Source organism: Agrobacterium sp. 22-214-1, assembly GCF_053522465.1.
On sequence record NZ_JBNWCK010000003.1, the window covers coordinates 398424 to 454381 of the forward strand.

Sequence of the window (55958 nt, forward strand, 5' to 3'; positions counted from 1 at the left end):
AAGCTGACGGCCGCGAAGAAGAACCCTTCGCGCAGCACCGGCCACATGAAGCTCTGGCGCAGGCCGGGGATCATCGGCAGAAGCGAGCCGACGCCGTAATAAAGCAGCCAGAGCTGGATGAGCAGCGGCGTGCCCCGGAAGAAGGTGCAATAGGCCCGCGCCAGGATTTTCGTCATCCGCCCGCCGCTCACCTGCGCAAACGCAAGCCCGATGGCGAGGAGAAACCCGATGCTGACGGAGATGACGAGCAGCGCCACCGTCTGCCATGCACCCGAAAGAAGCAGCGGCCAATATTTCGCGACCCATGAAAAATCCATGCCGTTCCCTCCTCAAGCCAGGGCCGGCTGGCCGCGCCGCACGCGGCGTTCGATCAGCGAAAAAACGAGGTTGGAAACGAGTGTGATGGCAAGGTAAAGCAGGGCGGCGGCAAGGAAGAACAGGAAATATTGCTTGGTGCTGGCCCCAGCGAGACGCGTCGCCAGCGCCAGCTCCTGATAACCGACGACCGCCACCAGAGCACTGTCCTTGGTCACCGCAAGCCAGAGATTGCCGAGCCCCGGCAAGGCGTTCGGCAAAAGCGCCGGCAAGACCACCCGGCGGAAACGTAAGGCGGGCGACATGCCGAAGGCGCGCGCCGCCTCGATCTGCCCGCTCGGAATGGCAAGGATCGCCCCGCGCAGCACCTCGGTCATATAGGCCCCCTGCACGAAACCCAGCACCGCAACGGCGGCGACGAAACCGTTCACCTCCAGCGGCGGCATGCCGGCCAGCAGCAGCAGCCGGTTGAGGCCGTCAGTCCCGGCATAATAAAGCCCGACGATGAGGATCAGCTCGGGAACGGCACGGATTGCGGTGGTATAGAGATTGAGCAGCAGGCCAAGCGGCCTGTTGCCCGAAAGCTTGCCGAGCGCCCCGGCCATGCCGATGGCAAGGCCGATCAGATAGGCGCCGGCGGAAATGGCAAGCGTCGATGCCGCACCCTTCAACAGGGTGCCGCCCCATCCCGGAGGATAGGGAGACAGAAGTTGCAACGTGGTTTCAAGGCTTGCCATATGCGTGACCGATCAGACCGAATTACTGCCCGTAAATATTGAAGCTGAAGTACTTCCGGGTGATCTCGTCATATTTGCCGCTGGCGCGCACGGCGGCGATTGCCGCATTCAGCTTGGCCTTGAGTTCGGTGTCTTCCTTGCGCAGGCCGCCGGAAACGCCGAGACCGAGGATTTCCTTGTCGTCGGCGACATCGCCCATGTCGGCGCAGCAATCCTTGCCGGCATCGCTCTTCACGAAAGCGTCGAGAACGATGGAATCGCCGAAGACATAATCGATGCGGCCGGCCGCGAGATCCTGAAACGCCTCGTCCAGCGTCTGGTAGGTCTTCTCATCGGCGACACCGGCGAAATATTTCTTGTAATATTCGGACTGGATGGTGGCCACCTGAATGCCGATGGTCTTGCCCTTGACGTCCTCGGCCGTCGCACCCGCCTTTTCGCCCTTGGCGCCGATCAGCTTGCTCGGCGTGTTGTAATATTTATCGGTGAAATCGATGATCTTCTGACGTTCTTCCGTGTTCGACATGGACGACCAGATGACGTCGAATTTCTTCGTCTGCAGCGCCGGGATGAGGCCATCCCAGGAGAGCTCCACGATCGAGCATTTTTCCTTCATTTCCGCGCAGACGGCGTCCATGAGGTCGATTTCCCAGCCCTGCCACTTGCCGCTGGCATCCTTGGCGAAGAAGGGCGGGTAGGCCTCGTTCATGATGCCGAAGCGCACGTCGGCGCTGGCGGTGAAGGCGGAAAACGCAAATGCCGTTCCGGCAAGCAGCGTGGCGAAGAATTTCATTCAAGTCTCTCCTGTTAAAACGGACTGTCGGGCAAAAGGGTCAATTGGCAAGCGCGCCGGTAAATTCCCGGCAGCGGGCGCTCAAGGGGTTTCCGAACACCTGCGCCGGCGGCCCCGCCTCCTCCACCCGGCCCTGATGCAAAAACACGACCTGCGAGGATACATCGCGCGCAAAGCGCATTTCGTGGGTAACGAGCAGCATGGTGCGGCCTTCTTCGGCCAGATCGCGAATGACCTTCAGAACCTCGCCCACCAGTTCCGGATCGAGCGCCGAAGTGGGTTCGTCGAACAGCATCACCGCCGGTTCCATGCAGAGCGCACGCGCAATGGCGGCGCGCTGCTGCTGCCCGCCGGACAGGAATGCCGGATAGGCGTTTTTCTTGTCATAAAGCCCGACCTTGTTCAGCAGGGCTTCGGCCTTTTCGACCGCCTCCTGCCGCCTGACGCCGAGAACATGAACGGGCGCCTCGATGACGTTTTCGAGAACGGTGCGATGGGCCCAGAGATTGAAATTCTGGAACACCATGCCAAGGCCGGTGCGCAGTTTTTCCACCTGCCGCCAGCTTTTCGGCACGGCCTTGCCGTCGCGGCCGGTTTTCGTGGCGATTTCCTCGCCATTGACGATGACGCGGCCGCGATCCGGCGTTTCGAGGAAATTCATGCAGCGCAGAAAGGTGCTTTTGCCGGAACCGGAGGAACCGATGATCGAGATGACATCGCCCTTGTGGGCTTGCAGCGAAACGCCCTTCAAAACCTCATGCGTGCCGAAGCTCTTGTGGATGTCATCCGCCTCGAGCGCGCAGGCGCCTGTATCTGCCATCGATTGACCTAGCCGATCCGTTTTTTCAGTGCCGCCACGCCAATAGCCGGGGTTTCGCGGTGCGACGTGCACAATAACAAAGACTTGAGCCGCGCATGTTTAGCGAAAATAGCCGCAGACGCGCGCAACAATCGGCTCTTTTACATATTTGCAACGAAAAATCATTTCAAAATATCACCTGGAGCGAACGACAGGGGAAGCCTGCCCCCGCAGCGGTGCCGGGGCAATGCCCGCTCCACCGCCGGCTCTCTCCGGTTCCCCCTCCGCCTCGTCCTCGACGAGGCTGGCATTGGCCTGAAGATGCAGGCCCATCACGGCGACGATGAGGAAAAACCAGACGAAGCCGGTGCTGAGGAAAAACAGCGTTTCCAGAAAGCCGTAGAGCAGCACATAAAGCCATACGCCGACATAAAGCCGCGTCAGCGGACTGTTGCGGGTGGCCTCATTCATTTTGCCGAGATAGTGCAGCGGCAGGAGATAGATCCACACCATCACCAGCACCAGCCCCGGCACGCCGCCAGCCAGCAGAAGGTCGAAATAACCATTATGCGAATCCGGCGCGGTCGTCGCCCAGGTATTGTTCTCGGTGAAACTCGACATCAGGGCGTCGCTGCGCCAGAAGGCCTGATAGCCGTATCCCAGGAGCGGGCTTTGACGGATGTAATCGATGGCGACGGTCCAGATATCCCGTCTGCCGGTAAAGCTGGCGTCGAGCCCGAGCTTCGTCAGCATCTGCGAAAAGACGGGATCGACCGTGGTGCCGACGGTCACCAGCGCGAAAACCGCCAAAAACAGGGTCACGACCGTATAACGCCAGCGCGGCCAGCGCAGGATGAACCAGCCTGTCGCAATGATGATCGGCATCAGCCCGAGCGCGGTCTTGCCGCCCGACTTGACCAGAAAGACCAGCGACAGCAACAGCACCGACAGCCCGCCGATAAAGGACCAACGCTTGCAGAGATAAATACCGACGATAATCAATACCGCCATGACCGAGGCGGCCTCGTTCTTATGGCGGAAAACCCCGCGCCAGTCCCCCGCCAGCAGCGGCTCCAGCGCATCGCTGGCCTGATGGATCGAGCGCGAGGGTAGCACGGTGATTCCGAAATAGCACAGGAACAATATGATCAGGGCGCATGTGGCGAGCAGCGTCGTGAAATGCCGCTCGGTGCGCGGCAATTGCAGGAAGCCGCCGGCAAGCACACAGATAATGGCGCACATGACCAGCCGCCTGAGCGAAAATAGCGGCGCTTCGCCCGCAAGCGAGGTCAGGACAAACCAGCCGAAAATCGCCGCCATCAGCAGGCGCGGCATGAAGAGGATGGAAAACGACCGCTCCTTCGCCATGAAGGCCAGGAAACTGAAAAACAGGATGATCGCGGTCAACTGGTTGAGCAGGTTGGACCCGGCCGCCATGGCGGAGCCCTGATAGGTCGATGAGAGCGAGATATAGGGCGAAAAGCCGACCGTGAAAAACAGGAACGTCACGTAAAACAACGCGTCCCGCCAGTAGCCACGCCCCTGTTCGCCATGCGCTGCATCCATAAGGGGTTTTTCTCTCCCTCTTTCCTGAAGCCGCCCGCATTGAAACTCGTGCTTCGCATATTCGATAATACGAATATCCCGCGCAAATCCTATTTTTTAGTTATCCATGATGCACGGGAAAATAGCACCGCGATTGTGCGCTTTTCCTCGGGAAATCGGAGCCCGGAGACAAAGGACAAGACGGAAGCTTGCCAAAATTGACGCCAGACCCCAAAAAATCGCCTACAAAATTTATCCATATTTCATCCAAAGGTTGCTTGCTTGAGCGTATTTTGTTAACCTCAACCGAGGCGGTTGATACAGATTAATATCTTGATATTAATATGATTTATTCCAAATCCGATACTTTCTAGCCCACCGGATTGCAGGTTTTATATCTATATTAATACATTCAAATATACGCTGCCTATGGTTGATTTCGTCAATGCACAAAAGGTGGGGGCCGACGGTGGACGTTCCGATACACACCCATATGGACGATGGCGATAGCGGTCACTTGACACAACGCCCGGTTCAAATCGGTGTGTCCGGCATCCGCCCCATGCGCAGGGAAGACGTTCCGGCTGTCGAGGCCGTGCTCAACAGCGCTTTCAGAAAGACTGGGCAGGAGCGGAACTTCGATTTCGGCTCTTATATCGAAAAACTGTTTTTCGGCAGTCCAGCCTTCAGTCCGGAAAACGGCAGCGTTGTCTACGATGCCGGGGAGAACGGGGTCACCAGCGTCATCCTCGCCGTGCCCATGCGCTTCGTTGCGAATGGAAAAACCATTACCGCAAGGCTGCTCTGCGCCTTCGCATCGGACGGGAAACGCGGCGCACTCGGCGCAGCGCGTCTGTCCCGCGGCATGCGGGCCTCCAAACACGACATGTTGTTCTCGGATACGGCTTCACCCGTCAGCGCCGATCACTGGGTGGCGACCGGCGGCAACATGCTGCCTATTGAAAGCCTGCAATGGCACAAGGCGCTCAAACCCTTCTGCACCATCGCGCTGCGCATGCCGCGCCGTTCGAAACTGGCCAAAACCACGCTGGCGCTCGCCGCACTCGGATTTGTGGATGGAATCCTGCGGCGGTGGAAAAAGGGTCTGAGACCGCAGGAGGCCGCCGGCGCCACGGTGAGAACCGTGGATTACGAAACCTTCCGACACAGGGCGCTCGCGATGATCGAGCGTTTTTCCATTCGCCCGGAATGGTCTCACGAGGAATTCCACTGGCTGATAGAGATGAGCAGGGCCAATGAAAGCCTCGGCGAACTGAAGGGCGTGGTGATCGAGAATGCCGAAGGCCATGCCATGGGCGCTGCGCTGTTTTTCGGCCAGCGGGGGAGAACGGCCTATGTGCTCAATCTCGTCTGCGATGCCGGTTGCGAAAACGATGTGCTCAACACCCTGTTCCGCCATTTCGATGACGAGAATTATGCCCATGTCACCGGCATGGCGCAGCCCTTTCTCATCAACGCGCTTTACCGCCAGAACCACATGAGCTTCCGCCACGACGGTTATTTCTGCATGGCGACGCGCGATGACGCCCTGCGGGAAAGGGCGCTGGCCGGCGACATCTATATTGGCGGACTGTGCTCGGAGAGCTGGAGCAAGCTCATCACCGACTATTGAGCCCCCGCCCCGCCTCACGACGGAAGACGGATCGAAACCCTCAAGCCTTGCTGAACCGCCCGACATTGGCCGAGATGAGATGGCGCAGCGCTTTCGCGTAACGTTTGGAGCGCGTCTTGGCCGCCAGCGCGCTGGTCCAGTCCACCATCGACCCGTTAATATCGAAATCGCCGAGCTGGCCTTCGGGAATATCGCCCTTTTCGATGCGCTCGACGATGGAGGCGAGCGCCGCATAAAATTCCGGCGAGCGATAGGGCGGATGCAGTGAATACATGCCCTTGCCCGTGCCGAGAAAATCGAGGCGATAAACACCCGTGCGCATCATGTTCGTGCTCAGCACCTCCTCGGCGGGCATCGAGACAGGCTGCTGGTTATAGGCATAGGAGCGGATGCGCCGTTTGACATCGGGCTTGAGCAGTTCCAGCGAGCCGATGCGTTTCGCAAAACGTTCCATATCGATCATGAAAAGCCGGGTGGAAACGGTGGCGAAACGCCAGGTGGGAATGCGCGACGGCAGCTTGCGCGGCGCAGGTATGTTCTTCACGCCGGGCATGCCGACATGGCGGGAAATATCCAGATCGCCGCGCACCGTCGGCGGCCCGGAAAAGGGCGTGATGCACAGCGCATCCGGATTGGCCTTCTGGAGCGCGATGGCCTCGCCGAACCAGCTCTGGCTGCCGCCGCCGAACATCATGTCGCTGTCCATATGCAGCACATAACGGGCATTGGCGCGTTTCAGCCCGTAGAAATAGACATGGAAAGGCCCGCCATCGAAAGCCTTGGCAGGATAGGGGATCGGCGAGCGGGGAAAGAAGGTTTCCGTCACGGCGCTGCGCGCCGCATCGCTGTAATCGACGATATCCACATGCAGATGCGGATAATTGGTCTGCATTTCCTCCAGCATGTCGAAGAGACGCTGGCGCGCCGCATCGAAACCGTTGCCCTTGTAGCGGCCGGCCCCCACCTGGCCCGTATCGACGGTGAGGAGAATGCGGTCCACCTGTCCGCCCCAAACCCTGAGCTGATGCGGCAGGGTCAGGGCCGCATGCGGGGCATCGAAGGGGTGCAGGTTGATTTGCAGCGCCTTTTGCACGGGAGGAAGCGGCATTTCAGCATTCATAGTCATGCACCACGGTTCCGGAATTCATTGATGATGGCCATCATGGGTTTTTGGTTGAAACTCCAGTCCAGCGGCAGCGGCCGGTTGGCGGTGCCATCCCGGCGCGGATAGGCCCAGCGGATCCAGCTATATTGATCCGAGATGCCCCATGTGGTGATGGAGGAAAGCGCGCCGCCCGCCGAGGCAGCCTCCAGAAACTCGCGGACCTGGCCGTTGATCAGCATATCGCGTTCGGCCTCCGGCGCGGGCAGCGTCTGGTCCATCACATCCAGCTCCGTCACCAGAACGGCAAGACCGTAACTGCGCATTTCCGTCGTGAAGGCGGCAAGCTCGTCCTTGGCGATCGGCCAGCCGCCGCGCAAATGCCCCTGCAGGCCGACGGCGTTGATCGGCGCGCCCTTCTCCAGCAGTTCGAGAATGAGATTGCGGAAGGCCGCGCGCTTGGCCGGCGATTTCTCGGCGGCAAATTCCACATCATATTCGTTGAGCACGAGCTGCGCCTTCGGATCGACCGCATGAGCGATCTCGAAAGCTTTCTTGATGGCGTCCGGCCCGGCGCCGTAATACCAGGCATCGCGCCGCGCGCGCACATTGCCCGGCACGTCGGGGATCGGCTCATTGACCACGTCCCAGCTATGGATCACGTCCTTATAACGCTCCATCACCGTGACGATATGGGTCTCCATCAGCTTCTCGACCTTCACGCCGCCGCCGATGCTCGCAAGCCAGGGCGCGTTGGAGGCATACCAGATCAGCGGATGGCCGTGCATGGAAAGCTTGTGCTGACGGGCGAAATTGGCGATTGCATCGGCGGCGGCGAAATCGAACGCCTCCGCCGAAGGCCGCAGGACCTCCCATTTCATTTCGGTAACGGGAGTGATGCGCGAGCAATATTTCACCACCGCCTCGCCGATGCGGCTATCGGCAGTGAGATCCGGCAGGTAAACGGCCGCGCCGTAAGGGGCGGTTTTGCTCGCCGCTTTCTTCTGCGCGGCAAAGGCCGGGCCGGCCACGGCATGCAGCAGGCCAGCGCTTGCCGCACCGCCCATAAAATTCCGCCGCCCGATCCGCATGCACCCGCCTCCGCAACCTTTATTCCCAAAACATAACATTCCGATCATAGGAAAAGGATATTAAAGATTTGCAAGGTTAACCGACGTTATACCACGTCATAATTGGCCAGACCCGCTTAATGCGGTAGTAACTTCGCTGTGCGAATTCTTGGCCCACGCCGCATGGAGTTTGAAGTCTTGGTTTCCGTTTCGATTGTCATTCCCGTTCGCAATGGCGAGCGTTACATCGTGGAAGCGATCGAAAGCGTGTTGCTGCAGGGCGAGACCATCGGCGAAGTGCTGGTGGTCGATGACGGCTCCACCGACACCACCGCACAAAAGGTGGAAGGTTTTTCCGACCCTCGCGTCAAATTGCTTGCCCGGCCACAGGGAAGGCAGGGCGTTTCCGCCGTGCGCAATTTCGGCCTGTCGCAGGCGCGCGGCGAATGGACGATGTTTCTCGATGCCGACGATCGCCTGAAACCGGGCGCCATAGCGGCCCTTTGCGCCGGCATTTCCGGGCCGGATGTCGTCGCCGTTTATGGCGATTACGAGCGCATCGATGAAAACGGCGTCAAGATCGGGCGGCGTAACCTCATTCGCCGCCGGGAAAAACCCGATGGTTTCATTCTCCAGCCGCTGCTCGGCGGCAACTTCATCGTCAATGGCGGCATCATGCTGGTCAGGACCCGCATCTTTCAGGAATTCGGCGGTTTCGACGAGACTTTGCGTTATGCCGAAGACTGGTATGGCTGGTGCAGGCTCGCCGCCGCCGGCCGTTTCGTTTACCTGCCCGGTTGCCACGTGCTGGATTACCGCGTGCACAGGACGAGCGTGATGATGAACCGGCTTTTGACCTTCCGGGATTGCGAACCGGCAATCGAGGCCGTGTTTTCCGACCCCGCCATCGTCGCTGCCGTTTCGCCGCCGGAACTGCGGCGGCTTCGCCGCCGGTCCGAAAACCACATGAATGCCTATACCGTGGCGCAGGCCTTCCGCGCCCGCCGCTACCGCGAGGCCTTTTCGGCGCTGGCCGATACCTTCCTCAACCGCCCGCGCCAGAGCCTCAGGGCCGTCGTTTTTTCCGCCGCAGCGCTTGCCGGAATTTAGGAGTTTCCATGTCCGAGATCATGCCGGAAGCGGTGGTGTGCATTCCGAGTTTCCGCCGGCCGGAAGGCCTGAAAAAGACGCTTCGGTCACTCGCAGCCCAGAAGGTCGATTTTCCCTTCGCCATCGTCGTGGTCGATAACGACGGCGCGGGCCAGGCGGGTCTTTCGGTCGCGCGCGCCTTTTTCGCCGAAAGCGGCATGGCCGGCGAGGCATTGGTCGAACCGACGCAGGGCAATTGTTACGCCATCAACACCGCCTTCCGCACCGCCCGGCAAAGCTATGCTTCGGCTGAGTGGCTCCTGATGATCGATGACGACGAGGCCGCCTCCCCCGTCTGGCTTGCCGAAATGGTTTCGGCGGCGAAATCCTTCGGCGTCGATATCGTCGGCGGACCGGTCAACCGGGAATTCGACGCACCGGCTTCGAAGGCGGTTCTCTCACATCCGCTGTTCGGCTCCATCGAAGCGCCGACCGGCCCCGTCGAGCAAATCCACGGATCGGGCAATTGCCTGATCTCACGGCGGGTTTTCGAGACGCTGGCGAAACCGGAATTCGACGTGCGCTTCAACTTCCTCGGCGGCGGCGACATGGATTTCTTCACCCGCTGCCGCAAGGCCGGTTTCAAATTCGCCTGGAATGCGCAAGCGCTCATCATTGAATATGTGCCGGAAAACCGCATGGCGCCGCGCTGGATCATGGAGCGCTCGCTCCGAACCGGCATCATCAATTACAGCATCGACCGTGCCCGACGCCCGGGCCTGAAAGGCGGGCTGCTGCTTGCCGCCAAAAACGCCGTCAGCCTGTGCCTGTCTCTTGTCCGCGCCGTTTCCGCCTTCGTGAAAACCGGAACCCTGCTGCCAGCCACGCATCCGCCGCTGATGTCCATCGGCCGCGTGATGGCGAGCCTCGGCATTACGCTCACGCCCTACAAGGCGCCGGCGAAGAAGAGCTGAAGCGGGATAGTTTCGGCTCAGCTAAGGGTTTTTTGCCTGCCGAGCGAGATCGTATTCGTGAACCGTTTCTGGAAACCGAACGACGACAAGGCCGTCGCAAGGACGAGGAGCGGCACGAGCACCGGCCAGAAGAAACAAAGGACAATGCCGGTGACGCGATAAAAATCCCAGTCCTTGTCGCGGCGGGCGCCTTCGATATAGGTCATGGCGAGAGAGGTAACGGTGCCAATTCCATATATAAAAAGAGAAATGGACGTAATCACCATTGGTGGCCTCAATAAATCTATGATTCGAATAAATTTGTAATATTGATGCAGTGTAGCGCAGATGTTCGCAGTTGCAACGGATTTCAGCGACGCAGCGCATCCATTCAATAAGTTAGGAAAATCTTATATTGTCGGGCGGGAGGCGCAGGCGCGCTTTATTCTTCGCGTAGCAGCAGCTTGTCGCGATGATCTAACGACCTTGCCCCGAAGCCCCGAAGCGATACTTCAGCAGCGAATATATGGCGATAGGATTGGTCAGCAGGTAACGTTTTCCGAGCCGCTTCGGCTCGAGCATGGCCCGGTAAAGCCATTCCAGCCCCATATCCTGCATCCATTGCGGCGCCCGGCTGTTCTTGCCGGCGAGGAAATCAAAAAGGCCGCCGCAGGTCTTGATAACGGCGATGCCGGAAAGCCTGTCCAGATTGCGCGAGACGAAACGCTGCTCCAGCGGTATGCCGAAGCCAACCCAGAGAATATCCGTCCCGGATGCCGCGATATCGGCGAGGATCGCCTCTTCCTCGGCCCGGCTGAAATAACCGTTGCGCCGCCCCGCAAATATGAGGCGCGGATAAAGCCTCTGCATTTCCTCGACCGCCGCACGGTTCACCTCTTCGGAACCGCCGAGGAAATAGAACCGGCTGCCCGTCTCTTCGGCGCGCTTCGCAACCGCATGAACGAGATCCGTGGTCGCAACCCGTTCTCTCAATGCCTTCGGGCAGAATTTGCGGGAAAAAATCACCAGCGACATGCCGTCCGCATGAATCTGGTCCGCCTGCCGCAGCATGGCGTCGAATTCCCTATCGTGATGGCAGAGCGCGATGACCTGACCGTTTGCCGATGTCGAATAAAACGGTCTTGCACCGGGCGCACGCGCCGTCGTCGCGCGCAGGATGAAATCCCGCGCCGTTTCGTCGATGGTCGCGTCGGTAATGGGCAACGCCGCAAGCGGAATAACCGGCCAGACCTGACCAGTCCCCTCCGCATCCGGCATCTCTCTCCCTGTCATAATCTGTCCGGTGTCCAAGATAGGCATCGTTTCATTGTTATATTCACGCTTATGCTTAGGGTATAAGGCTTCAAACACTACGAAGAACTATCATTAATATTTTTATAAATCCCCGTATGCGGCAGGCATTTTACACGCCTGAAGGTTGTGCGCCACATTTTCCGCCTATTCCGGTTTTCCAGCCGATGGGTTAAGGGACGCGGAAATCAAACCACGGAAGGGCTCCGGCCATGGAAACAATCTCGATCGACAATCGCGGCGATTTCGGCCTCTGGGCGATAGAAAGGGCGAAAGAAATCGTCGCCAACGAAGCGTCAGACCTTGCCATTTCGGTTCGCGACGGTGACGAGGCCGGCATTCGCGATGCCGGCAATGCGCTGGGCGCGGCCATCGCCGCCGCGCTGCTCGAAGTTTATGACGGTCTGATTTCGGAAGAATAAGGCGACACGCAGCCGCTTTGTCTCACCGCACCGCGACATCCGCGTGATCGTCCCGGCGAAGATAACCCCAGAGGCCAAGCGCCACGGCAATTGCGAGACCAAGGAACAGGCCGCCCATGCCGCCGGCAATCAGGAAGGTCAGCTTGCCCGGCGGCCAGCTTCTGGAATTGGGCGCAACCGGCTGAGAAATCACCCGTACATTGGTGGAATCGATCGACTGCTGTTCGGCCAGCTGGCGTGAGCGGGTGAGATAAGTCTCATAGATCGCCGCCGCCGAGCGGGCGTCACGATCGAGATCACGCAGCCGCACCTGCGCCTCATTGTCGGTAAAGACATTGGCGCGTTCCGCCACCGCTTTCAACCGCAGGGCATCGAGTGAGGAGCGCGCCTCCGCGACGTTGATCTTTGCCGCTTGAAGGATACGCCGCGCCTCATCCGCCATTCCCTGTTCCAGCATCGCCCGCTCCGCACCCGCGGTCGCAAGACGCGGATGACGCGCGCCATAGGTCAGCGTCATCGCACCGATCTGCTGTTGCAGCGTGCTGTATTGCGCGCGGATCGTATTCATCGTTTGGCTGTCGAATATGGCGTCGCTCTGGGTGCGGTTCTGCGCAATCGCCGCCTCCATCTGCTTGAGGCGCGATTCTTCCTGAATGAGGCGCTGCTGGGTCGCAAGCACCTGAGCGTTCAGCTCACCGGAAGCCAGATTGCTGACGAGCTGGCCGTTATTTTCCTGCAGGCCGTTCTCGCGGCGGAAATCGGCCACGCGCTTTTCGGCGGCGGTCACATTCTCGCGCATTTCCTCGAGCCGCTTCCTGAGATCGTCAACGACGCGTTGACTGCTGTCGGAGTTTGTCTGGAATAGCTCGCTTTCGAAGGCCTTCACGATGGCCTTGGAGACAGTCACCGATTTTTCGGCATCATTGGTCCAGACCGAAAGCGTCACGACAAAGGAGCGCGGGTCGCGTTCCGCCGCCACCCGATCGCCAAGCGAACGAAGCGCGCCGACACGGTTGTCGTCATCTTCCGGTTTCGATGAGAACATCGCCTTCAGCCGGGCGAGCGGCGGCGGGCTGATGAATTCGGCGTCCTTATCGAGCTTCAACTCGTCCACCACCCGCGCCAGCACGTTGCGCGAGGTGATGGTGCGCAGCTTGCTTTCCACCTCGAGGATTTGCGTGTCGCGCTGCTGGTTGGGCGAAAACACCCCGTCATTGACGACGTTCAGGTTGGAAGGATTGACGACGATATCCGTATAGGCCTTGTAGCGCGGCGGTGTCATAGAGGCGTAGGTCAGCGCGCCGGCAACGCAGAGAACGATTGCCAGCACGATCCAGACGATGCCCTTGCGAAGCCAGAGGATGACGTCATCCACACCGATCCTGTCGATATGTTTCAGGCCCGGCAGCGCAGCCGCCAGACTGCCGCTCGGCGAAGCCGCCTTCACCGGCGTCTCGGCCGCAGCCGGCTCGGCGACGGTCTTCGCCGGTTTCGGCTCCAGATGCTCCTTCAGCACCGTGCGCTCGAAAACTTCGTCCTCATCCACCAGATCGTCCAGCAGGGAACCATGGGTTCTCGCGGCAGGCGCCGTTTTTTCATCGAGCGGACGTGCCTGCTTATGTCCCGCCTTTTGAAGCCTGTACATCAGCCAATCCAACTCGAACGAACCACAAAAAGGCCGGCAACAGAGGGTTCCCATCGTCGCCAGAGCCGCTATCGACGGACAAGTTTAAATATGACGGGTGAATTTTAGGTTACCCGCATCAGTCCCGCCATCATCGCCTATTCGCGTCCGCGTTGAAAGGGATGATTGACTTGAATGGATCGATACGGTTCTTTCAACCGTTATATTTTTGCATTATCCATTTGACCCTCAAAGATTTTATCGAAACGGAGTTTGGAATGAGCCTGAAATTTGGAACGAGCGGCCTTCGCGGCCTCTCCGTCGATCTGAAAGGAAGAGCCTCGGCCGTTTATGCCACGGCATTTGCGAGGCACCTTCTCACATCGGGCCAGGCAAAGGCGGGCGATCCCATTCTCGTCGGCCGCGATTTCCGCGATTCGAGCCCGGATGTTTCCGCCACCTGCATCGCCGCGCTCAAAAAAGCCGGCCTGACCCCATTCGATTGCGGCACCGTGCCGACACCCGCGCTGGCGCTTTACGGCCTGTCGCTGAAGGCGGGCGCACTGATGATCACCGGTTCGCATATCCCGGCCGACCGCAACGGCATCAAGTTCTACCGCCCGGACGGTGAAATCGACAAGCAGGACGAGACGGCGATTGCCGCTCTTGCCGCCGAAATCGAAGCGGAAGGCATCAGCGACGAGGCGGCAACCGCCGAGGACCATTCCGCCACCGCAGCCGAACTTTTCTATGAGCGCAATATCGCGCTGCTGCCGGAAAAGGCGCTCTCCGGCCTCAAGATCGGCGTTTACCAGCACAGCACGGTGGCGCGCGATCTCTTTGTCGACGTGCTTGCCCATTATGGTGCGGATGTCGTTCCGCTCGGCCGCTCCGAAACCTTCATCCCTGTCGATACCGAAGCGGTCTCGCCGGAAACGCTGGCCCTTCTCAAGAAATGGGCGCCGGAACACGGTCTCGACGCCATCGTTTCCGCCGATGGCGACGGCGACCGTCCCCTGCTGACCGATGAAAACGGCGTGCCGCTGCGCGGCGACCTCATCGGCCTGATCACCGCCAATTTCCTCGGCGCCGGCGTGGTCGTCACCCCCGTCACCTCCAATTCCGGCATCGAGGCGAGCGGTTCGTTCGACGTCGTCCGCACCAAAGTCGGCTCCCCTTTCGTGATCGCGGGCATGGCTGAGGCGCTCGCCGCCGGCAAGAACGGCGTCATGGGCTTCGAGGCCAATGGCGGCCTGCTGACCGCCTCCGCCTTCACCTTGAACGGCCGGGCGCTTTCGCCGCTGCCGACGCGTGACAGCTTCCTGCCGGTTCTCGCCGTGCTGCTTCTCTCGGCAGAACAGAAAAAGCCGCTGTCGCAGATCGCCGCCGCCTATAACCTGCCGGTCGCCGCCGCCGACCGCCTGGAAAATTTCGCGCAGGAAAAGAGCGCCGCCCTGATGACGCATCTGCGCGCCTCGCGCAGCAATCTCGAGGCATTCCTCGCACCGGTCGGCACCGTGAAGGCGCTGAGCGACATCGACGGCCTGCGCGTCGCGCTCACCGATGGCAGCACCATCCATTTCCGCCCATCCGGCAACGCTCCCGAAATGCGCTGCTACGTCGAAGCCGCCAATCAGGACGAGGCCGAAACGCTTCTGAACAAGGGACTCGATCTCATCCGTAATTTTGGGTGAGAGTGGATGCCGCATACGCGATGGTGTAAGCTGCGCGCATGAAGAGAACGGACGCAATCAGGAAACTCAAGCGCCACGCCCATGCAGTGAAAAGCATGGGCGCGACGTCGCTCTATCTTTTTGGATCGACGGCCCGCGATGAGGCCCTTGCCTCCAGCGATCTGGACATCTTCATCGACTATGATCCGGGCCGCCGTTTTTCGTTGATCGATCTCGTCGGTATCAAGCAGTTTCTGGAAGAAGAATTGGCCGTGGAAGTCGACGTGACGACACGCAACAGCCTCCACCCGCTGCTCCGGAATGACATCGAGCAATCCGCCGTACGGATATTTTGATGACCAGACGCAGGGTCGGGCCGGTTCTCGCCGAAATTCTGGAGGCCATAAACGGCATTGAGACCCACACCACAGGCCTGTCACTCGCTGATTTCCAGCAAAATTGGCTCCTCAAACTCGCCGTGCAACGCGCCCTCGAAATCGTTTCCGAGGCGTCCCGTCACCTACCCGATGACTTGCTGGAGCTTACGCCGGACGTACCATGGAAACAGATTCGCGGAATCGGCAATATTCTGCGTCATGAGTACCACAAGATCGCGGATGACGTCGTTTGGGCCGTGGTCACCGAACATGTGGCGCCGCTCAAAATCGCTGTTGAGGCCATTCAACGATCCGTCGAAAGTGAAAACTGAGGACTTATCAGCGCGGTATCGCAAATGTCGCACCCCGCCCGTGCCCTGTTGCTCTTCCGGCTCCATGGAGCGATAAGGACCGGAGGGCCACAAGAGGCGGATTATGAGCGGCGAGACCATTACCCTTTATGAAGCGATAGGTGGCGATGCGACCGTCAGGGCGCTGACCCGGCGTTTCTATGAATTGATGGATACCCTGCCGGAAGCGGCGCGCTGCCGCGCCATCCATCCCGCCGATCTTTCCGGCAGCGAGGCGAAGTTCTACGATTATCTGACGGGATATCTTGGCGGACCACCCGTTTATGTCGAGAAACACGGCCATCCGATGTTGCGGCGGCGTCATTTCGTCGCCCCCATCGGCCCCGCCGAGCGGGATGAATGGCTGCTCTGCTTCCGCCGCGCCATGGACGAGGCCATCGAAAATTCAAAGCTGCGAGAGATCATCTGGGCGCCGGTCGAACGGCTGGCCTTTCACATGCAGAACCAGGAGGCGGACAGCCAATGACCACGCAGAGCGCGACCATCGCAAGCCTGCCCCGCGACAGATTGCGGGCCTTCATTCTGTTGCTGGGCGGCCTTCTGGGCGTGGCCGGCGTGATGCTCGCAGCCGCCGCCACCCATACCGGCGAAACCTATATGCTCGGCAATGCCTCGGCCATGGCGCTGGCGCATGCGCCGGTCCTGGTGGCGCTCCATATCGGCGCGGATCGCATCAGAACCGCCATTCCGGCAGGCCTGATCCTCGGCCTCGGCACGGCGATCTTTGTCGGCGATCTCGTCACCCGGCATTTTTCCGGCCACAGCCTGTTTCCCTACGCCGCACCCACGGGTGGCCTCGGCATGATTGCCGGATGGCTGGTGCTGTGCGCAGGAGCGTTTCTGAAGCCGAAGGGTTAGGCTTTAACCCTTACGCCGCGTCCAGCGAAACGAGAGGATATTGCGGCCCTCTTCGGCCGCCGCGCCGATTTCGAAGGACGGCGTTTCACCGGGCTGGCGGGTGCGCAGATAGGGAAAGGTCACGACATTGCCGCCGCTTCTGGCAAGGCGGTTGCGCCTTTCGCGTTCACCGATGATTTCATAGATATCCGTCAGGGCCGGATCGGCAGCCTGCTCGGCCATCTTGTGCAGTTCGACACGGCAGGCTTCCGCCGCCGGCTCTTCACCCTTAAAATTATTGCGCTCGTCGCTCATCGCTGGAGGTCCGTTCATTCATGGTCTGCAGCGCCCGCTCCAGACTGGATTTGCTGCCGTTGCGCAGCGGAATGAACGTCTTGCCGAATTTCTTGCAACCGGACTTCACCCGCAGACACGCATCGTGGCTGATACAGTCGATCGGGCAGAAAACGCAGTCGACGGAGGGAAGCACGGTATCGATGCGCGAGACGGCCTCACGCAGGCCGCCATCGTGATGAATGAGCTCCGCGCCGAAATTGCTGGCGATCTGGCGAAGATGCGCAACCTGACAGTCTCGGCCGCCGACATAAAGAAAGCTTTTCGGACCGGAAAGCTGCTGTTCGGCCACATCCTTTTCGGTCTGTGGCGCGCCCTTGCCCTGCTTGCCGCCGCGTTCGGCCTTCTTCTTTTCCTTACGTGCCATTCCCTCACCTGCCGGTTGATTTTTCAATGCCCCGGACGTTCGGGATGCCGGCACCATAATAAAGATGAGTTTTGGAGTAAAGTATAAAGGTGATAATTTTCCTCATGTTTTGGCATAAAGAATCGATCACATATTCGAGAGAACGGTTCCGTTCAGCCGTTTATCCGCAATCCGCCCATGAAAAGCTGCTCCAGATGCCGGGCCGCATCCTCAAAACGGCCCTCGCCGCCATTCTTCTCGCCCAGCACCGCCCGCACCTGTACATCAAAATCCGCATAATGCTGGGTGGTCGACCAGATCGAGAAAATCAGGTGATAGGGATCGCATTTAGCCATCCGCCCCGCCTTCACCCAGGCGCGGATCACCTCGGCCTTTTCATCCACCAGTTGTTTCAGCGGCCCCTTCAGCTCATCCTCGATATGCGGCGCGCCCTGCAGGATTTCATTGGCGAACAGGCGGCTTTCACGCGGGAAATCGCGCGACATTTCCAGCTTGCGACGAATATAGGAGCGAATCTCGCTTTCAGGATTGCCCTCGGCATCGAAAGCGCGCAGCGGGTCGAGCCATGTGTCCAGCACCCGCTCGATCAGCGCGCGATGCATCGCCTCCTTGGTGCGGAAATAATAAAGCACGTTCGGTTTCGACATGCCGGCCGCCTCGGCAATCTGGTCTATGGTGGAGCCGCGAAACCCGTTTGTGGAAAAAACACTGAGCGCGGCTTCAAGAATCGCTTCCTGCTTTTCTTCCTGAATGCGGGTCCGCTTCTGTGTTTTCGCTGCGCGCGGTATGGCCATTCTCAGCTCTCTGTTTCTTTTCCATGCAATTGCCGTTACAGTATGCTTAAAAAATAATCTACGCGTACAGTTTAGGCAAAATTACTGCGATTCGTCACGAAAATCCCTTGCTGACGCCACCGCGAATTTGCAATGTTTACCAGCCGGTCAATTTATCCCCCATCGCCATCACAAGGCAATGGCTGTTATCTTAACCGGCAAAAAAGGGAACGGCACAAGCTTTGCTTCGATAAAAACAAAACAGGTGAGGACGACACTTCATGGCGGCGGGTAAGAACTTGACGGTCAATGGCGACCGTCTGTGGGACAGTCTGATGGATATGGCGAAGATCGGCCCCGGCATTGCCGGCGGCAATAATCGCCGCACGCTGACGGATGAGGATGCGGAAGGCCGCAGCCTGTTCCAGCGCTGGTGCGAGGCGGCGGGCCTGACGATGGGCGTCGACCGCATGGGCACCATGTTCGCCACCCGCCCCGGCGAGGACCCGGATGCGCTTCCCGTTTATATAGGCAGCCACCTCGACACCCAGCCGACCGGCGGCAAGTTCGATGGCGTGCTCGGCGTATTGGCCGGGCTGGAGGTGGTGCGCAGCCTGAATGACTTGAACATCAAAACCAAACACCCGATCACCGTCACCAACTGGTCAAACGAGGAAGGCGCGCGCTTTGCCCCGGCCATGCTGGCCTCCGGCGTCTTCGCCGGCATTCACGATCTCGATTATGCCTATGGCCGCACCGATACCGACGGCAAGACCTATGGCGAAGAGCTGAAGCGCATCGGCTGGCTGGGCGAGGAAGAGGTGGGCGCGCGCAAAATGCACGCCTATTTCGAATATCACATCGAACAGGGGCCGATCCTTGAGGCGGAAAGCAAACAGATCGGCGTCGTCACCCATTGCCAGGGCCTACGGTGGCTGGAAGTGACGCTGACCGGCAAGGAAGCCCATACCGGCTCCACCCCGATGGCTATGCGCGTCAATGCCGGTCTGGCCGCCGCCCGCATTCTCGAAAAGGTGCAGGAGGTGGCCATGGCCCACCAGCCGGGCGCCGTCGCCGGCGTTGGCCAGATGATCTTCACACCCAATTCCCGCAACGTGCTGCCCGGCAAGGTGGTCTTCACCATCGACCTTAGAACCCCCTCACAGGCGAAACTCGACAGCATGCGCGCCATCTTCGAGCGCGAGGTGCCGCAGATCGCCGAAGAACTCGGCGTCGGCTGCTCGATCGAGGCGATCGGCCATTTCGATCCCGTCACCTTCGACCCCATTCTGGTCGGCCGCGTGCGCTCCGCTGCCGAAAAACTCGGCTACAGCCACATGGACATCATTTCCGGCGCCGGCCACGATGCCTGCTGGACGGCAAGGGTCGCCCCCTCCACCATGATCTTCTGCCCCTGCGTGGACGGGCTTTCCCACAACGAGGCCGAGGAAATTTCGCCGGAATGGGCCGCCGCCGGCTGCGACGTGCTGCTGCATGCCGTGCTGGAGACTGCGGAGATCGTGGAATGACCGCCACCATCATCAAGAACGGCACCATCGTCACCGCCGACCTCACCTACAAGGCCGATGTGAGGATCGAAGGCGGCAGGATCACCGAGATCGGGCCTGATCTGACCGGCGGCACGGTACTCGATGCCACCGGATGTTACGTCATGCCCGGCGGCATCGATCCGCATGTGCATCTGGAAATGCCTTTCATGGGCACCTATTCCGCCGATGATTTCGAGAGCGGCACGCGCGCGGCGCTTGCCGGCGGCACGACCATGGTGGTGGATTTCTGCCTGCCGGAGCCCGGCCAGTCGCTTCTTGATGCCCTGCACAGATGGGACAACAAGGCGAGGCGCGCCAATTGCGATTATTCCTTCCACATGGCCGTCACGTGGTGGGGCGAGCAGGTCTTCAACGAGATGAAGACGGTGGTGCGGGAAAAAGGCATCAACTCCTTCAAGCACTTCATGGCCTATAAGGGCGCCTTGATGGTGAATGACGACGAGATGTTCGCCTCCTTCTCGCGCTGCGCCGAACTGGGCGCCATTCCCTTCGTGCATGCGGAAAACGGCGATATCGTCGCGCAGATGCAGGAAAAACTGATGGCGGAAGGCAATGTCGGGCCGGAGGCGCATGCCTATTCCCGCCCGCCCTCGGTGGAGGGTGAGGCGACCAACCGCGCCATCATCATCGCCGATATGGCGGGCGCCCCGCTTTACGTCGTCCACACCTCCTGCGAACAGGCGCATGAAGCGATCCGCCGCGCCCGGCAAAACGGCATGCGGGTCTATGGCGAACCGCTGATCCAGCACCTGATCCTCGATGAAAGCGAATATGCCAATGCCGACTGGGATCACGCCGCCCGCCGGGTGATGTCGCCGCCCTTCCGCAACCGGCAGCATCAGGACAGCCTCTGGGCGGGTCTCGCCTCCGGCTCGCTGCAATGCGTGGCGACCGACCATTGCGCCTTCACCACCGAGCAGAAACGTTTCGGCCTTGGCGATTTCCGCAGGATTCCGAACGGCACCGGCGGGCTGGAAGATCGCATGCCGCTGCTCTGGACCCATGGCGTGGCGACCGGCCGGCTGACGATGAACGAATTCGTCGCCGTCACCTCCACCAACATCGCCAAGATCCTCAACATCTATCCGAGAAAGGGCGCGATCCTCGTCGGCAGCGATGCCGATATCGTCGTCTGGGATCCGGCGCTGGAAAAGACCATCAGTGCGGCGAGCCAGCAATCGGCCATCGATTACAACGTGTTCGAAGGGCAGAAGGTCAAAGGCCTGCCGCGCTACACCCTGTCGCGCGGTCTCGTCAGCATCGAGGAGGCCACCATCGAAACGCAGCCGGGCCATGGCCAGTTCATAGCCCGCGATCCCTATCCCGCCGTCAGCCGGGCACTTTCCACCTGGAAGGAACTCGTCGCGCCGCGCAAGGTGGAGCGCAGCGGCATCCCGGCATCGGGTGTATGACCGTGAGCGCCGGGCCGAAACGCGAAATCGTCATCGCCGCAGCCGTTCTCCTCAATGAGCGGCGGCAGATGCTTGTCGTGCGCAAGCGCGGCACCACGCAATTCATGCAGCCGGGCGGCAAGATCGATCCCGGCGAAACGCCGGAACAGGCGCTTCACCGCGAACTTGCCGAGGAAATCGGCCTGACGCTGCCCGAAAATGCCGCCCGTTATGAAGGCGTCTTTCGCGAAGAAGCCGCCAATGAGACGGGGGCCGACGTCGTCGCCCATACATTCATCGCCAGACTTCAGACAGAGGTCGCCCCGCAGGCGGAAATAGAGGAAGTGCGCTGGCTCGATCTCGACCGCCACCCCGGCATAACGATCGCCAAGCTCACGGAAACCCAAATGCTGCCGCTGGCGCGCGCGGCCCTGACGGAAAGCGAAACCAAGCCCAGATGAACCAGGCCTCACCCTATTCCGTCGTTTCCGCCAGAAATCTCAGCCTCACCTTTGAAACGGGCGATGGCCCGGTGCACGCACTCTCCAATGTCGACCTGGAGGTCGGCAAGGGCGATTTCGTCTCCTTCATCGGCCCTTCCGGCTGCGGCAAGACCACCTTTCTGCGGGTCATCGCCGATCTGGAAAAACACACATCCGGCGACATCACCGTCAATGGCACGACGCCGGAAACCGCCCGCCGGGACCGCTCCTACGGTTATGTCTTCCAGGCCGCCGCCCTTTATCCATGGCGCAGCATCGAAAAGAACATTGCGCTACCGCTCGAAATCATGGGCTATACCAAGGCCGAGCAGCGCGAGCGCATCGAGCGCACGCTCGATCTCGTCAATCTCAACGGTTTCGGCAAGAAATACCCCTGGCAGCTTTCCGGCGGCATGCAGCAGCGCGCCTCCATCGCCCGCGCTCTCGCCTTCGACGCCGACCTGCTGTTGATGGACGAGCCCTTCGGCGCACTGGACGAGATCGTGCGCGATCACCTCAACGAACAGCTTCTGAAACTCTGGGATACCACCGGCAAGACCATCTGCTTCGTCACCCATTCCATTCCCGAAGCGGTGTATCTCTCGACCAAGATCGTCGTCATGTCGCCCCGGCCGGGCCGGGTGACGGATGTGATCACATCGACCCTGCCACGGGAAAGACCGCTCGAGATTCGCGAGACACCGGAATTTCTGGCGATTGCGCACCGGGTGCGTGAGGGGCTGAAGGCGGGGCATAGCTATGAGGGGTGAGGCTGGAAAAGACGCCGTTGCGGCAAGCGTTACCCCCCTCTGCCCTGCCGGGCATCTCCCCCACAAGGGGGGAGATCGACCTGCGGCGAGGTATCGCCCATCTCGAGGCTTGAGGGCAAAACGGCGAGCGAGCCTCCTGCTGATCTCCCCCCTTGTGGGGGAGATGTCCGGCAGGACAGAGGGGGGTAAGCCGCACCCTCGGAGCAAACGTAACCCCCACCCACCGAGGGCACCGCAATGACCCTCCTCCGCCACCGCATCCTCCCCATCCTAACCGTCCTCCTCGCCATCCTCATCCTCTGGCACCTCGCCGTCATCTACCTCAACATGCCCTTCGCCCGCGACCAGGCCACCCGCGCCGGTCAAACGCCGGGCTTCTTCGAGCTCCTGCCGCAAACCTTCGCCCAGGAGCGTCCGGTTCTCCCCGCCCCGCACCAGATTGCCGCGGAACTGTGGGACACCACGGTCAACAAGGCCATCACCTCCAAGCGCAGCCTCATCTATCACGCCGGCGTTACGCTCTCGGCCACCCTGCTCGGTTTCGCCATCGGTGCGGTACTCGGCATCCTGCTTGCCGTCGCCATCGTGCATAACCGGGCCATGGACCGCTCCGTCATGCCGTGGATCATCGCCAGCCAGACGATCCCGATCCTCGCCGTCGCGCCGATGATCATCGTCGTCCTGAACTCCATCGGCATTTCCGGGCTGCTGCCGAAGGCGCTGATCTCCACCTATCTTTCCTTCTTCCCCATCGTCGTCGGCATGGTGAAGGGCCTCAGAAGTCCGGAGACGATCCAGCTCGACCTGATGCACACCTATAATGCCTCGCCCGGCCAGATATTCTGGAAGCTGCGCTGGCCCGCAGCGCTGCCCTATCTCTTCACCTCGCTGAAGATCGCCGTCGCCATTGCGCTGGTCGGCGCCATCGTCGGTGAATTGCCGACAGGCGCCGTTGCCGGGCTCGGCGCGCGTCTGCTTTCCGGTTCCTATTACGGCCAGACGGTGCAGATATGGGCGGCGCTGTTCATGGCCGCCGGTGTGGCTGCGCTGCTGGTATCCATCATCGGCATCGCCCATGCCGCCGTCCTCAAGAGAATGGGAGCCCGGCCATGACCCATCCCGGCTGGTTTTTCGGCGCGATCCTGTTCTGGCTTGCCGCCTGGGCCTTCAACGAATGGCTGGTGCGCCGCCACGTCTCCACGCCAGCGGCAAAGCGCATCGGCCGCATCGCCGTGCCGCTCCTCTTCGGGCTGGCCATCCTCGCGCTGTGGGAAGGCGTGGTGCGCGGTTTTTCCGTGCCGCCCATTCTGCTGCCGGCTCCGAGCGCCATCCTCGCACGGCTCGCCGGCTCCCTGCCGATCCTCTGGGCGGATTTCCGCCAGACCTTCATCAAATCGGTACTGACGGGTTATGTGCTCGGCTGCGGCCTCGGTTTCCTCGTCGCCATTCTCATCGACCGCTCGCCTTTCCTCCAGCGCGGCCTGCTGCCCATCGGCAATTTCGTCTCCGCTCTGCCGGTCGTCGGCATCGCTCCCATCATGGTCATGTGGTTCGGCTTCGACTGGCAGTCGAAAGTCGCCGTCGTCGTCATCATGACCTTCTTCCCCATGCTGGTGAACACGGTTCAGGGGCTTGCCGCTTCCAGCCACATGGAACGCGACCTGATGCGCACCTATGCCGCCGGCTGGTGGCAGACATTGCTGAAACTGCGCCTGCCCGCCGCCTGGCCCTTCATCTTCAACGCGTTGAAGATCAATTCCACGCTGGCGCTGATCGGCGCCATCGTCGCGGAATTCTTCGGCACGCCCATCGTCGGCATGGGTTTCCGCATCTCTGCGGAAATGGGCCGCAGCAATGTCGATATGGTCTGGGCCGAAATCGCGGTCGCCGCGCTCGCCGGCTCCGGCTTTTATGGTCTCGTGGCGCTCGCAGAGCGGGCCGTCACCTTCTGGCATCCGTCCGTCCGTGGGGGACGAACGTAATAATGAAAAAGGGAACAGCGATGAAAATGAAACTTGCATCCATGCTTCTTGCCGGCGCGTCACTCCTGACCGCATTCGGAGCGCAGGCCGCCGACAAGATCACCCTTCAACTCAAATGGGTCACCCAGGCGCAGTTCGCCGGATATTACGTCGCCAAGGACAAGGGTTTCTACGAAGCCGAAGGCCTGGATGTCGACATCAAGCCCGGCGGCCCGGACATTGCACCGGCGCAGGTTCTGGCCGGCGGCGGTGCGGACGTCATCGTCGACTGGATGCCATCCGCACTCGCCACCCGCGAAAAGGGCGTGCCGCTGGTCAATATCGCCCAGCCGTTCAAATCGTCAGGCATGATGCTGACCTGCCTGAAAGAAACCGGCATCACCAAGCCGGAGGATTTCAAGGGCAAGACGCTGGGCGTCTGGTTCTTCGGCAATGAATATCCGTTCCTGTCCTGGATGGCGCATCTGAAAATCCCGACCACCGGCGGGGCGGACGGCGTGACCGTTCTCAAACAGGGCTTCAATGTCGATCCGCTGCTGCAGAAACAGGCCGCCTGCATTTCCACCATGACCTATAATGAATATTGGCAGGTCATCGATGCCGGCATCAAGCCGGAGGAACTCGTCACCTTCAAATACGAGGCGGAAGGCGTGGCGACGCTGGAAGACGGGCTTTACGTTCTGGAAGACAAGCTGAAGGACGCCAAGTTCAAGGAAGACATGGTCAAATTCGTCCGCGCTTCCATGAAGGGCTGGAAATGGGCGGAAGAAAACCCTGACGATGCCGCCGATATCGTTCTCGAAAACGACGCCTCCGGCGCCCAGACCGAAAAACACCAGAAGCGCATGATGGGCGAAGTGGCAAAACTCACCGCCGGCTCGAAGGGTGCGCTCGACAAAGCGGACTATGACCGTACCGTCAAGACATTGCTGGGCGGCGGTTCCGATCCGGTCATCACCAAGGAACCGACAGGCGCCTACACCACCGAAATCACCGATGCGGCGCTGAAATAATCGGACCGACCGCCAAATCACCGAACGCGCGGTATTTCCGCGCGTTCGGATTCACGAAGAAAATTTAAGACCTCTCCTCCGTCATGCCGGACGAGATCCGGCATCCAGCCACGGCGCGTCTGCGCCGTTATAAGAATCTCTCGCGATCAAGGACTTGATCGCGCTGGACCCCGGATCTCGTCCGGGGTGACGGTATGCGGATGATACGTTTTGCCAAAACGCACAGATTTTGCGAAACTTTACGAACAATGCGAACATGCAGCCAGCCGGACACTCCACTGGTAACCCATTTGACGAATTACAATATCCCGACCTATACAAAAATGTATATCAACCATCGCGGCTATGCGGATTGATTTGTACGACAACAAGAATTACAGTCCCGCCCACAAGACTGCCAAATTTGATCTTGTAAAATAAGCACAGGGCAAAGGTGCTTAAGATTCGCGTTGAGGGGCGTTTGAATCGGGAGGATCGAAAAGGAAGTATTGTGATCCCTTGTTTCACATTCGCTATCGCATGACCTTTTAAAAAAGAGCCCTGGAGCTGCAGGACATGCGATCGGATATTGCGCGAGCCAAGACACATGCAGCATAAAGTCACGTTTAACCGCTTTGTATTCCTTCTTCTTTCCGCAACGGCGCTTCCCCTCTCCGCAGCCGCCGAGGGAGAGGCGCAGGCGCCGGTCAAACAGCAGAACCTGCCTTCCATCATCGTCGCCCATGCGGCAAAACGCGATCTCGTGGACCGCATCATCGCCACCGGCACGATCCGTCCCGTGGACGAGATTTACGTCCAGCCGCTGGTCGACGGCCTGTCGATCGACACGCTGAACGCCGATATCGGCGACCGGGTGGAAGCGAATGCGGTTCTGGCCGTGCTGTCCTCCGACAGCCTCGTGCTGCAAAAGAGCCAGCTTGAGGCCAACAAGGCCAAGGCCGAAGCCTCCGTCACCCAGTCGAAGGCGCAGGTGCTGGAAGCGCAGGCCAATCTCAATGACGCCCTTCGCCAGCGCGACCGCGCCGCCAAGCTCGGCCAGAGCGGCTCCGGCTCCGTGTCCGAAACGGAAAAGACCGAAGCGGCCGCTCAGGTGGCGCAGGCCCGCCTCGATGCGGCCAAACAGGCCGTTTCCGCCGGCGAAGCCGACATCAAGGTCGTCGACGCGCAGATAGACGATATCGATCTGAAGCTGACGCGCACCGGCGTGAAAACCCCGGTCGCCGGCATCGTATCCGCCAAGAACGCCAAGGTGGGCGCAATCGCCAGCGGTGCGGGCAATCCGCTGTTCACCGTCATCAAGGACGGCGCGATAGAACTCGTCGCCGATCTCTCCGAGACCGATATCCAGAAGGTCAAGGCAGGCCAGAAAGCCTATTTGACGGTTGCCGGCGGAGCTGAGAAAATAGAAGGCAAGGTGCGCCTCGTTTCACCCACCGTCGACCCGACGACGCGCCTCGGCTCCGTGCATGTGGTTCTGCCGACCGACAGCCCGGCGCGTTCCGGCATGTATGCCAGCGCGGCGATCATCGTCGAGGAGACGAATGCGCTCGCTTTGCCGCTGTCGGCCGTCACCTCCGGGCGTGAAGGCTCGACCACCCGCAAGGTGGAAGGCGACGTCGTCAAGCAGGTGAAGATCGAGACCGGCATCGAAGACGGCGGTTTTATCGAGATTGTCAGCGGTCTTGCCGCTGGAGACAAGGTTGTCGAGAAAGCTGGAGCATTCGTGCGTGATGGTGACCGGATAAGACCGGTGGAAGCCCAGACGGCTGCGTCCAACTGACTGAGGGAATGAGATGAACTTTTCCGCATGGTCAATCCGTAACCCGATTGCGCCGCTGCTCGGCTTCGCGCTTTTGATGATCCTCGGCATGCAGGCGTTCAACACCCTGCCCATCACCCGTTTTCCGAATATCGACGTTCCCGTCGTGGCCGTTACCGTGACCCAGAGCGGCGCTTCGCCGTCCGAGCTGGAAATGCAGGTGACGAAGGAGATCGAAGACGCCGTCGCCGCCATCAGCGGCGTCGACGAAATCCAGTCCACCGTGGTCGACGGACAGTCGACGACAACCGTTGTCTTCCGCATCGAAAAGCCGACGGAAGAGGCGGTTCAGGACACCAAGGACGCCATCGACAAGATCCGCAGCGATCTTCCCGCCGATATCGAAGTGCCCGTCGTCAGCAAGATCGACGTCGAGGGACAGGCGATCCAGACCTTCGCCGTCTCCTCGCCCAACATGACGCTGGAAGAACTGTCCTGGTTCGTGGATGACACGATCAAGCGTTCGCTCCAGGGCCAGTCCGGCATCGGCAAGGTCGACCGTTACGGCGGCGCTGACCGCGAAGTTCGCGTGTCGCTGAGCCCCGAAAAGCTCGACGCCTATGGCATCACCGCAACCGAGGTGAACAGCCAGCTGCGCGGCACGAACGTCGATCTCGGCTCGGGCCGAGGCCAGGTGGGCGGCAACGAACAGACCATCCGCACGCTCGGCGATACGCGCGATGTGAGCCAGCTTGCCAATACCACGATTGCGCTTTCCAACGGTCGTTTCGTCAAGCTTTCCGAACTCGGCACGGTCACCGACACCTATGAGGAGCAGAAATCCTTCTCGCGCTTCAACGGCAATCCCGCCGTCACCTTCGCGGTGTTCCGCTCCAAGGGCGCGAGCGAAGTCTCGGTCGCCGAAACCGTGGCGGCAAGCCTCGATGAGGTGCGCAAGAATCATCCGGACGTGTCGATCGAAATGGTCGATGACGCCGTTTATTTCACCTATGGTAACTACAAGGCCGCACTCGACACGCTGATCGAAGGCGCGATCCTCGCCGTCATCGTCGTCCTGCTCTTCCTGCGCAACTGGCGCGCGACCCTGATTGCCGCCGTGGCGCTGCCGCTTTCCGCGATCCCGACCTTCTGGATCATGGATATCATGGGCTTCTCGCTCAACCTCGTCAGCTTCCTCGCCCTGACGCTCGCCACGGGTATTCTCGTCGACGACGCCATCGTGGAAATCGAGAACATCGCCCGCCATATCAAGATGGGCAAGACGCCCTATCGGGCGGCGCTGGAAGCGGCGGATGAAATCGGCCTTGCCGTCATCGCCACCAGCTTCACCATCATCGCGGTCTTCGTGCCGGTGTCGTTCATGCCCGGCATTCCCGGCCAGTACTTCATCCAGTTCGGCCTCACCGTCGCCTTCTCGGTGTTCTTCTCACTCGCCGTGGCCCGCCTCATCACACCCTTGATGGCGGCCTATCTGATGCGCGCCGAAGATGCGATGGACGATCACCACGACAATGACAGCCGGTTGATGAAGGCCTATACGCGCATGGTGACCGCCACCACCCGCAAGTGGTGGGCGCGCTATCTGACGCTGCTCGGCGCCATCGGCTTCCTCGTCGCTTCCGTCATTCTGCTTGCCGGCGTTCCGGGCAGCTTCCTGCCGCCGGACGACGCCTCACGCGTGACGCTTTCGGTGGAACTGCCGCCCAATGCGACGCTCGACGAAACCGACCGCACGACGACCCAGATTTATCATGCCCTGCGTGACATCAACGGCGTCGAAAGCGTCTTCATCCTCGGCGGCGCTTCGCCCAAGGGCGATCTGGAGCTTCGCCGCGCCACCGTCAACGTCATCCTCCAGCACATCGACCATTCGCTGCTCAAGCTGGTGGTCAACAAGGGGCTGGGCTCCATCCCGCTCATCGGCCAATATCTTCCGAAGGTGGAGGAAAAGGGTCGCACACGTCCGCAATGGGATGTGGAACGGGATATTTTCGCACAGGTGCGCGGCATTCCGGATGTCCGCATCATCAAGCTGAACGACCGTGCGGAACGCGAGCTCTCCTTCAACTTCCTTTCCACCAACGAGAAGGACCTGAACGACGCCGTCGGTATTCTCGAAAGCCGCCTGCGCGCCTCGCCCATCCTTGCCAATGTCAGCTCGGAAGGTGCCCTGCCCCGCCCCGAACTGCAGATTCGCCCGCGCAAGGATGAAATCGCCCGTCTCGGCATCACGCCGCAGCAGATTTCGCAGACCGTGCGTGTCGCCACCATCGGCGATATCGACGCGCAGCTGACGAAGATTTCGCTGGATGACCGGCAGATTCCGATCCGCGTGCAGGCCTCGCTCGATACCCGCCGCGATCTCGCCACCATCCGTGCGCTGAAGATCAAGACCGCCTCCGGGTCGCTGGTGCCGCTCTATAGCGTTGCCGATATCGACTATTCGGAAGGTCCAAGCTCGATCAAGCGCAACGACCGCAACCGCGTGGTCTCCATCGGCTCCGATGTGCCCTTCGGCACGGCGCTCGATACATCAACGGCCGAGTTCAAACGCATCGTGTCGGAAACCGATCTGCCGGCAAGCGTTCGCCTTGCCGAAAGCGGCGACGCCAAGGTGCAGGGCGAAATGCAGCAGGGCTTCGTCAACGCCATGCTGCTCGGTCTGATGCTGGTGCTGGTGGTGCTCATCCTGCTGTTCAAGGATGTCATTCAGCCCTTCACCATCCTGTTCTCGCTGCCGCTCGCCATCGGCGGCGTGGCGGTCGCGCTCATCATCACGCAGAACGCGCTGTCCATGCCCGTTCTCATCGGCATCCTGATGCTGATGGGCATCGTGACGAAAAACGCCATCCTGCTGGTGGATTTCGCCATCGAAATGCGCCGTCACGGCATGGAGCGGGTGCACGCCATGGTCGAGGCCGGCCGCAAGCGCGCCCGCCCGATCATCATGACCTCCATCGCCATGTCGGCAGGCATGTTGCCCTCGGCGCTCGGCGTCGGCGAAGGCGGTTCGTTCCGCGCGCCGATGGCGATTGCGGTGATCGGCGGCATCATCGTCTCCACGGTGCTGTCCCTCATCGTGGTGCCGGCCTTCTTCCTCATCATGGACGACCTTTCGCGCCTGCTCGCCCACCTCTTCGGCCGCTTCGTCGGCAAGAAGGAAGAGGAGGAAGAGGCCCTCTCCAACGAAAAACTCTCGGAGATCGCCCGCGAAAACAGCCTGGCGCTCTCCTCGCTGGAGGCGCGTGTCGCCAGCATGGAAAAGGGCACCGGCGACAAGGCCGCGGACAAGGGCAGCAACATATTGCGGCTACCGCCGCTTGCTGCGGAGTGAAAGTTGTAGCGCCGGGCCTCGTGCCCGGCGTTTCTCTTTATGGCGCTATCTCTTCCGTCATCCTCGGGCTTGTCCCGAGGATCTGCAACCGATTGATTTTATTCGACGTGATTAGATCCTCGGGACAAGCCCGAGGATGACGTCGAGGGGATACTTACCTTCCCCAACCCGCTTCAGGCCTCGACCAAGGTTTAAACCGGACAGCAGTGGGGCTTGACCCGAGAATTCCATCGAGCCCAAGTGAATGATTCCATAGATGCTTGGGCAACACTTCCAAACAGCCGCATCCCTCCGCCGTAAAAGCGGCTTATGCCTGTTTGATCGAAATCAATTCGCTTTCCAGGTGAACTGCTAATCTCCCTCGCATCGGGAATTGCCGGTCGAAGGATAATGCGATGAGCTCTTTTCAGATAGGCGTGCGGGAACACGAACATCCCCGGTTTCGTATCGCTTCGGACAGCCCGGCAAAAGGTATGAGCGGGAGCCGGATGGACGTGAACAAGACCGTGAAGCTGAGCAACAGGGACAGGAACATTTTACTGCGTGCACCCTTGATCGGGATAGCGGATGATGCGGCGGCGTTGAAGCTGATGGAGGCGGCGACCATCACCAATGTGAACGCCCGCCATGTGCTCTTCAAGGAAGGCGAAGCGGCGCAGCATTTCTACTGCGTGCTGTCGGGTTATATCAGGCTTTACCGGCTGGACCGGCACGGGCGCGAAGCGGATGTGCGCGTCAGCGGTCCCGGCGATACCTTCAACGAATGCCTGATTTTCGGCAGTGATACCTATCGTTACAGCGCGCAGGCGGCGGAAAGCTGCACCGTGGCGCGGTTCGAACTTGCGAGAATCCGCAGTCTGATCGATCAGGAGCCGGCAATCGCCAAGGCCGTCATGCGCTGCCTGTCCAACAGCCTGCTGGCCACCATGGATTGCATCGCCAACGACCGGCTGCAGACGGCGCCGCAACGTGTCGCCCATTACCTCATCAATCAGGGCCCGCGCGACGCGACATCCTTTTCGCTGCGGCTGCCATTCCAGAAAAGCCTGCTCGCCGGCAAGCTCGGCCTCGCGCCGGAAGCGCTGTCGCGCGCCTTTTCGGCGCTGAAAAAGGCTGGCGTTACCGTGCGCGGGCGCATCGTGCAGGTCAATGACGTCGCCGCGCTGAAGCAGATCTGAAAATACCGGGAGAGGATGAAGGGCGGGATGCCATCAGGCATTCCGCCCTTCTGCATGTCCGAAATCGGAAAATCAGTCTGGCTGCGGCACGAAGCGGAAGCTGTCGCCCTGCCGCTCGACACGGAAAAATCCGCAGAGATGACCGCCGGAAACCAGCCAGCCATGATCGGCGGCCTCGGCCAGCGCCTTGAGGCGTGTTTCATAAGCAAGCGCGGAATCGATATCGTAGACGAAGCCGACGCCGGGATCTTTCACCTGCAACTCGCTGACATGCAGCACGTCGCCCCATAATAACAGCCGCTCGTCGCCATTGCCGATCAGATAACCGGTATGCCCCGGCGTATGGCCGGGCATGGCGACTGCCTCGATACCCTCGGCGACCACGCCCATGGGGATCGGCCGCAGCATCGGGCCACAAATGTCAAGCAGCCGCGCCGCAAGATCGAAACCGCCCTGCCGGGCGGGCGGCAGGCTCTTGCGCGCCTCCGCGCTGCTGAAAAAACCGAGATCGGCCTCGGGCACCCATATGTCGGCATTGGGGAAATAAGGCCGCTCGCCATCGATGAGGCCAAGCGCATGGTCGCCATGAATATGGGTGAGGATGACACGCGTCACATCGGCCGGCTGGATTCCGGCAGCGATCATCGCCGCGCGGGCATGGCCATAGGCTGCCCCCCAGGCAGTGCCGCAACCGGCATCGATCAGCCAGATGCCGTCAGGGCCGGACAGCGCGAAGCAGTTGACGTCCATGTCCACCGTTTCGCCCCGATGGCCGGCAAGGGCCGCAGCCAGCGCTTCGGCGCCCTGACCGTGGATGAGATGGCCGACCGGCGCCTTGTAGACACCGTCGACAAAACGGGAAATCTCGTAAGCGCCGAAACGGCGGGAGATAGCCATATTTCAGAGACCGCCCTGCTCTTTCAGAAAACCGACGATGCGATCCACGCCGTCGCCGCGTTTCATATCGGTGAAGACGAAGGGCATGGCGTTGCGCATGCGGGTCGCATCGCTGTCCATGACGGTGAGGTCAGCACCGACATAGGGCGCAAGGTCCTTCTTGTTGATAACCAGCAGGTCCGAGCGGGTGATGCCCGGCCCGCCCTTGCGCGGAATTTCCTCACCCTGGCAGACGGAGATGACGTAGATGGTGATATCGGCAAGGTCGGGCGAAAAGGTCGCAGCGAGATTGTCGCCGCCGGATTCGATGAAGACCACATCGAGATCGGGAAAGCGCGCATTGAGCCCGGCAATCGCCTGCAGATTGATCGTCGCATCCTCACGAATGGCCGTATGCGGGCAACCGCCCGTCTCGACCCCGACGATACGCTCGGACGGCAGCGCCTGCATGCGCACCAGCGCCTCGGCATCTTCCTTGGTGTAGATATCGTTGGTGACGACCGCGACGGAATAATCCGCGCTCATCGCCTTGCAGAGCTTTTCCGTCAGCGCCGTCTTGCCAGAACCGACCGGCCCGCCAATACCGACGCGCAGCGGCCCATTACCCGATTTCATCACTCTGTTCCCTTCGACATGCTTTGGTCTTGTTTCACCATAGTCCCTCAACGGGACGCTTCAAGATATGCAAGGATCGTGCCGCCCTTTCAGGACCGGAAAAGCCGGGTGCCCTGCGTTTCATGGCGCATGGCCGCCGTATCGGCGATGATCGTCGCGCTGCCGAGATCGTCGAGCGTGGATTGCATCGCCCGCGCCGCCATCGCCGCGATGATCGCCTCGCTTGCGGCCAGAATGGTAACACCATCCTTCTGTCCCGCGACCCCGAGGCGGATGCCCGCTGAAACGATCTGCGAAGCGCCGGCATGCAAAAAGGCGGCAATCGTTTCCCTGAGCGGCACCGCATGACCGGCGGCAACCGCCCCGACGGCGATGGGATAGGGAACGTCTTTCGGCAGCAGGTCCAGAACCGCATGCGGCCATGCCCCGGCGGCGGCAACGAAGGCATCGCCCAGAAGCACCGTCTCGCGGTATCGCTCCGCCGAACCGGCCAGCGCCCGCGCCAGATCGGCCGTTTCGCTCAACACGACGGCGTCCCCGACGCTACGCCAGGCATGCGCCAGAAACACCGCATCGTTCCACAGGCTGCCGTGGCGCAGCAGCGTTTCGAGCCAGCCGCGCAGGCCCGTCGCATCACCAACGCGCCGATCCTCCACCGCCTTTTCAAGCCCGCCGGAATAAGAAAAACCACCGACGGGAAAAGCCGGCGACAACCAGGCCATGAGCCGCAGCAGCGCGGCGACGCCGCGATCTTCACTCACGGCTCAGCCGTGATCGTGATGGTGATGCCCGTGGTCATGCCCATGGGAATGGCCGCCATGGGCGTGGTAAGCGCCGCGCGCCGGCTGGAATGGCTCTTCCACCTCACGCACGGTGGCGCCCAGACCTTCCAGCATGGCGCGAATGACATGGTCGCGCAGGATGAGAATACGCTCTTCCTCAATCTGCGCGGAAAGATGCCGGTTGCCCAGATGCCAGGCGAGCTCGATCAGGTGAAGCCGATCCTTCGCCTTGATTTCGAACAGCTTTTCATCCGCCGCACGGACCTCGATCAGGTCGCCGTTCTCCACCACCAGAAGATCGCCATGGGCAAACAGCACGGCTTCCTTCAGGTCCAGCATCACCATCTCGTCATTTTGCAGATGCAGCAGCTTGCGGCGCAGATGCCGCTGGTCATGCGCCAGGGTGACATAACCGGAAGCTTCGTCGGCAGGGGTTCCGGCCGGATGATAGGAGGTGACGCGCAGCATGGGATGATCCGTTTCAGAAACAGTCTTGGGGGTCTGATTTTTGCCGGATAGGCGGGGTGATTTCAAGGCGCGATTTCCGGACATGCTCACAGCCGAAACGAAAAAAGCCCGGCATTGCGGCCGGGCCTTCGCAAAAATCTTAAAACCGAAATCAGGCGGCAGCGCGTGCCTTCAGGTTTTCCAGAATGTTCTGCGGCGCGGAAACGCCATAGGGGTCGGATTCGCAATTGTCCGAATAGCCCTCTTCCTCGAACCACTGCTCGACGACGCCATCGTTGACGACGGCGGCGTAACGCCAGGAGCGCATGCCGAAACCGAGATTGTCCTTGGCGACCAGCATGCCCATCTTGCGGGTGAACTCACCCGAACCATCCGGAATGACCTTGACGTTTTCGAGGTTCTGGCCCTTTGCCCAGGCATTCATGACGAAGGCGTCATTGACCGACAGGCAATAGATGTCATCGACGCCGAGCGCGCGGAACTCACCCGCCAGCTTTTCGAAATCGGGAAGCTGGTAGGTCGAGCATGTCGGCGTGAAGGCGCCGGGCAGCGAAAACAGAACGACCTTCTTGCCCTTGAAATAATCGTCGGAGGTCATGTCCTGCCAACGGAACGGGTTGGGGCCACCGACGGCCTCATCGCGAACGCGCGTGCGGAAGGTTACGGCGGGCACTTTTTTGCCGAGCATGTCTTGTCTCCTGTTCTGGCGTTTTGCGAGGATCGCTTGGGATCGATCCGCGCGGAATTCTTTTGCCGTTTCCATAGCGCAAGACGCGCTGCGGTGCAGCATAAAAATCCCGATTTCAAAGGAGATTCAAACAGGGCATGCACTACCTGGTGCAACTATAAAGTACAGTTTACAAAAATGCACTTTTAAGTAATATTCCGCCACCCAACGGGAGACACTGAAATTGATTTTGAAAGATCGCGTACTCAATCATCTCGACAGTACCCTCAGAGCCTATTTCGACTATAGCGACGGCCCGCAATGCTCCAATCTGCGTGGCTTCGTCGCAGGGCTGGTCACGGATGTCTGCGAAAAGATGGATGGAGACTTGCTGCGGAAGGTCGCGGAAAAGGTAGACGGCAAGAGTTTCGCCGAATGGCGGTCATGGTACATCGATGAAGTCGTGACTTTGCAGGCCAGTGCGGTGGGCGCATTCGCCCATCGCATCATTGACGTGGAAACGCTCAGCCCCTCGGCGCGCAGCAGAAAAGTGCCCTGCGAGCTTGGCTACAGACATGCGGATGAATTCATCGCCTGCTGGGAGGAGACCTATGCAAAGCGGCAAGCGGAGAAGGAAAAGCTGCCTTCATCGAAAAAATTTCAGGACAAGCGCAACAGCCACACGGAGCCGCCTTACCTGATGAAAGATATCCTGGGGCTGTCCTGGTGGCGCAAGCGGTCAAAATGAACGACGGCAACAAGGAATCGACCAAGGAAATGCTTGCGGTTTTCCGCATCATCGCCAGCGCCGGGCTTTCGCTGATCCTCCTTCTGGTCACTTTCAAGAACAGGACGCCGGACCTTTCCAATTGGCTGGTTTACCCAGCCGTCCTGTTTTTCAGCGCCTCTTTGCTGTTCTGCCTCTACCTGTTTCTGCAAGCCATAACCCTGCTTGCGGGCGAGGCGGACGCCATCATCGATCAGCCGAGGATCAAAGTCCCCGCAATGGCGGCCATGGGGCTATTCATGGCCGGCGTTGTAAGCCTGCTGACCGCGCTCATGTGCATCTGAGCGCGGAGCAGCCGTTTCTCAAAACAGGAAATAACGCTGCGCCATCGGCAGCACCGTTGCCGGTTCGCAGGTCAAAAGCTCGCCATCCGCCCGCACTTCGTAGGTTTCCGGATCGACCTCGATATGGGGGGTGAGCGAATTGTGGATCATCGACGCCTTGGAAATACCACCGCGCACATTCTTCACCGGCAACAGCTTCTTGGCGACGCCGAGGCGCTGGGCAAGACCGGCATCCAGCGACGCCTGCGAGACGAAGGTGACCGAGGAATTGGTGCGCAGCTTGCCATAGGCGGCGAACATCGGCCGGTAATGCATCGGCTGCGGCGTGGGAATGGACGCATTCGGATCGCCCATCGGGGCGGCGGCAATCGAGCCGCCGAGCAGCACCATCTCCGGCTTCACGCCGAAAAAGGCCGGGTTCCACAACACCAGATCGGCGCGCTTGCCGACTTCGATGGAGCCGATCTCGTGGCTGACACCCTGGGCGATGGCCGGGTTGATGGTATATTTGGCGATGTAACGGCGGACACGGAAATTGTCGTTTTCGCCGGTCTCTTCCTTCAGGCGTCCGCGCTGGCGCTTCATCTTGTCGGCCGTCTGCCAGGTGCGGATCGCCACTTCGCCGACGCGGCCCATGGCCTGGCTGTCGGAAGAGATGATCGAAAACGCGCCGATATCGTGAAGAATATCCTCCGCCGCGATGGTTTCCTTGCGGATGCGGCTTTCGGCAAAGGCGATATCTTCAGGGATGGACGGTGACAGGTGGTGGCACACCATCAGCATGTCGAGATGTTCGGCAAGCGTATTGACGGTATAGGGCCGTGTCGGGTTGGTGGAAGACGGAATGACGTTGGGATTGCCGCAAACCTTGATGATATCGGGCGCGTGCCCGCCGCCCGCCCCTTCGGTGTGGAAGGCATGGATGGTGCGGCCACGGATGGCGGCAACCGTATCTTCCACGAAACCGCTTTCATTCAGCGTATCGGTGTGGATCATCACCTGCACATCGTATTGATCGGCGACCGTCAGGCAATTGTCGATGGCGGCGGGCGTCGTGCCCCAGTCCTCATGCAGCTTCAGCGACGACGCGCCGGCAAGGATCATTTCCTCCAGAGGGGCCGGCAGCGAGGCATTGCCCTTGCCCGCCAGCCCGAGATTCATCGGAAAGGCATCGAAGCTCTCGATCATCCGCTCGATGTGCCAGGCGCCGGTGCAGGTGGTGGCAAGCGTGCCATGCGCGGGGCCGGAGCCGCCGCCCAACATGCAGGTGATGCCGCTCATCAGCGCTTCTTCGATCTGCTGCGGGCAGATGTAATGGATATGCGCATCCATGCCGCCGGCCGTCAGGATCCTGCCTTCGCCGGCAATCGCCTCCGTCGATGGGCCGACGATAATCGTCACACCCGGCTGCGTATCGGGATTGCCAGCCTTGCCGATGGCGTGGATGCGCCCGTTCTTCAGGCCCACATCCGCCTTGTAGATGCCGCTATGGTCAACGATCACCACATTGGTGATGACGGTATCGACCGCGCCTTCGGCCCGCGTCGCCTGGCTCTGGCCCATGCCGTCGCGAATGACCTTGCCGCCGCCGAATTTCACTTCCTCGCCATAGATCGTGTGGTCCTTCTCGATCTCGATGAAGAGTTCGGTATCGGCAAGACGCACCTTGTCGCCAACCGTCGGGCCGAACATGCCGGCATAGGCGGCGCGGGAAATCTTGTAGGGCATGGGCTCAGGCTCCTTCGGACGCGGAGAAAATCGATGTGGGAGAAATTCGTGTCAGCCGGCCCTCGCCCGCAAGGGCTTCGACCAGCTGTTGTTCGGCAGCAAATGGATGGCCACTCCAGCCCTGGTGGCTGAAACCGGCAATGGTCACCTCGTCATCATCGCCGCTGACATTTTCAAGAACATGGGCAATGGCGACGAGGCCGGTGCTGGGGCAGACGTATGGTGCGGGCTTATAGGCTTCGAGCGCCATATCGAGCCTCTCATGCACACCGCGAGAAATAACGACATGGCTCTTGCCGCCAGCTCGTGCGATGGCGGCAAAGCCTTCGGTGTAATCGGCGCAGAAATCGGTCAGTTCCGGCCAGCATGCGCGGATATCCGGTTCCATTTCGGAAAATTTTGCGGGATCACGCACGGACCAGATGACGGCGGCCTGCCGCACACCGTCACTCTCGCGCCATTCGGTCCCCTCGGTCATCTCGAGACCCGGCCGCCCGGTGTTACACACAGCCACAACATCGGTGCGCGTGCCGCCCAGCCCCAGCGACCGGCAATCGTTGAAGCGGATGACGATGTCCGAACGGTCGATGAGCCGGGCTGCGCCCGGCGGCAGTTCCCCATTTCCGACGATCGTGATGCGCCGCCCCATGCGTTCAGAAACCTTCCGACAACTGACGCAATTCTTCCGCCCGCTTGCCGCTCATCTCGGCGAGGCAGGAGGAAATCAGCATCGGTTCCATCGAGCCGCCACGGGCCTGAAAGCCTGAAAGCGCGCAATTTGCGTCACGAAACGCCACCCAGGCGCGCTGGGCAGTCACCAGCGCGTCGGTCGCACCCTTGCCGTCTGCATCCGCCGCCTTGTCGCGCTCGGTGAGCAGCTTGCGCAGCTTCTGATATTCGGCGTTCAACTGTTTGTCGGCCTTTTCGTAATCCTTGCCGGCGCAGATGGTCATGTCCGCCTGCGTCTGCGGGGCCTTGCAATCCGGCTCGCCCTGCGCAGCGGCCGGCATGGACAGGCCGGCGGTCGCGCAGAGAAGCACGGTCGCCAGAAGGACGTTTTTTCGGCTCATCTCCATCGCTCAGGCCGCCGCGCCATCGAAAGCCTGCGGCTTCAACGCCCGGGGATCGACACCATCGAGACAATTGGCATTGACCGCCACCATCGGCGTTCCATCCGGCCCATCGGCGTAAGCAAAGCTCTCGATGCCACAGGTGGAGCAGAAAAGGTGATGAATCTTGTGTTTGTTGAAGAGATATTCCGCCAGCTTGTCCTCGCCGGAAAGCAGCGTGAATTTCTCACGCGGCGCGAAGGCCAGTGTGGAACCCAGGCGCTTGCAGCGCGAACAATTGCAGACGATGGTGTGATCGAGATCGGCATCGACCTCGAAGCTCACATCGCCGCACTGGCAGCTTCCATGATAATGCGCCGTCGCCATTTCATAACCTCCCCATGACCTGTTGACGGAAACCGTAAACCTCGCGCTTGCCGGAAAGCGGCACCAGCGTCACTTCCCGCTTCTGGCCGGGTTCGAAACGAACCGCCGTGCCGGCGGGAATATCGAGGCGCATGCCGCGCGCCTTGTCGCGGTCGAACAGGAGACCGGCATTGGTCTCATAGAAATGATAGTGGCTGCCCACCTGCACCGGCCGGTCGCCCGAATTGGCGACTTCGATGGTCACGGTCGGCTGGCCGGCATTGAGTTCGATGCTGCCCTCTGCGGCAATGATTTCACCGGGTTTCATGGTATTTCCCCTTTTGTCTCAGGCAGCGTTGGCCGCCGTGCAGCCTTCGGCCTTCAGGACGCGCCGTGTCGACGCGGGATTATTGACGAGTTTCGCCGCCGGGCGAACGGGCCTGCGAACCAGCTCACCGCCGCAATTCGGGCAGGCGCCGTGAAGCACATCCGTCACGCAACCAACGCAGAAGGTGCATTCGAACGAGCAGATCATCGCATCCCGGCTGTCGGGAGCAAGATCGCGGTCGCAGCATTCGCAATTGGGCCGAAGCTCCAGCGCCATATTCGCCCCCCTTACCGTATCGGTTCGTGAACGGTCACCAGCTTGGTGCCATCGGGAAACGTCGCTTCCACCTGCACATCATGGATCATCTCGGCAATGCCATCCATCACCTGATCACGGGAAATGACATGCGCCCCGGCTTCCATAAGCTCCGCCACGGCACGGCCGTCGCGGGCGCCCTCGACCACGAAATCGGTAATCAGCGCAATCGCTTCGGGATAGTTCAGCTTCACGCCGCGTTCCAGCCGGCGGCGCGCCACCATGGCGGCCATGGAAATCAGCAGCTTGTCTTTTTCTCTTGGGCTAAGGTTCATCGTGGTCCCGCAGCTTGGAACCTGTTCCGCAAACATGGTTGCGGCAAGCAGATCCGACATGTTGACAGACCCCGAAGGCCGCCGGTTGCCGACGATCCGAAGGGTTTACAGATTCCAGACTTTCGGCACTGGCGCGCCGTTTCGCAAGAGCGAAATGATCGGAAAAAGCAATTTTCTCAAGGAGAAACCATCGGCGGCAGAGACGCGAACGACAAGCTTGCCCTGCCATTCGCTGGCGCCGCCGCTTTCCCCGGCAATAGCCCGGATTTTAGGCAGAAGCGCCTCGGAGAGAGGCCCGATATAAAGCAGAGTGGCAAAGGCGATCTGACCGGCCAGAACCGCCGGTTTCGCAGTCAGCGCCGCTACCTCGCCTTCCAGCAGAAGCTCTTCGGCATGCACCAGCTTACCCCCATGGCGAATGCGCCAACGGTCGCGAAAAAGGCCATGCGTCATCGCCTCGCCCATGGCCTGGCGGCCGAGCAATACAGCTTCGACGGCGATGAATTCGGAGGATTGGTCGAGATCGACTTCGAGCCGGCGGGTCAGCGATGCCCGGTCGAAAAGGATTGTTTCCTGCGGCAGCCAGTGCAATCTGGCGCCCGGCCCGGCGGAAACGCGGGCGGTAACGGTGGCTGTGCCGGAGGATGCCTTGTAGACCTTCTCGCAGGCCTGCGTCGTCACGACAAGCGATGTGCCGGCGCCGGCCACCGCCTGCCATTCAAGTTCGTCTCCGCCGGTCAGGCCGCCGGAGGAATTGATGAGAATGGCTTCGGCTTCGTTCGAAAAGGTTTCCGGCAGGCGGATTTTGGCGCAGCCTTCCTGGAACAGTTCCTCCAGCCGGCTGCGCCCTTCAACTGCTTTGGTTACAATGCGTCCTCTGCCACGGGCGCGCTGCTGCCGGACAGGTTGAGCGTCTTGGCGACCGGAAGGGCCGATGGCTTGCTGTTCTGGCTGCACGCGGTCTCCGAAGCGGTTGCGGAAGTGGATGAGGCCTTTGCGCCGCAATCCTTCTTGACGACGGCATCCACGACCAGCTGCCCTTCCGTATTGCGGAAGAAATCCCACATTCTTTCCGCCGCATCAACCGTGCGCGTTACTTCGCCTGTGGGCATCTTGCGCTCCACGGCCGGTTCCGCCTTCGGCGTCTGTTCGCCGCCCGGTTTGCGGGTAACGACGGCGCTCGCCGCCAGCACTTCCGCCTTCATCGTAGCGCGCGGCCAGGCGTGGTCCCAATCGTTGATGACATAGGACTGAATGCGTGCGCCGGCCTTGCAGACGTCGTAGGAATTGACGGTGAAACTTTCGCCCACCTTGCTTTTGGCGGCGCCCTTGCAGCCGTCCATCTCGGCCCAGCGCTTCAGCGCCGTCTCGCCGCCATATTGCCAATAGGATTTGCCGCCGCCCTGATAGGGGTTGGCGGGATCCTTCAGCCCGGCAAAGGCGATGATCGACATCGGCCGCGCCGGCGTGCAGCTTGCCGCATCCGGTGCCCATTTGCCCTCGGTCTCCAGCGGATAACCCGCGCGCAGCGAGGCGACGAAACCGGCAGCGTTGAAATCCGCGCTGCCATTGCAGATGAATTGCGACAGCATGCGTCCGCCGCCGGAATAACCGGAACCGTAAAAACGCTCCTCATCCACGCAGAACTTGCCCTTCACCATGGTGATGGCATCGCGAATGAAGCCGACCTCGTCCAGCCCGCCCGGACGCTTGGTGACACCGGGAACATTCCAGGCATGGGTGCCGGGCAATTCGCCGTTCAGGCTGCCGGCCAGCGCCACCACCACCAGACCGTCACGCTCGGCCAGCTTGTCCCAGCCGCTGCGGTTCAGCTGGCCATGCGGATTGCTGTTGGAGCCATGGAAATCGAACACCACGGGCAGCGGCTTTTTCCCGTCATAGTCGGAGGGAACAAAATAGACGCCGTCGCGTTTTTCTCCGTTGGAGAGAATGGAAAAATCATGCCTGCCCGGTTCCATGCCGGGTCCGGGCAACTGACCGCAGGTCGATGCCGACGCTGCGACACCGGCGCTCGCGCACATCGCAAGACCCAGAAAAAGGGTGCGAGCGGAGCGGAACAGCCGGGCGGCCCGGCCAATGGCAAAGTCTTGATTCATTGACACGCCTTTATTGGGCACGGTTTTCCCGACGATACGTCGGACGTGCGTGGAATGTAAGGGATCAACTGTCGCGGCGTGCGAATAGACTTTTCCTGTGTCTCGCATGCAGCATTTGCGCTGCCAATATCACAGGCAATTATTCAATGAAATGCTAAAATTACGCATGAAAGCCATGTCGAGACGCATAGGCTTTCAAAATATTAATCGGCCGTTTGCACGCCGTGATCGGCGCGCAAGGATTTTAGTCTCGATTTATACTGTCAGGTGACGCCGCGCTTCCGGCGTATCCAGCGTTTCGGCCAGCCCCTGATGCACGATTTCGCCGCGGTCCATGATGTAGACGTAATCGGCAAGCTCGCGGCAGAAATCCAGATATTGCTCGACCAGCAGGATCGCCATGCCGGTGGAATCGCGCAGATATTTGATCGCCCGGCCGATATCCTTGATGATCGACGGCTGAATACCCTCGGTCGGCTCGTCGAGCACGAGGATTTTCGGCCGCGTCACCAGCGCCCGGCCGATGGCGAGCTGCTGCTGCTGGCCGCCGGAGAGATCGCCGCCGCGCCTTCCCAGCATGGATTGCAGCACCGGAAACAGGCTGAAAATATCGTCGGGAATGAAGCGTTCCTTACGCGGCAGCGGCGCATAGCCGCTTTCGAGATTCTCCTGCACGCTGAGCAGCGGAAAGATTTCCCTCCCCTGCGGCACGTAACCGACACCGCGCTTTGCCCGGTGGTAAGGCGCCAACCCATCCAGCGCCGCCCCTTCAAAGCTGATCGTCCCGGCACTGATGGCGTGCTGGCCGGTAACGGCCCGCAGCAGTGAGCTTTTGCCTACCCCGTTGCGGCCGAGGACGCAGGTGATCTTGCCCATCTCCGCCGTCAGCGAAACGCCGCGCAGGGCCTGCGCCGCGCCGTAATGGAGGTTGATGTTGTCGACGTTCAGCATTTCATCCACCTGTTCTAATTCAGCAATGTTCGTCTCAAAGCCTGCAGGGCGACTTCCTGCTCAGTGGTCTTGTCGCCACCGACCTGGCTGACCTCTTCGGCAATATCGATCAACTGTCGTCTTTCATCGAAATCGAGCGCACCCGCCCACAAATCGCGAAATCTGCGGATCGGGTCTTCGGGATTGATGACATTTCTGGATGCCCATTCTCCGAAGACGATAATTTCTTCCATATCCGCCGGCGAAATGATGTCTCTCATCTTTTCACGGACAACTTTTTTTGCCGCTTCGAGATACATCGGCTTTTCATTGGCCAGGCACATGAAAAATGCCACAGCAGCAATCGCAGGATCGCGAATGGACGCGATTGGTGCGACTTCGGCCTTTTTCCGAAATGCCCTGCGCTTATAGGCACCGCGCATTTTCTCGACGGTATCGATGATTTCGCTACCCGCCTCACGCGCCATCTTCAATCGCCAATACCAGACAGCCGCCCCGCCGATTGCCATAACCAGAATTCCGATCAACGCCATTCAATCAACTCCAGATTTTAAATTTTTCAACTTAAATCCGGTTATTATTACAGGCACAAGTAGACGCCCGTTCTTTCTATCGCCCCAGATAATTCTCAATCACCTTCGGATCGTTCGACACGAAATCAATCGATCCCTCCGCCAGCACCGAGCCTTCGGCAAGGCATGTCACCTTCACCCCCAGTTCGCGGATGAAACCCATGTCGTGCTCCACCACCACCACCGAACGGGTCTTGGCGATTTCCTTCAAAAGCACGGCGGTTTCGGCGGTTTCCGCATCCGTCATGCCCGCCACCGGCTCGTCCACCAGCAAGAGCTTCGGCTCCTGCGCCAAGAGCATGCCGATTTCCAGCCATTGTTTCTGGCCGTGCGAGAGGTTGGCGGCGAGATCGCCGCGGCGGTGGCCGAGGCGCACAGTGGCGAGGATTTCCTCGATGCGGGCCTTGTCTTCCTCCGTCAGCCGGTAAAACAGCGTCGCGAACACGCCGCGCTTGCGGTTGAGCGCCAGTTCCAGATTGTCCCACACGGTATGGCTTTCGAACACCGTCGGCTTCTGGAATTTCCGCCCTATGCCGAGCTGGGCGATATCCGCCTCGTCCTTTTTGGTGAGGTCGATGCTGTCTTCGAACAGCACCGTGCCCGTATCCGGCCTTGTCTTGCCGGTGATGATATCCATCATCGTCGTCTTGCCGGCGCCGTTCGGGCCGATGATGGCGCGCAGCTCACCCGGCTCCACCACGAAGGAGAGCGAGTTGAGCGCCCTGAAACCATCGAAGGAAACGGAAACGCCATCGAGATAAAGCAGGCTTTTCGTTCTGTTTTCGGAAACCGTGTTCATGTCCGCCTCACTCCGCCGCCTGTTGCGCCACTGTCGAGCCGCTGTCATTGCCCAGCTGGGCGTCGCCTGCCGCAAGCGCGACCCGCTTTTCGCGCCGCCGGGCCAGATAGTGTTGCAGCGTGCCGACGATGCCCTTGGGGAAGAACAGCGTCACCGCGATGAACAGCCCACCCAGCGCAAACAGCCAGAATTCGGGGAAAGCGCCGGTGAAATAGCTCTTGCCGCCATTGACCAGGACAGCCCCGATGATCGGCCCGATCAGCGTGCCGCGCCCGCCCACCGCCGTCCACACCACCACTTCGATGGAGTTGGCGGGCGAAAATTCGCCGGGATTGATGATGCCCACCTGCGGCACGAACAGCGCACCGGCAATGCCCGCCATCATGGCCGACACGACGAAGGTGAAAAGCTTGATGTTTTCCACCCGGAAACCGAGGAAACGCACACGGCTTTCGGCATCGCGCACGCCCACCAGCACCTTGCCGAATTTGGAATTGACGATGCCGGAGGCGATCAACAGCGAGAACGCCAGCATCACCGCCGTCATGGCAAACAGCACGGCGCGCGTGCCATCCGCCTGCACGGAAAAGCCGAGAATATCCTTGAAATCGGTCAGCCCATTATTGCCGCCGAAACCCATGTCGTTGCGGAAGAAGGCGAGCAGCAGGGCGTAGGTCATGGCCTGGGTGATGATGGAGAGATAAACGCCGTTGACACGCGAGCGGAAGGCGAACCAGCCGAACACGAAGGCGAGCAGCCCCGGCACGACAAGCACCATCAGCGCCGCAAACCAGAACATGTCGAAGCCCTGCCAGAACCACGGCAGTTCCTTCCAGTTGAGGAACACCATGAAATCGGGCAGCACCGGATGGCCATAAACCCCGCGCGTGCCGATCTGCCGCATCAGATACATGCCCATGGCATAACCACCGAGCGCGAAGAAGGCGGCATGGCCGAGCGAGAGAATGCCGCAATAACCCCAGACGAGATCGAGCGCGAGCGCGAGCAGCGCATAGGCCAGATATTTGCCCAGCATCGACATGATATAGGTCGGAATGCGGAACGCGCTGTCGGCCGGCAAAAGCAGGTTGGAGGCCGGCACCAGCACGGCGATGGCCAGAATGATGCCGATGGCGATGGAGATGCGGCGGTCGAGCGCGCGCAGGAGGAAGCCGGTAATCATGCTTCGATCGCCCTTCCCTTGAGTGCGAAGAGACCGCGCGGCCGCTTCTGGATGAACAGGATGATGAGAACGAGCACAAGTATCTTGCCAAGCACGGCGCCGACCGTTGGCTCAAGGAACTTGTTGAGCACGCCGAGAGACAGGGCGCCAACCAGCGTTCCCCAGAGATTGCCGACGCCGCCGAACACCACCACCATGAAGCTGTCGATGATGTAGCTCTGGCCGAGATTGGGCGAGACATTGTCGATCTGCGACAGCGCCACGCCGGCGAGACCGGCAACGCCCGAACCGAGCGCGAAGGTAAAGGCATCCACCCAGGGGGTGCGAATGCCCATGGAAGAGGCCATGCGGCGGTTCTGGGTCACGGCGCGCATCTGCAACCCGAAGGCGGAGCGCTTCAGGAGAACCAGCAGCGCGAAGAACACCGAAAGCGAGAAGCAGACGATCCACACCCGGTTCCAGGTGAAATTGAGATAACCGACGCTGAAGGAGCCGGACATCCAGCTCGGGCTACCGACTTCCCGGTTGGTGGGGCCGAAGATGGAGCGCACGCCCTGTTGCAGGATGAGCGAGATGCCCCAGGTGGCGAGCAGCGTTTCGAGCGGCCGCCCGTAAAGAAAGCGAATGACGCCACGCTCCATCACGAGGCCGACGAAGGCCGTCACCAGAAAGGCGGCGGGCAGAGCGATGGCGAGCGACCAGTCGAACAGGCCGGGGAAATGCGTGCGGATCACCTCCTGCACCATGAAGGTGGAGTAAGCGCCGATCATCACCATCTCGCCATGCGCCATGTTGATGATGCCCATCACGCCGAAGGTGATGGCAAGGCCGATGGCGGCGAGCAAAAGCACGGAACCGAGCGACAGGCCGTACCAGACGTTCTGCGCATAGTCCCAGAAGGCAAGGGAGCTTTCGATGCTCGATATGGCGCTGTCGATATCCGGTTTCAGGCTCTGATCCACCGACGAGGAAGCCGCCATGAGAATGCCGATGGCATCGCGCCCGCCAAGGCTCTTGATGGTGGCGATTGCCTCTTTCTTCTGTTCGAGCGACCGTTCGGAGGAGAGCAGCGAGACAGCCCGCGCCTCCTCCATCCGGGTCCGCACCTCAGTATCGGTCTCCCTGGCGATGGCCGCTTCCAGCAGTTCGAGATTTTCCGCGCTTGGCGCTTTCAGAACGGCGTCTGCCGCGGAAAGCCGCACGGATTTTTCCGGGCTGAGCAGGGTCAGGCCGCCGAGTGCGGCGCGGATGACCCGGCGCAGATTATTGTTGACCTTGATCTTGCTGACAGCCGCCTTCGGCGCTTCACCCGCACTTTCGCCCGTCAGCGGGTCGATCAGCGTAAAATTGGAACCTGCCGGTTTCGTCATGAAAACCAGATTGTCGGCCTTGCGCACGTAAAGATCGCCCGCCGCAAAAGCCTCGAGCGCCGGCACGACACGCGCATCGCCCGTGGCGGCAATCTGCCCGATCAGCACTTCGGCCTGCTTGAAATCCGCCGTGCCGAGCTGGTCGATCAGCGCCTTCGGCTCGCTTTGCGCGAAGGATTGGGCTGCGATCCCCAGGGTGAGCCAGAGGAAGATGGCTCCGAGAAAAGATCGGATCGTCATGTCGGGTTCCTTGGGCGTTTTACGACAGGGCGTTTGTGGGTAATGCCACTTGAGTATGCCGCTCACCCCCCTCTGCCCTGCCGGGCATCTCCCCCACAAGGAGGGAGATCGGCAAGGCGCGCCTGCGTCGCTCCATCTCAACCAATGAGAAGGGCGAAACCTTGCCTCGAGTCGATCTCCCCACCTGTGGGGGAGATGCCCGGCAGGGCAGAGGGGGGCATGCTTGTTCAGTTTCCAATGATAAAACCGCCCCCAACAACGGGGGCGGCAACCACCCGCTATCAGCTACCCTTGCCGCCGCACTTCCCACTGGCCACATTGAAGTTGCCGCAAGACATCGGCTTCCTCCAGTCCGAGATCAGATCCTTCGAGTCCGGCAGGTAATCCGACCACTCGTCACCCACGACCTGCGGCGTCTGCTGCACGATTTCGAACTGGCCATCGGCCTGGATTTCGCCGATCAGCACCGGCTTGGTGATGTGGTGGTTCGGCATGACGGTGGAGTAGCCGCCCGAAAGGTTCGGCACGGAAACACCGATGATCGAGTCGAGAACCTTGTCCGTATCGGTGGTGCCGGCGGATTCCACGGCCTTTACCCAGGCGTTGAAGCCGATATAGGCGGCTTCCATCGGGTCGTTGGTCACGCGCTTGTCGTTCTTGGTGAAGGCATGCCAGGTCTTGATGAATTCCGCATTGACCGGCGCATCGACGGACTGGAAGTAGTTCCAGGCGGCAAGGTGGCCGACCAGCGGTGCGGTATCGAGACCGGCAAGCTCTTCTTCACCGACCGAGAAGGCGACGACGGGAATGTCTTCAGCCTTGATGCCCTGGTTCGCCAGTTCCTTGTAGAAAGGCACGTTGGCGTCGCCGTTGATGGTGGAAACCACGGCGGTCTTCTTGCCGGCCGAGCCGAATTTCTTGATGTCGGACACGATCGTCTGCCAGTCGGAATGACCGAACGGCGTGTAGTTGATCATGATGTCCTCTTCCTTGACGCCTTTCGACATCAGGTAGGCCTTCAGGATCTTGTTGGTGGTCTGCGGATAGACATAGTCCGTGCCGGCCAGAACCCAGCGCTCCACACCTTCGGTGCTGGCGAGGTAGTCTACGGCCGGAATGGCCTGCTGGTTCGGTGCAGCACCCGTGTAGAAGATGTTGCGCGAGGATTCTTCACCCTCGTACTGAACCGGATAGAACAGGATCGAGTTCAGTTCCTCGAAGACCGGCAGCACGGATTTGCGCGAGGAAGACGTCCAGCAGCCAAAAACGGCGGCGACCTTGTCCTGCGAAATCAGCTGGCGGGCCTTTTCGGCAAAGAGCGGCCAGTCGGAAGCCGGATCGACCACCACGGCTTCGAGTTTCTTGCCGAGCACGCCGCCCTTCTTGTTCTGCTCGTCGATGAGCATCAGCATGGCGTCCTTCAGCGTGGTTTCTGAAATTGCCATGGTCCCGGACAGCGAATGCAGCACGCCGACCTTGATGGTGTCGTCAGCGGCAAAAGCGCCATGGAAGGCGGTGGTGGACAGGATCGCGCCAAGCAGCGCGGCACTAAGCGTCTTGCGGAATATCATCGGAAGAACCCCTCTCCTTGTTGGCCTCTCGTGGAGGCTCAGCGGCATCTGCGGCCGCTGCTGGGAGGGACTATCGATCTCGTGAGAGCGAAACCGTATACGTCAATTGACGTAGGCGGGGTGGCGAAAGGTGCATGAGGGGGATAAGCTGAACCTGAAGGTGCCTGTCTGTGAAGCAGGAGGCCTCAGCTTGTTTCTTCTCCCCGCCGGGGAGAAGTCCGCAGCAGCGGGATGAGAGGGCGAGCGCCGCGATATACGGAGGGGTTGCCCCTCATCCGACCCTTCGGGCCACCTTCTCCCCGGCGGGGAGAAGAAATGCACGGCACGGTCTCACATCAGGAATGCGACCATCAGGAATGCGGCTTATCGTTCCGCTCTTCGTCGCGGATCGCATCGTCGTGATACCACGAACCGAAATCGATATGCGGCTCCTGCGCCTGACGCTCGAGGTCGCTGAGGCTGCTGTTGCGGAACTTGGAAAGACCCGCGCGCCCGCCGACCGGGAATTGATAGATCGTTGCCGTCTCGCGATGAATGCCAGTTGCCATTTCGATCATCTCACTTTGTTTGCATCGAAGCACTTTATGTCTGGAGCTAACCCGCAAAGACCAGATTCGCTCCGTTTGATTAAAAAAAAATCACCTTGCGAAAAATATAGGCATTAATCGTCTCATCTACAAGAAAAACCATTCCGAAAGCGCCGGTTTTTGGGGCAAATGCCAATCCCTCGCGCGCAACCGAAATCATTGCACCGCAACAGGGCACTCCGCCGGGAGACGCCGGCTATCTATCAGGATTCAATGATGAAACATGAGGGGTGAATTTGCCTGCCGCAGTGCAGCAGAACCAGCCACGCGTGATATCCAGGCTCCTGCGCGACAGGGCCCCTGAAAGATTTTTCGAAAAAATCGCCTGATATCGCCAATCTGGCACGCGGCATGCATCTAAGGGGTCAGCCCTTGAACGCGAATGCGCTTCGGTGGCCAAAGCCACGGGAGGCCTCAAGGCTTCGCATTGTTACCTATGAGAGGTTCGTAATGACTAAGTTCAAACTCGAGTACATCTGGCTGGACGGATACAAGCCGGTCCCCAACCTGCGCGGCAAGACCCAGATCAAGGAATTCGACGAATTCCCCACACTCGAGCAGCTGCCGCTTTGGGGCTTTGATGGCTCGTCCACGCAGCAGGCCGAAGGCCACTCGTCGGATTGCGTGCTGAAGCCCGTCGCGATCTATCCCGACCCGGCCCGCTCCAACGGTGCACTCGTCATGTGCGAAGTCATGATGCCCGATGGCGTCACCCCGCATGCTTCGAACAGCCGCGCAACCATCCTCGACGACGAGGACGCATGGTTCGGCTTCGAACAGGAATATTTCTTCTACCAGGACGGCCGCCCGCTCGGCTTCCCGGAACAGGGTTACCCGGCTCCGCAGGGTCCTTATTACACCGGCGTCGGCTTCAAGAATGTCGGTTCGGTTGCCCGCGAAATCGTTGAAGAACACCTCGATCTCTGCCTCGAAGCCGGCATCAACCACGAAGGCATCAACGCCGAAGTGGCCAAGGGCCAGTGGGAATTCCAGGTATTCGGCAAGGGCTCCAAGCGCGCCGCCGACCAGATCTGGATCGCCCGTTACCTGCTGCTGCGTCTTTGCGAACAGTACGGCATCGACGTCGAATTCCATTGCAAGCCGCTCGGCGATACCGACTGGAACGGTTCGGGCATGCACTGCAACTTCTCTACCAAGTTCATGCGCGAAGTTGGCGGCAAGGACTATTTCGAAGCCCTCATGGCCGCTTTCGCCAAGAACTGGAAAGAGCACATCGACGTTTACGGTCCGGACAACCATCTGCGCCTGACCGGTAAGCACGAAACCGCTCCGTGGAACAAGTTCTCCTACGGCGTTGCCGACCGTGGCGCCTCGATCCGCGTTCCGCATTCCTTCGTCAACAACGGTTACAAGGGTTACCTCGAAGACCGTCGTCCGAACTCGCAGGGCTGCCCTTACCAGATCGCTTCCGTCGTTCTGAAGACGATCGCAGAAGTGCCGCTCGCAAAGTCGGCTGCTGCCTGATAAGCCAAGACATGGCGTCGCCCGCAACCGGGCGACGCCATTTTTCTGTCCACCGAACGGCCGGGCCGGTCAGGCGACCTTTCGCCGAGCGCCGCACACGGCATAGTCTTCCCATACGCAAGCTCAAACAAGCGGCGTGGCTTTGACCAACAGCCTCGGATTTTCCGAAAACCGCACCGTCGTTTTCGGTCCGACGCTCTAAAGCAAGAAGGTGAGCGATGGGCATTCTCCAGAAATTCTCTCTCGAAAACCGCACGGCCATCATCACCGGCAGCGGCCGCGGCCTCGGTTTTGAAATTGCCAGCGCCTTTGCCGAAGCGGGCGCGCATGTGTGGCTGACCGGCCGCAATGCCGAAACGCTGGAACAGGCGGTCGACACATTGCGCAAGGCTGGCGGCAAGGCCGATTACGCCGCCTTCGATATTGCCGATACCGCAGCCGGCAGCGCTCTCGTCCGCCGTATCATGGACGAGTTCGGCCATCTCGATATCCTCGTCAACAATGTCGGCGCGCGCGACCGCCGCCCGCTTGCCGAATTCAGCGATGAGGATGTGCTGGAATTGATCCGCACCGACCTCACCTCCTCCATCTCGCTCTCGCGCGACGCAGCGGAGGCCATGAACACCAATGGTTACGGCCGCATCATCACCATCACCTCCATTCTCGGCCACATCGTCCGGCCGGGGGATGCGATCTATCCCGTCGCCAAACAGGGGCTGACCGGGCTGATGCGGGCGATTGCCGTGGAATATGGCGCACGCGGCATCACCAGCAACGCCATCGCACCTGGCATGTTCGCCACCGAAACCAATGCCGCCCTTGCCGAAAATCCTGAGATGGTGGCCTTCGCCAGGCTACGCGTGCCGCTGGAGCGCTGGGGCCGGCCGGATGAGATCGCCGGCGCTGCCCTGTTTCTGGCCAGCGACGCGGCCTCCTTCGTCAACGGCCATGTGCTGACGGTGGATGGCGGCATGTCGGTGCGGCTGTGAGAGGCCCGTTGCGGAAAGGCGCTCGATAGGTATGGCCGCACGGCAACGCATCATCCCCGTCAGGCGCGAATATAACCGCTGGGTCGCCAACCAGACGCTGGAAGATTATGCGCTGCGCTTCACCGCCAAGAGCGCCCGGCAATTTTCCTCCAACCGCATTTCCCACACCGCCATCGGCGCGATTTCCTTTCTGGCGCTGGAAGCCATCGGCGGGGCTATCACGCTCTCCTATGGCACCACCAACGCCTTTTACGCCATCCTCGTCGCCGCCATTGCCATGCTGGCCGTCGGCCTGCCGATCAGCCGTTACGCCATCCGCCACGGTGTCGATATTGATCTTCTGACGCGCGGCGCGAGCTTCGGTTATATCGGCTCCACCATCACCTCGCTGATCTATGCCGCCTTCACCTTCATGCTCTTCGCCATCGAAGCGTCGATCATGTCCGGCGCGCTTGAACTGGCGCTCGGCATTCCGCTCTGGATCGGCTACATCATCTCCGCCGTCATGGTCATTCCGCTCGTCACCCATGGCGTGCGGCTCATCAGCCGTTTCCAGATCATCACCCAGCCCTTCTGGATCATCCTCAACGTCCTGCCTTTCGTGTTCATCGCTTTGTTGGACTGGGAAAAATACGATCTCTGGCGCGCCTTTGCCGGCATTCATCACGCCTCGGGGCCGCCGGGAACGGTCGCGGATTTCAACCTCGTGGAATTCGGCGCCGCCTCCGCCGTCATTCTGGCGCTGATGTCGCAGATCGGCGAACAGGTGGACTTCCTGCGCTTCCTGCCGGCCGAAGGGCAAAGCCGCCTGCGCCACCGCATTGCGGTTTTCCTGGCGGGCTCCGGCTGGGTCGTCGTCGGCGTGCCGAAGCTGCTCGCCGGCTCCTTCCTCGTGGTGCTCACCTTCAGTTCCGGCGTCTCGGTGGATCGCGCCGCCGATCCGGCGCAGATGTATCTCACCGCCTTCGGTTACATGATCCCCAACGAGACGGCCGCCATGCTGCTGATGGTCGCCTTCGTGGTTGTCTCGCAGCTGAAGATCAACGTCATGAACGCCTATGCGGGTTCGCTCGCATGGTCAAATTTCTTCTCACGTCTCACCCACAGCCACCCCGGCCGCGTCGTCTGGCTGGTCTTCAACGTGGCGATCGCGCTGCTTCTGATGGAGCTCGGCATTTACCGGCTGCTGGAAGAAACGCTCGGCATCTTTTCCATCATCGCCATGGCGTGGCTCTGCACCATCTCCGCCGATCTCTTCATCAACAAGCCGCTCGGCCTTGCCCCGCCCGGCATCGAATTCAAGCGCGCCCATCTTTACGACATCAACCCGGTCGGCGTCGGCTCCATGGCGCTTTCGGCCACCATCGCGCTGATGGCGCATTTCGGCGCCTTCGGCCCGCTCGCCGCCTCGCTCGCGCCCTATCTGACGCTCATCGTCGCCTTCATCGCCTCGCCGCTGATTGCATGGGGCACGAAGGGCAAATTCTACCTCGCCCGCAAGCCGCGCCAGAAATGGCGCGAAGAAAGCAGCATCACCTGCTCCATCTGCGAGCACCCTTTCGAGCCGGAAGACATGGCCTGGTGTCCGGCCTATGCCGCGCCGATCTGTTCGCTCTGCTGCTCGCTGGACAGCCGCTGCCACGACATGTGCAAGCCGAAGGCCAAGCTGAACTATCAGGTCGCCACCGTCGCGAAATCCTTCCTGCCGGATCAACTGGTGGCCAAACTCGCCACCCGGCTCGGACGCTACGGCATGGCGGCGGCGATTGCCGTCACCGCCATCGGCGGCATTCTCGCGATGATCGCCCATCAGGTCGGCACCGCCTCGCCGGAAACGGCCGATGTGGTGAACCGCACCATCCTCATCGTATTTTTTGTCTTCGCCGTCATTGCCGGCATCGTCTGCTGGTTCCTCGTGCTTGCCCATGACAGCCGCGTGGTGGCGGAAGAAGAATCCTCGCGTCAGAACACGTTGCTGCTGAAGGAAATCGCCGCCCACAAGAAGACCGACGCCGCGCTTCAGGACGCCAAGGAAACGGCCGAGGCCGCCAACCGCGCCAAGAGCCGTTATGTGGTGGGCCTCAGCCATGAATTGCGTACGCCGCTCAATGCCGTCCTGGGTTATGCCCAGATTCTCGAGCGCGACGACACCATTCCCCCGCCCCGGCAATCGGCCATCAAGGTCATTCGCCGCTCGGCCGATCACCTGTCCGGCCTGATCGACGGGCTTCTCGATATTTCCAAGATCGAGGCCGGCCGTCTGCAGGTCTATTCCAACGAGATCAATATTCAGGATTTCCTCGACCAGATCGTCGACATGTTCCGCCCGCAGGCGCAGGCCAAGGGGCTGGAGTTCCGCCATGACCGGTCGCGGGCCCTGCCGCAATATGTCCGCACCGATGAAAAGCGGCTGCGCCAGATCCTCGTCAACCTGCTCTCCAACGCCATCAAATTCACCGACGAGGGCGCCGTCACCTTCGATGTCGGTTATCGCAGCCAGGTGGCGAGTTTCACCGTCTCCGATACCGGCCGCGGCATTGCCGAAAAAGACCTCGCCCGCATCTACGAACCATTCCAGCGCGGCGAGGCAGACAGCGTGCGCCCCATGCCGGGCCTCGGCCTCGGCCTGACCATCACAAGGCTCCTCACCAATACGCTCGGCGGCGAAATTTCCGTTTCCAGCGCAAAGGATGAAGGCTCCACCTTCCGCGTGCGCCTCATGCTCTCTGCCGTGCACCGGCCAAGCACGGCGCCGGCGGCGGAAAAGACCATCCGCTCCTATTCCGGCCCGCGCCGCACCATCGTCGTGGTCGATGATAATGAGGATCATCGCGAGCTGATGCGGCAGGTGCTCTCGCCGCTGGATTTCGTGGTGCTGACGGCGCAAAGCGGGCCGGAATGCCTGACGCTCATCGAAGGCGTGAAGCCGGACCTCTTCCTCATCGATATTTCCATGCCCGGCATGACCGGCTGGCAGCTTGTGACGAAACTGCGTGAAGCCGGCCAGACCGCCCCGCTCATCATGCTCTCGGCCAATATCGGTGACGGGACAGTGGCGGGTGCTGGAGAAGACAACCACAATGACGCCATCGCCAAGCCTGTCGATATCCGCCAGCTTTGCGACAGGCTTGCCGTACATCTCGGCCTGAAATGGATCTACGAGGCGGATATGCCGCCTCCGCCATCGCCGCCGCCCGTGGCGCAGATCGTCCATCCCGGCGCAATTCACATTCAGGATTTGCAGCGGCTCGGCGAAATAGGCTACATACGCGGCATCGAGGCGAAACTCGCCGATCTTGCCCGCAACACGGAAAACCTGCCCTTCACGCAGGAGCTCGGCACCTATGTGCAGGCCTTCGATCTGGCCGGTTACGCGCATTTTCTCAAACGGTTTGCGGATAGAGACACGGGAGACGGCAAGGCATGAGCGGTCAGGCGGCGGCGGCCCCGAGAGACATCGTATTGCTGGTGGATGACAGCCCGGAAGCGCTCGGGTTCCTCACCGATGCGCTGGAACAGTCAGGCTTTTCCGCCCTCATCGCCACCTCGGGACAGGCCGCGCTCAACATTGCCGAACGCATCACGCCCGATATCATCCTGCTCGACGCCGTCATGCCGGCCATGGACGGTTTCGAGACCTGCCGCCGCCTGAAGGCCAATGCTGCGGTGGCGCAGGTGCCCGTCATCTTCATGACCGGGCTGACCGAAACCGAACATGTGGTGCGGGCGCTCGAAGCCGGCGGTGTCGATTATCTGACCAAGCCGATCAACATCGACGAGCTGCGCGCCCGCATCCGCGTCCATCTCTCCAATGCCCGCTCGGCGCAAAGCGCCCGCGTCGCGCTCGACGCCGCCGGCCGCCACCTGCTCGCCGTGCGCGCCAATGG

General features: G+C 60.6%; 58 protein-coding genes and 1 pseudogene (2 of these 59 cut by a window edge). 25 read left to right on the forward strand and 34 right to left on the reverse strand.

Annotation, left to right across the window (positions count from 1 at the left end; all coding sequences use genetic code 11):
- The 5 genes from ACQZ5G_RS14865 to uppW all read right to left on the reverse strand — a co-directional run.
- Positions 1–317, reverse strand: the 5' end (the start) of a protein-coding gene (locus tag ACQZ5G_RS14865; RefSeq protein ID WP_448736473.1) for an ABC transporter permease. The gene continues 373 nt to the left of window position 1, outside the view; 317 of the gene's 690 nt are visible here — the first part of the coding sequence; it begins with the start codon at positions 315–317; the stop codon falls past the left edge of the window.
- Between the two features lie 12 nt (positions 318–329).
- Complete coding sequence (locus tag ACQZ5G_RS14870; protein WP_078051708.1) at positions 330–1052, reverse strand: ABC transporter permease; 723 nt, start codon at positions 1050–1052, stop codon at positions 330–332.
- Between the two features lie 22 nt (positions 1053–1074).
- Positions 1075–1845 carry a transporter substrate-binding domain-containing protein gene (locus ACQZ5G_RS14875; protein ID WP_080815993.1) on the reverse strand — a complete coding sequence of 257 codons (771 nt, stop codon included), beginning with the start codon at positions 1843–1845 and terminating at the stop codon, positions 1075–1077.
- 40 nt (positions 1846–1885) lie between these two features.
- Complete coding sequence (locus ACQZ5G_RS14880; protein WP_020808861.1) at positions 1886–2665, reverse strand: ABC transporter ATP-binding protein; 780 nt, start codon at positions 2663–2665, stop codon at positions 1886–1888.
- 174 nt (positions 2666–2839) lie between these two features.
- Entirely contained in the window at positions 2840–4210 is a 1371-nt protein-coding gene (uppW, locus tag ACQZ5G_RS14885; RefSeq protein WP_448736472.1) for a Wzy-type polysaccharide biosynthesis protein UppW, read from the reverse strand.
- Positions 4211–4751: 541 nt separating this feature from the next.
- On the opposite strand from uppW, the gene ACQZ5G_RS14890 reads away from it, so the two are divergent.
- Positions 4752–5822, forward strand: coding sequence for a GNAT family N-acetyltransferase (locus ACQZ5G_RS14890; RefSeq protein ID WP_448737051.1), 1071 nt, complete (start codon positions 4752–4754; stop codon positions 5820–5822).
- Between the two features lie 40 nt (positions 5823–5862).
- On the opposite strand, the gene uppG is transcribed toward ACQZ5G_RS14890, so the two are convergent.
- Complete coding sequence (uppG, locus tag ACQZ5G_RS14895) at positions 5863–6942, reverse strand: polysaccharide biosynthesis glycosyltransferase UppG (protein WP_174057329.1); 1080 nt, start codon at positions 6940–6942, stop codon at positions 5863–5865.
- A 2-nt stretch (positions 6943–6944) separates the two neighbouring features.
- Positions 6945–8015 carry a polysaccharide biosynthesis UDP-hexose transferase UppI gene (gene uppI / locus ACQZ5G_RS14900; protein WP_020813672.1) on the reverse strand — a complete coding sequence of 357 codons (1071 nt, stop codon included), beginning with the start codon at positions 8013–8015 and terminating at the stop codon, positions 6945–6947.
- Positions 8016–8192: 177 nt separating this feature from the next.
- On the opposite strand from uppI, the gene uppH reads away from it, so the two are divergent.
- Together uppH and uppJ are read left to right on the forward strand one after the other, a co-directional pair.
- Complete coding sequence (gene uppH, locus ACQZ5G_RS14905) at positions 8193–9104, forward strand: polysaccharide biosynthesis endo-1,4-beta-xylanase UppH (protein ID WP_233283546.1); 912 nt, start codon at positions 8193–8195, stop codon at positions 9102–9104.
- Positions 9105–9112: 8 nt separating this feature from the next.
- Positions 9113–10057: a polysaccharide biosynthesis UDP-hexose transferase UppJ gene (gene uppJ / locus ACQZ5G_RS14910; RefSeq protein ID WP_448736471.1), complete on the forward strand. Its 945-nt coding sequence runs from the start codon at positions 9113–9115 to the stop codon at positions 10055–10057.
- Between the two features lie 17 nt (positions 10058–10074).
- On the opposite strand, the gene ACQZ5G_RS14915 is transcribed toward uppJ, so the two are convergent.
- Together ACQZ5G_RS14915 and uppL are read right to left on the reverse strand one after the other, a co-directional pair.
- Entirely contained in the window at positions 10075–10323 is a 249-nt protein-coding gene (locus tag ACQZ5G_RS14915) for a hypothetical protein (RefSeq protein WP_003520570.1), read from the reverse strand.
- Positions 10324–10513: 190 nt separating this feature from the next.
- A complete protein-coding gene (gene uppL, locus ACQZ5G_RS14920; protein ID WP_448737050.1) occupies positions 10514–11314 on the reverse strand; it encodes a polysaccharide biosynthesis UDP-hexose transferase UppL in 801 nt (266 codons plus the stop codon).
- 245 nt (positions 11315–11559) lie between these two features.
- Here uppL and ACQZ5G_RS14925 point away from each other — a divergent pair, with 245 nt between their 5' ends.
- Positions 11560–11769, forward strand: coding sequence for a hypothetical protein (locus ACQZ5G_RS14925; RefSeq protein WP_003509414.1), 210 nt, complete (start codon positions 11560–11562; stop codon positions 11767–11769).
- 22 nt (positions 11770–11791) lie between these two features.
- Here the strand turns inward: ACQZ5G_RS14925 and uppM are convergent, their stop codons facing one another.
- Positions 11792–13414 carry a polysaccharide biosynthesis protein UppM gene (gene uppM, locus ACQZ5G_RS14930; RefSeq protein ID WP_448736470.1) on the reverse strand — a complete coding sequence of 541 codons (1623 nt, stop codon included), beginning with the start codon at positions 13412–13414 and terminating at the stop codon, positions 11792–11794.
- Between the two features lie 257 nt (positions 13415–13671).
- Here uppM and uppO point away from each other — a divergent pair, with 257 nt between their 5' ends.
- The 5 genes from uppO to ACQZ5G_RS14955 all read left to right on the forward strand — a co-directional run bounded on the left by uppO (position 13672) and on the right by ACQZ5G_RS14955 (position 16672).
- The gene (uppO, locus tag ACQZ5G_RS14935; protein WP_448736469.1) at positions 13672–15087 is read left to right on the forward strand and encodes a polysaccharide biosynthesis phosphomannomutase UppO; all 1416 of its coding nucleotides are present in this window, start codon (positions 13672–13674) and stop codon (positions 15085–15087) included.
- A 38-nt stretch (positions 15088–15125) separates the two neighbouring features.
- Entirely contained in the window at positions 15126–15422 is a 297-nt protein-coding gene (locus ACQZ5G_RS14940; protein WP_003520575.1) for a nucleotidyltransferase family protein, read from the forward strand.
- Positions 15422–15775 (forward strand): HepT-like ribonuclease domain-containing protein, encoded by a 354-nt coding sequence (locus ACQZ5G_RS14945; protein ID WP_448736468.1) that lies wholly within the window; start codon positions 15422–15424, stop codon positions 15773–15775. Before ACQZ5G_RS14940 ends, ACQZ5G_RS14945 begins: the two co-directional genes overlap by 1 nt.
- A 103-nt stretch (positions 15776–15878) precedes the next feature.
- Positions 15879–16280, forward strand: coding sequence for a globin domain-containing protein (locus ACQZ5G_RS14950; RefSeq protein ID WP_448736467.1), 402 nt, complete (start codon positions 15879–15881; stop codon positions 16278–16280).
- The gene (locus tag ACQZ5G_RS14955; RefSeq protein WP_164865516.1) at positions 16277–16672 is read left to right on the forward strand and encodes a DUF423 domain-containing protein; all 396 of its coding nucleotides are present in this window, start codon (positions 16277–16279) and stop codon (positions 16670–16672) included. Before ACQZ5G_RS14950 ends, ACQZ5G_RS14955 begins: the two co-directional genes overlap by 4 nt.
- 3 nt (positions 16673–16675) lie before the next feature.
- On the opposite strand, the gene ACQZ5G_RS14960 is transcribed toward ACQZ5G_RS14955, so the two are convergent.
- The 3 genes and pseudogenes from ACQZ5G_RS14960 to rutR all read right to left on the reverse strand — a co-directional run bounded on the left by ACQZ5G_RS14960 (position 16676) and on the right by rutR (position 18166).
- Positions 16676–16966: a hypothetical protein gene (locus tag ACQZ5G_RS14960; RefSeq protein WP_020813661.1), complete on the reverse strand. Its 291-nt coding sequence runs from the start codon at positions 16964–16966 to the stop codon at positions 16676–16678.
- Positions 16947–17270, reverse strand: a pseudogene (locus tag ACQZ5G_RS14965) (DUF2325 domain-containing protein); the annotation flags it as partial. The gene ACQZ5G_RS14960 and the pseudogene ACQZ5G_RS14965, both read right to left, overlap by 20 nt.
- A gap of 254 nt (positions 17271–17524) precedes the next feature.
- Positions 17525–18166, reverse strand: coding sequence for an HTH-type transcriptional regulator RutR (gene rutR / locus ACQZ5G_RS14970; protein ID WP_003520582.1), 642 nt, complete (start codon positions 18164–18166; stop codon positions 17525–17527).
- 260 nt (positions 18167–18426) lie between these two features.
- Here rutR and ACQZ5G_RS14975 point away from each other — a divergent pair, with 260 nt between their 5' ends.
- The 10 genes from ACQZ5G_RS14975 to ACQZ5G_RS15020 all read left to right on the forward strand — a co-directional run bounded on the left by ACQZ5G_RS14975 (position 18427) and on the right by ACQZ5G_RS15020 (position 31646).
- Positions 18427–19674, forward strand: coding sequence for a Zn-dependent hydrolase (locus tag ACQZ5G_RS14975; protein ID WP_448736466.1), 1248 nt, complete (start codon positions 18427–18429; stop codon positions 19672–19674).
- Complete coding sequence (gene hydA / locus ACQZ5G_RS14980) at positions 19671–21128, forward strand: dihydropyrimidinase (protein WP_448736465.1); 1458 nt, start codon at positions 19671–19673, stop codon at positions 21126–21128. Before ACQZ5G_RS14975 ends, hydA begins: the two co-directional genes overlap by 4 nt.
- Positions 21125–21568 carry an NUDIX hydrolase gene (locus tag ACQZ5G_RS14985; RefSeq protein ID WP_448736464.1) on the forward strand — a complete coding sequence of 148 codons (444 nt, stop codon included), beginning with the start codon at positions 21125–21127 and terminating at the stop codon, positions 21566–21568. The genes hydA and ACQZ5G_RS14985 overlap by 4 nt, the downstream gene beginning before the upstream one ends.
- Positions 21565–22359: an ABC transporter ATP-binding protein gene (locus ACQZ5G_RS14990; RefSeq protein WP_448736463.1), complete on the forward strand. Its 795-nt coding sequence runs from the start codon at positions 21565–21567 to the stop codon at positions 22357–22359. The genes ACQZ5G_RS14985 and ACQZ5G_RS14990 overlap by 4 nt, the downstream gene beginning before the upstream one ends.
- Before the next feature lie 237 nt (positions 22360–22596).
- Positions 22597–23472: an ABC transporter permease gene (locus tag ACQZ5G_RS14995; protein WP_078051698.1), complete on the forward strand. Its 876-nt coding sequence runs from the start codon at positions 22597–22599 to the stop codon at positions 23470–23472.
- Complete coding sequence (locus ACQZ5G_RS15000; protein ID WP_448736462.1) at positions 23469–24341, forward strand: ABC transporter permease; 873 nt, start codon at positions 23469–23471, stop codon at positions 24339–24341. Before ACQZ5G_RS14995 ends, ACQZ5G_RS15000 begins: the two co-directional genes overlap by 4 nt.
- A 20-nt stretch (positions 24342–24361) precedes the next feature.
- Entirely contained in the window at positions 24362–25354 is a 993-nt protein-coding gene (locus tag ACQZ5G_RS15005; RefSeq protein ID WP_020813653.1) for an ABC transporter substrate-binding protein, read from the forward strand.
- 586 nt (positions 25355–25940) lie between these two features.
- Positions 25941–27134 carry an efflux RND transporter periplasmic adaptor subunit gene (locus ACQZ5G_RS15010; protein ID WP_003520590.1) on the forward strand — a complete coding sequence of 398 codons (1194 nt, stop codon included), beginning with the start codon at positions 25941–25943 and terminating at the stop codon, positions 27132–27134.
- Positions 27135–27147: 13 nt separating this feature from the next.
- Positions 27148–30468 (forward strand): efflux RND transporter permease subunit, encoded by a 3321-nt coding sequence (locus ACQZ5G_RS15015; RefSeq protein WP_003520591.1) that lies wholly within the window; start codon positions 27148–27150, stop codon positions 30466–30468.
- A 488-nt stretch (positions 30469–30956) separates the two neighbouring features.
- The gene (locus ACQZ5G_RS15020; RefSeq protein WP_003520592.1) at positions 30957–31646 is read left to right on the forward strand and encodes a Crp/Fnr family transcriptional regulator; all 690 of its coding nucleotides are present in this window, start codon (positions 30957–30959) and stop codon (positions 31644–31646) included.
- Positions 31647–31718: 72 nt separating this feature from the next.
- On the opposite strand, the gene aidB is transcribed toward ACQZ5G_RS15020, so the two are convergent.
- The 5 genes from aidB to ACQZ5G_RS15045 all read right to left on the reverse strand — a co-directional run bounded on the left by aidB (position 31719) and on the right by ACQZ5G_RS15045 (position 35096).
- Complete coding sequence (gene aidB, locus ACQZ5G_RS15025; protein WP_003520593.1) at positions 31719–32543, reverse strand: AidB family quorum-quenching N-acyl homoserine lactonase; 825 nt, start codon at positions 32541–32543, stop codon at positions 31719–31721.
- 3 nt (positions 32544–32546) lie between these two features.
- Positions 32547–33158 carry an urease accessory protein UreG gene (gene ureG, locus ACQZ5G_RS15030; protein WP_003520595.1) on the reverse strand — a complete coding sequence of 204 codons (612 nt, stop codon included), beginning with the start codon at positions 33156–33158 and terminating at the stop codon, positions 32547–32549.
- A gap of 89 nt (positions 33159–33247) precedes the next feature.
- Positions 33248–33919: an urease accessory protein UreF gene (locus ACQZ5G_RS15035; protein ID WP_003520596.1), complete on the reverse strand. Its 672-nt coding sequence runs from the start codon at positions 33917–33919 to the stop codon at positions 33248–33250.
- A gap of 3 nt (positions 33920–33922) precedes the next feature.
- Positions 33923–34408 carry an urease accessory protein UreE gene (gene ureE, locus ACQZ5G_RS15040; protein WP_003520598.1) on the reverse strand — a complete coding sequence of 162 codons (486 nt, stop codon included), beginning with the start codon at positions 34406–34408 and terminating at the stop codon, positions 33923–33925.
- Between the two features lie 151 nt (positions 34409–34559).
- Entirely contained in the window at positions 34560–35096 is a 537-nt protein-coding gene (locus ACQZ5G_RS15045) for a peroxiredoxin (RefSeq protein ID WP_003520599.1), read from the reverse strand.
- A 223-nt stretch (positions 35097–35319) separates the two neighbouring features.
- On the opposite strand from ACQZ5G_RS15045, the gene ACQZ5G_RS15050 reads away from it, so the two are divergent.
- Both ACQZ5G_RS15050 and ACQZ5G_RS15055 read left to right on the forward strand, forming a co-directional pair.
- Complete coding sequence (locus tag ACQZ5G_RS15050; RefSeq protein WP_003520600.1) at positions 35320–35823, forward strand: hypothetical protein; 504 nt, start codon at positions 35320–35322, stop codon at positions 35821–35823.
- Positions 35820–36146 carry a hypothetical protein gene (locus tag ACQZ5G_RS15055; protein WP_448736461.1) on the forward strand — a complete coding sequence of 109 codons (327 nt, stop codon included), beginning with the start codon at positions 35820–35822 and terminating at the stop codon, positions 36144–36146. Before ACQZ5G_RS15050 ends, ACQZ5G_RS15055 begins: the two co-directional genes overlap by 4 nt.
- Before the next feature lie 18 nt (positions 36147–36164).
- Here the strand turns inward: ACQZ5G_RS15055 and ureC are convergent, their stop codons facing one another.
- The 16 genes from ureC to ACQZ5G_RS15135 form a co-directional block, all read right to left on the reverse strand.
- Positions 36165–37874 carry an urease subunit alpha gene (gene ureC / locus ACQZ5G_RS15060; protein WP_003520603.1) on the reverse strand — a complete coding sequence of 570 codons (1710 nt, stop codon included), beginning with the start codon at positions 37872–37874 and terminating at the stop codon, positions 36165–36167.
- 4 nt (positions 37875–37878) lie between these two features.
- Complete coding sequence (locus tag ACQZ5G_RS15065; RefSeq protein ID WP_003520604.1) at positions 37879–38523, reverse strand: hypothetical protein; 645 nt, start codon at positions 38521–38523, stop codon at positions 37879–37881.
- 4 nt (positions 38524–38527) lie between these two features.
- On the reverse strand, positions 38528–38944 hold the full coding sequence (locus ACQZ5G_RS15070) for a lysozyme inhibitor LprI family protein (RefSeq protein WP_003520605.1): 417 nt from the start codon (positions 38942–38944) through the stop codon (positions 38528–38530).
- A 9-nt stretch (positions 38945–38953) separates the two neighbouring features.
- A complete protein-coding gene (locus ACQZ5G_RS15075) occupies positions 38954–39310 on the reverse strand; it encodes a GFA family protein (protein WP_003520606.1) in 357 nt (118 codons plus the stop codon).
- A gap of 1 nt (position 39311) precedes the next feature.
- Positions 39312–39617, reverse strand: a complete 306-nt coding sequence (locus ACQZ5G_RS15080) for an urease subunit beta (protein ID WP_003520607.1) — start codon at positions 39615–39617, stop codon at positions 39312–39314.
- 18 nt (positions 39618–39635) lie between these two features.
- Positions 39636–39893, reverse strand: coding sequence for a DUF1272 domain-containing protein (locus ACQZ5G_RS15085; RefSeq protein WP_003520608.1), 258 nt, complete (start codon positions 39891–39893; stop codon positions 39636–39638).
- A gap of 11 nt (positions 39894–39904) precedes the next feature.
- Positions 39905–40207, reverse strand: coding sequence for an urease subunit gamma (locus ACQZ5G_RS15090; protein ID WP_003520609.1), 303 nt, complete (start codon positions 40205–40207; stop codon positions 39905–39907).
- A 105-nt stretch (positions 40208–40312) separates the two neighbouring features.
- Positions 40313–41164 carry an urease accessory protein UreD gene (locus tag ACQZ5G_RS15095; RefSeq protein WP_003520610.1) on the reverse strand — a complete coding sequence of 284 codons (852 nt, stop codon included), beginning with the start codon at positions 41162–41164 and terminating at the stop codon, positions 40313–40315.
- A complete protein-coding gene (locus tag ACQZ5G_RS15100) occupies positions 41071–42324 on the reverse strand; it encodes an alpha/beta hydrolase family esterase (protein WP_448736460.1) in 1254 nt (417 codons plus the stop codon). Before ACQZ5G_RS15100 ends, ACQZ5G_RS15095 begins: the two co-directional genes overlap by 94 nt.
- Positions 42325–42579: 255 nt before the next feature.
- Positions 42580–43275: an urea ABC transporter ATP-binding subunit UrtE gene (gene urtE, locus ACQZ5G_RS15105; protein ID WP_031233384.1), complete on the reverse strand. Its 696-nt coding sequence runs from the start codon at positions 43273–43275 to the stop codon at positions 42580–42582.
- Between the two features lie 14 nt (positions 43276–43289).
- On the reverse strand, positions 43290–43808 hold the full coding sequence (locus ACQZ5G_RS15110; protein WP_448736459.1) for a hypothetical protein: 519 nt from the start codon (positions 43806–43808) through the stop codon (positions 43290–43292).
- 76 nt (positions 43809–43884) lie between these two features.
- Positions 43885–44646: an urea ABC transporter ATP-binding protein UrtD gene (urtD, locus tag ACQZ5G_RS15115; RefSeq protein ID WP_080850989.1), complete on the reverse strand. Its 762-nt coding sequence runs from the start codon at positions 44644–44646 to the stop codon at positions 43885–43887.
- A gap of 7 nt (positions 44647–44653) precedes the next feature.
- Positions 44654–45829 carry an urea ABC transporter permease subunit UrtC gene (gene urtC, locus ACQZ5G_RS15120; protein ID WP_448736458.1) on the reverse strand — a complete coding sequence of 392 codons (1176 nt, stop codon included), beginning with the start codon at positions 45827–45829 and terminating at the stop codon, positions 44654–44656.
- Positions 45826–47439, reverse strand: a complete 1614-nt coding sequence (gene urtB / locus ACQZ5G_RS15125; protein WP_003520617.1) for an urea ABC transporter permease subunit UrtB — start codon at positions 47437–47439, stop codon at positions 45826–45828. The genes urtC and urtB overlap by 4 nt, the downstream gene beginning before the upstream one ends.
- Before the next feature lie 281 nt (positions 47440–47720).
- Positions 47721–49010, reverse strand: a complete 1290-nt coding sequence (gene urtA, locus ACQZ5G_RS15130; RefSeq protein ID WP_003520618.1) for an urea ABC transporter substrate-binding protein — start codon at positions 49008–49010, stop codon at positions 47721–47723.
- Positions 49011–49360: 350 nt separating this feature from the next.
- Positions 49361–49567: a DUF2735 domain-containing protein gene (locus ACQZ5G_RS15135; protein WP_003520619.1), complete on the reverse strand. Its 207-nt coding sequence runs from the start codon at positions 49565–49567 to the stop codon at positions 49361–49363.
- A 480-nt stretch (positions 49568–50047) separates the two neighbouring features.
- Here ACQZ5G_RS15135 and ACQZ5G_RS15140 point away from each other — a divergent pair, with 480 nt between their 5' ends.
- From ACQZ5G_RS15140 to ACQZ5G_RS15155, 4 genes are all read left to right on the forward strand, one after another.
- Positions 50048–51082, forward strand: a complete 1035-nt coding sequence (locus ACQZ5G_RS15140; protein WP_003520621.1) for a glutamine synthetase beta-grasp domain-containing protein — start codon at positions 50048–50050, stop codon at positions 51080–51082.
- A 218-nt stretch (positions 51083–51300) separates the two neighbouring features.
- Positions 51301–52071: an SDR family oxidoreductase gene (locus ACQZ5G_RS15145; RefSeq protein WP_003522910.1), complete on the forward strand. Its 771-nt coding sequence runs from the start codon at positions 51301–51303 to the stop codon at positions 52069–52071.
- A gap of 31 nt (positions 52072–52102) precedes the next feature.
- Positions 52103–55498, forward strand: a complete 3396-nt coding sequence (locus ACQZ5G_RS15150; RefSeq protein ID WP_448736457.1) for a hybrid sensor histidine kinase/response regulator — start codon at positions 52103–52105, stop codon at positions 55496–55498.
- Positions 55495–55958 carry the beginning of a response regulator gene (locus ACQZ5G_RS15155; RefSeq protein ID WP_448736456.1) on the forward strand. It continues 466 nt past the right edge of the window, so 464 of the gene's 930 nt are visible here — the first part of the coding sequence; the start codon lies at positions 55495–55497; its stop codon lies beyond the right edge, outside the window. The genes ACQZ5G_RS15150 and ACQZ5G_RS15155 overlap by 4 nt, the downstream gene beginning before the upstream one ends.

Coding starts and splice junctions, on each gene's coding strand:
- aidB (WP_003520593.1), bottom strand. CDS start 32,543: ATGGCTATCTCCCGCCGTTTCGGCGCTTACGAGATTTCCCGTTTTGTC.
- urtC (WP_448736458.1), bottom strand. CDS start 45,829: ATGATTACCGGCTTCCTCCTGCGCGCGCTCGACCGCCGCATCTCCATC.
- ACQZ5G_RS15100 (WP_448736460.1), bottom strand. CDS start 42,324: ATGAATCAAGACTTTGCCATTGGCCGGGCCGCCCGGCTGTTCCGCTCC.
- ACQZ5G_RS14915 (WP_003520570.1), bottom strand. CDS start 10,323: ATGGTGATTACGTCCATTTCTCTTTTTATATATGGAATTGGCACCGTT.
- uppI (WP_020813672.1), bottom strand. CDS start 8,015: ATGCGGATCGGGCGGCGGAATTTTATGGGCGGTGCGGCAAGCGCTGGC.
- ACQZ5G_RS14880 (WP_020808861.1), bottom strand. CDS start 2,665: ATGGCAGATACAGGCGCCTGCGCGCTCGAGGCGGATGACATCCACAAG.
- ureG (WP_003520595.1), bottom strand. CDS start 33,158: ATGAAATCGGGTAATGGGCCGCTGCGCGTCGGTATTGGCGGGCCGGTC.
- ACQZ5G_RS15085 (WP_003520608.1), bottom strand. CDS start 39,893: ATGGCGCTGGAGCTTCGGCCCAATTGCGAATGCTGCGACCGCGATCTT.
- ACQZ5G_RS15075 (WP_003520606.1), bottom strand. CDS start 39,310: ATGGCGACGGCGCATTATCATGGAAGCTGCCAGTGCGGCGATGTGAGC.
- ACQZ5G_RS14945 (WP_448736468.1), top strand. CDS start 15,422: ATGACCAGACGCAGGGTCGGGCCGGTTCTCGCCGAAATTCTGGAGGCC.
- ACQZ5G_RS14870 (WP_078051708.1), bottom strand. CDS start 1,052: ATGGCAAGCCTTGAAACCACGTTGCAACTTCTGTCTCCCTATCCTCCG.
- ACQZ5G_RS15010 (WP_003520590.1), top strand. CDS start 25,941: ATGCAGCATAAAGTCACGTTTAACCGCTTTGTATTCCTTCTTCTTTCC.
- ACQZ5G_RS15000 (WP_448736462.1), top strand. CDS start 23,469: ATGACCCATCCCGGCTGGTTTTTCGGCGCGATCCTGTTCTGGCTTGCC.
- ACQZ5G_RS15045 (WP_003520599.1), bottom strand. CDS start 35,096: ATGCTCGGCAAAAAAGTGCCCGCCGTAACCTTCCGCACGCGCGTTCGC.
- ACQZ5G_RS14990 (WP_448736463.1), top strand. CDS start 21,565: ATGAACCAGGCCTCACCCTATTCCGTCGTTTCCGCCAGAAATCTCAGC.
- uppG (WP_174057329.1), bottom strand. CDS start 6,942: ATGAATGCTGAAATGCCGCTTCCTCCCGTGCAAAAGGCGCTGCAAATC.
- ACQZ5G_RS14950 (WP_448736467.1), top strand. CDS start 15,879: ATGAGCGGCGAGACCATTACCCTTTATGAAGCGATAGGTGGCGATGCG.
- rutR (WP_003520582.1), bottom strand. CDS start 18,166: ATGGCCATACCGCGCGCAGCGAAAACACAGAAGCGGACCCGCATTCAG.
- ureC (WP_003520603.1), bottom strand. CDS start 37,874: ATGCCCTACAAGATTTCCCGCGCCGCCTATGCCGGCATGTTCGGCCCG.
- ACQZ5G_RS14955 (WP_164865516.1), top strand. CDS start 16,277: ATGACCACGCAGAGCGCGACCATCGCAAGCCTGCCCCGCGACAGATTG.
- hydA (WP_448736465.1), top strand. CDS start 19,671: ATGACCGCCACCATCATCAAGAACGGCACCATCGTCACCGCCGACCTC.
- ACQZ5G_RS14975 (WP_448736466.1), top strand. CDS start 18,427: ATGGCGGCGGGTAAGAACTTGACGGTCAATGGCGACCGTCTGTGGGAC.
- ACQZ5G_RS15135 (WP_003520619.1), bottom strand. CDS start 49,567: ATGATCGAAATGGCAACTGGCATTCATCGCGAGACGGCAACGATCTAT.
- uppW (WP_448736472.1), bottom strand. CDS start 4,210: ATGGATGCAGCGCATGGCGAACAGGGGCGTGGCTACTGGCGGGACGCG.
- ACQZ5G_RS14925 (WP_003509414.1), top strand. CDS start 11,560: ATGGAAACAATCTCGATCGACAATCGCGGCGATTTCGGCCTCTGGGCG.
- ACQZ5G_RS15110 (WP_448736459.1), bottom strand. CDS start 43,808: ATGGCGTTGATCGGAATTCTGGTTATGGCAATCGGCGGGGCGGCTGTC.
- ACQZ5G_RS15015 (WP_003520591.1), top strand. CDS start 27,148: ATGAACTTTTCCGCATGGTCAATCCGTAACCCGATTGCGCCGCTGCTC.
- ACQZ5G_RS15065 (WP_003520604.1), bottom strand. CDS start 38,523: ATGGGGCGGCGCATCACGATCGTCGGAAATGGGGAACTGCCGCCGGGC.
- uppJ (WP_448736471.1), top strand. CDS start 9,113: ATGTCCGAGATCATGCCGGAAGCGGTGGTGTGCATTCCGAGTTTCCGC.
- urtE (WP_031233384.1), bottom strand. CDS start 43,275: ATGCTGAACGTCGACAACATCAACCTCCATTACGGCGCGGCGCAGGCC.
- ACQZ5G_RS15140 (WP_003520621.1), top strand. CDS start 50,048: ATGACTAAGTTCAAACTCGAGTACATCTGGCTGGACGGATACAAGCCG.
- ACQZ5G_RS15145 (WP_003522910.1), top strand. CDS start 51,301: ATGGGCATTCTCCAGAAATTCTCTCTCGAAAACCGCACGGCCATCATC.
- uppM (WP_448736470.1), bottom strand. CDS start 13,414: ATGTACAGGCTTCAAAAGGCGGGACATAAGCAGGCACGTCCGCTCGAT.
- ACQZ5G_RS15090 (WP_003520609.1), bottom strand. CDS start 40,207: ATGAACCTTAGCCCAAGAGAAAAAGACAAGCTGCTGATTTCCATGGCC.
- ACQZ5G_RS14960 (WP_020813661.1), bottom strand. CDS start 16,966: ATGAGCGACGAGCGCAATAATTTTAAGGGTGAAGAGCCGGCGGCGGAA.
- ACQZ5G_RS14940 (WP_003520575.1), top strand. CDS start 15,126: ATGAAGAGAACGGACGCAATCAGGAAACTCAAGCGCCACGCCCATGCA.
- ACQZ5G_RS15055 (WP_448736461.1), top strand. CDS start 35,820: ATGAACGACGGCAACAAGGAATCGACCAAGGAAATGCTTGCGGTTTTC.
- ACQZ5G_RS15070 (WP_003520605.1), bottom strand. CDS start 38,944: ATGAGCCGAAAAAACGTCCTTCTGGCGACCGTGCTTCTCTGCGCGACC.
- ACQZ5G_RS14985 (WP_448736464.1), top strand. CDS start 21,125: ATGACCGTGAGCGCCGGGCCGAAACGCGAAATCGTCATCGCCGCAGCC.
- urtA (WP_003520618.1), bottom strand. CDS start 49,010: ATGATATTCCGCAAGACGCTTAGTGCCGCGCTGCTTGGCGCGATCCTG.
- ACQZ5G_RS15080 (WP_003520607.1), bottom strand. CDS start 39,617: ATGAAACCCGGTGAAATCATTGCCGCAGAGGGCAGCATCGAACTCAAT.
- urtD (WP_080850989.1), bottom strand. CDS start 44,646: ATGAACACGGTTTCCGAAAACAGAACGAAAAGCCTGCTTTATCTCGAT.
- ACQZ5G_RS15150 (WP_448736457.1), top strand. CDS start 52,103: ATGGCCGCACGGCAACGCATCATCCCCGTCAGGCGCGAATATAACCGC.
- ureE (WP_003520598.1), bottom strand. CDS start 34,408: ATGCTGCGCGTCACCTCCTATCATCCGGCCGGAACCCCTGCCGACGAA.
- ACQZ5G_RS14890 (WP_448737051.1), top strand. CDS start 4,752: ATGCGCAGGGAAGACGTTCCGGCTGTCGAGGCCGTGCTCAACAGCGCT.
- ACQZ5G_RS14875 (WP_080815993.1), bottom strand. CDS start 1,845: ATGAAATTCTTCGCCACGCTGCTTGCCGGAACGGCATTTGCGTTTTCC.
- uppL (WP_448737050.1), bottom strand. CDS start 11,314: ATGCCGGATGCGGAGGGGACTGGTCAGGTCTGGCCGGTTATTCCGCTT.
- ACQZ5G_RS15005 (WP_020813653.1), top strand. CDS start 24,362: ATGAAAATGAAACTTGCATCCATGCTTCTTGCCGGCGCGTCACTCCTG.
- urtB (WP_003520617.1), bottom strand. CDS start 47,439: ATGACGATCCGATCTTTTCTCGGAGCCATCTTCCTCTGGCTCACCCTG.
- ACQZ5G_RS15020 (WP_003520592.1), top strand. CDS start 30,957: ATGGACGTGAACAAGACCGTGAAGCTGAGCAACAGGGACAGGAACATT.
- ACQZ5G_RS14995 (WP_078051698.1), top strand. CDS start 22,597: ATGACCCTCCTCCGCCACCGCATCCTCCCCATCCTAACCGTCCTCCTC.
- uppO (WP_448736469.1), top strand. CDS start 13,672: ATGAGCCTGAAATTTGGAACGAGCGGCCTTCGCGGCCTCTCCGTCGAT.